The 40,443-nt window shown below is 73.0% G+C and carries 34 protein-coding genes and 3 pseudogenes; 28 read left to right on the forward strand and 9 right to left on the reverse strand.

Annotation, left to right across the window (positions count from 1 at the left end; translation table 11 throughout):
- Both AC2CHE_RS19310 and AC2CHE_RS19315 read left to right on the forward strand, forming a co-directional pair.
- On the forward strand, positions 1–886 hold an 886-nt coding region (locus AC2CHE_RS19310; protein ID WP_484506298.1), incomplete at its 5' end, for a MinD/ParA family ATP-binding protein.
- 218 nt (positions 887–1,104) lie between these two features.
- Positions 1,105–2,106: a DUF2567 domain-containing protein gene (locus AC2CHE_RS19315; protein WP_484506299.1), complete on the forward strand. Its 1,002-nt coding sequence runs from the start codon at positions 1,105–1,107 to the stop codon at positions 2,104–2,106.
- Here the strand turns inward: AC2CHE_RS19315 and AC2CHE_RS19320 are convergent.
- Positions 2,018–2,719, reverse strand: coding sequence for an LON peptidase substrate-binding domain-containing protein (locus AC2CHE_RS19320; RefSeq protein ID WP_484506300.1), 702 nt, complete (start codon positions 2,717–2,719; stop codon positions 2,018–2,020). The two genes, AC2CHE_RS19315 and AC2CHE_RS19320, sit on opposite strands and share 89 nt — an antisense overlap.
- A 107-nt stretch (positions 2,720–2,826) precedes the next feature.
- Here AC2CHE_RS19320 and hisD point away from each other — a divergent pair, with 107 nt between their 5' ends.
- The 9 genes and pseudogenes from hisD to hisF all read left to right on the forward strand — a co-directional run bounded on the left by hisD (position 2,827) and on the right by hisF (position 8,951).
- Complete coding sequence (hisD, locus tag AC2CHE_RS19325; RefSeq protein WP_484506301.1) at positions 2,827–4,185, forward strand: histidinol dehydrogenase; 1,359 nt, start codon at positions 2,827–2,829, stop codon at positions 4,183–4,185.
- Positions 4,182–4,409: pseudogene (locus AC2CHE_RS19330) on the forward strand (hypothetical protein); the annotation flags it as partial. The gene hisD and the pseudogene AC2CHE_RS19330, both read left to right, overlap by 4 nt.
- A gap of 71 nt (positions 4,410–4,480) precedes the next feature.
- A complete protein-coding gene (gene hisB / locus AC2CHE_RS19335; protein WP_484506302.1) occupies positions 4,481–5,092 on the forward strand; it encodes an imidazoleglycerol-phosphate dehydratase HisB in 612 nt (203 codons plus the stop codon).
- Between the two features lie 34 nt (positions 5,093–5,126).
- Positions 5,127–5,300, forward strand: coding sequence for a hypothetical protein (locus tag AC2CHE_RS19340; protein WP_484506303.1), 174 nt, complete (start codon positions 5,127–5,129; stop codon positions 5,298–5,300).
- The gene (gene hisH, locus AC2CHE_RS19345) at positions 5,297–5,968 is read left to right on the forward strand and encodes an imidazole glycerol phosphate synthase subunit HisH (RefSeq protein ID WP_484506304.1); all 672 of its coding nucleotides are present in this window, start codon (positions 5,297–5,299) and stop codon (positions 5,966–5,968) included. Before AC2CHE_RS19340 ends, hisH begins: the two co-directional genes overlap by 4 nt.
- A gap of 30 nt (positions 5,969–5,998) precedes the next feature.
- Positions 5,999–6,319: a hypothetical protein gene (locus AC2CHE_RS19350; RefSeq protein ID WP_484506305.1), complete on the forward strand. Its 321-nt coding sequence runs from the start codon at positions 5,999–6,001 to the stop codon at positions 6,317–6,319.
- Positions 6,320–6,341: 22 nt separating this feature from the next.
- Complete coding sequence (gene priA / locus AC2CHE_RS19355; RefSeq protein WP_484506306.1) at positions 6,342–7,067, forward strand: bifunctional 1-(5-phosphoribosyl)-5-((5-phosphoribosylamino)methylideneamino)imidazole-4-carboxamide isomerase/phosphoribosylanthranilate isomerase PriA; 726 nt, start codon at positions 6,342–6,344, stop codon at positions 7,065–7,067.
- Between the two features lie 50 nt (positions 7,068–7,117).
- A complete protein-coding gene (locus AC2CHE_RS19360; RefSeq protein ID WP_484506307.1) occupies positions 7,118–8,116 on the forward strand; it encodes an NADP-dependent oxidoreductase in 999 nt (332 codons plus the stop codon).
- A gap of 67 nt (positions 8,117–8,183) precedes the next feature.
- Entirely contained in the window at positions 8,184–8,951 is a 768-nt protein-coding gene (gene hisF / locus AC2CHE_RS19365; RefSeq protein ID WP_484506308.1) for an imidazole glycerol phosphate synthase subunit HisF, read from the forward strand.
- Between the two features lie 65 nt (positions 8,952–9,016).
- Here hisF and AC2CHE_RS19370 read toward each other — a convergent pair whose 3' ends face one another.
- On the reverse strand, positions 9,017–9,478 hold the full coding sequence (locus AC2CHE_RS19370; RefSeq protein ID WP_484506309.1) for a hypothetical protein: 462 nt from the start codon (positions 9,476–9,478) through the stop codon (positions 9,017–9,019).
- Positions 9,479–9,732: 254 nt separating this feature from the next.
- Between AC2CHE_RS19370 and yczR the strand changes: the two genes are divergently transcribed.
- Positions 9,733–11,190, forward strand: coding sequence for a MocR-like transcription factor YczR (gene yczR, locus AC2CHE_RS19375; RefSeq protein WP_484506310.1), 1,458 nt, complete (start codon positions 9,733–9,735; stop codon positions 11,188–11,190).
- An 87-nt stretch (positions 11,191–11,277) separates the two neighbouring features.
- Here yczR and AC2CHE_RS19380 read toward each other — a convergent pair whose 3' ends face one another.
- The 3 genes from AC2CHE_RS19380 to AC2CHE_RS19390 form a co-directional block, all read right to left on the reverse strand.
- The gene (locus AC2CHE_RS19380) at positions 11,278–13,092 is read right to left on the reverse strand and encodes an AMP-dependent synthetase/ligase (RefSeq protein WP_484506311.1); all 1,815 of its coding nucleotides are present in this window, start codon (positions 13,090–13,092) and stop codon (positions 11,278–11,280) included.
- 139 nt (positions 13,093–13,231) lie between these two features.
- Positions 13,232–14,170 carry a terpene synthase family protein gene (locus tag AC2CHE_RS19385; RefSeq protein ID WP_484506312.1) on the reverse strand — a complete coding sequence of 313 codons (939 nt, stop codon included), beginning with the start codon at positions 14,168–14,170 and terminating at the stop codon, positions 13,232–13,234.
- Positions 14,171–14,294: 124 nt separating this feature from the next.
- Positions 14,295–14,924: a TIGR03085 family metal-binding protein gene (locus AC2CHE_RS19390; protein WP_484506313.1), complete on the reverse strand. Its 630-nt coding sequence runs from the start codon at positions 14,922–14,924 to the stop codon at positions 14,295–14,297.
- 178 nt (positions 14,925–15,102) lie between these two features.
- Between AC2CHE_RS19390 and AC2CHE_RS19395 the strand changes: the two genes are divergently transcribed.
- The 3 genes from AC2CHE_RS19395 to AC2CHE_RS19405 all read left to right on the forward strand — a co-directional run bounded on the left by AC2CHE_RS19395 (position 15,103) and on the right by AC2CHE_RS19405 (position 19,660).
- Complete coding sequence (locus AC2CHE_RS19395; RefSeq protein ID WP_484506314.1) at positions 15,103–16,971, forward strand: ABC transporter ATP-binding protein; 1,869 nt, start codon at positions 15,103–15,105, stop codon at positions 16,969–16,971.
- A 114-nt stretch (positions 16,972–17,085) separates the two neighbouring features.
- Positions 17,086–18,870, forward strand: coding sequence for an ABC transporter ATP-binding protein (locus AC2CHE_RS19400; protein ID WP_484506328.1), 1,785 nt, complete (start codon positions 17,086–17,088; stop codon positions 18,868–18,870).
- 64 nt (positions 18,871–18,934) lie between these two features.
- Positions 18,935–19,660 (forward strand): DUF2470 domain-containing protein, encoded by a 726-nt coding sequence (locus AC2CHE_RS19405; RefSeq protein ID WP_484506315.1) that lies wholly within the window; start codon positions 18,935–18,937, stop codon positions 19,658–19,660.
- Positions 19,661–19,676: 16 nt separating this feature from the next.
- Here AC2CHE_RS19405 and AC2CHE_RS19410 read toward each other — a convergent pair whose 3' ends face one another.
- The 3 genes from AC2CHE_RS19410 to AC2CHE_RS19420 all read right to left on the reverse strand — a co-directional run bounded on the left by AC2CHE_RS19410 (position 19,677) and on the right by AC2CHE_RS19420 (position 21,833).
- Positions 19,677–20,273, reverse strand: a complete 597-nt coding sequence (locus AC2CHE_RS19410; RefSeq protein WP_484506316.1) for a TetR/AcrR family transcriptional regulator — start codon at positions 20,271–20,273, stop codon at positions 19,677–19,679.
- 73 nt (positions 20,274–20,346) lie between these two features.
- On the reverse strand, positions 20,347–21,102 hold the full coding sequence (locus AC2CHE_RS19415) for an ABC transporter permease (RefSeq protein ID WP_484506317.1): 756 nt from the start codon (positions 21,100–21,102) through the stop codon (positions 20,347–20,349).
- Positions 21,102–21,833, reverse strand: a complete 732-nt coding sequence (locus tag AC2CHE_RS19420; RefSeq protein WP_484506318.1) for an ABC transporter ATP-binding protein — start codon at positions 21,831–21,833, stop codon at positions 21,102–21,104. The genes AC2CHE_RS19415 and AC2CHE_RS19420 overlap by 1 nt, the downstream gene beginning before the upstream one ends.
- Positions 21,834–22,055: 222 nt before the next feature.
- Here AC2CHE_RS19420 and AC2CHE_RS19425 point away from each other — a divergent pair.
- The 9 genes and pseudogenes from AC2CHE_RS19425 to AC2CHE_RS19465 form a co-directional block, all read left to right on the forward strand.
- Positions 22,056–22,805: pseudogene (locus tag AC2CHE_RS19425) on the forward strand (phosphoribosyl-AMP cyclohydrolase); the annotation flags it as partial.
- A gap of 186 nt (positions 22,806–22,991) precedes the next feature.
- Entirely contained in the window at positions 22,992–23,420 is a 429-nt protein-coding gene (gene hisI / locus AC2CHE_RS19430; protein WP_484506329.1) for a phosphoribosyl-AMP cyclohydrolase, read from the forward strand.
- Positions 23,421–23,437: 17 nt separating this feature from the next.
- Positions 23,438–24,991, forward strand: a complete 1,554-nt coding sequence (locus tag AC2CHE_RS19435; RefSeq protein ID WP_484506330.1) for an anthranilate synthase component I — start codon at positions 23,438–23,440, stop codon at positions 24,989–24,991.
- 173 nt (positions 24,992–25,164) lie between these two features.
- A complete protein-coding gene (locus tag AC2CHE_RS19440) occupies positions 25,165–25,758 on the forward strand; it encodes a Trp biosynthesis-associated membrane protein (RefSeq protein ID WP_484506319.1) in 594 nt (197 codons plus the stop codon).
- A 298-nt stretch (positions 25,759–26,056) separates the two neighbouring features.
- Entirely contained in the window at positions 26,057–26,860 is an 804-nt protein-coding gene (gene trpC / locus AC2CHE_RS19445; RefSeq protein ID WP_484506331.1) for an indole-3-glycerol phosphate synthase TrpC, read from the forward strand.
- A gap of 39 nt (positions 26,861–26,899) precedes the next feature.
- On the forward strand, positions 26,900–28,138 hold the full coding sequence (trpB, locus tag AC2CHE_RS19450; RefSeq protein WP_484506320.1) for a tryptophan synthase subunit beta: 1,239 nt from the start codon (positions 26,900–26,902) through the stop codon (positions 28,136–28,138).
- A 4-nt stretch (positions 28,139–28,142) separates the two neighbouring features.
- Complete coding sequence (trpA, locus tag AC2CHE_RS19455; protein WP_484506321.1) at positions 28,143–28,958, forward strand: tryptophan synthase subunit alpha; 816 nt, start codon at positions 28,143–28,145, stop codon at positions 28,956–28,958.
- A 61-nt stretch (positions 28,959–29,019) separates the two neighbouring features.
- Positions 29,020–30,144, forward strand: a complete 1,125-nt coding sequence (gene lgt, locus AC2CHE_RS19460) for a prolipoprotein diacylglyceryl transferase (RefSeq protein WP_484506322.1) — start codon at positions 29,020–29,022, stop codon at positions 30,142–30,144.
- 15 nt (positions 30,145–30,159) lie between these two features.
- Complete coding sequence (locus tag AC2CHE_RS19465) at positions 30,160–31,344, forward strand: FAD-dependent oxidoreductase (RefSeq protein WP_484506323.1); 1,185 nt, start codon at positions 30,160–30,162, stop codon at positions 31,342–31,344.
- Positions 31,345–31,459: 115 nt separating this feature from the next.
- On the opposite strand, the gene AC2CHE_RS19470 is transcribed toward AC2CHE_RS19465, so the two are convergent.
- Positions 31,460–32,302: a GNAT family N-acetyltransferase gene (locus AC2CHE_RS19470; protein ID WP_484506324.1), complete on the reverse strand. Its 843-nt coding sequence runs from the start codon at positions 32,300–32,302 to the stop codon at positions 31,460–31,462.
- A gap of 147 nt (positions 32,303–32,449) precedes the next feature.
- Between AC2CHE_RS19470 and gltB the strand changes: the two genes are divergently transcribed.
- The 4 genes and pseudogenes from gltB to AC2CHE_RS19490 form a co-directional block, all read left to right on the forward strand.
- Positions 32,450–37,171 (forward strand): glutamate synthase large subunit, encoded by a 4,722-nt coding sequence (gene gltB, locus AC2CHE_RS19475; protein WP_484506325.1) that lies wholly within the window; start codon positions 32,450–32,452, stop codon positions 37,169–37,171.
- Entirely contained in the window at positions 37,164–38,666 is a 1,503-nt protein-coding gene (locus tag AC2CHE_RS19480) for a glutamate synthase subunit beta (protein ID WP_484506326.1), read from the forward strand. The genes gltB and AC2CHE_RS19480 overlap by 8 nt, the downstream gene beginning before the upstream one ends.
- A 189-nt stretch (positions 38,667–38,855) precedes the next feature.
- The gene (locus AC2CHE_RS19485) at positions 38,856–39,656 is read left to right on the forward strand and encodes an SGNH/GDSL hydrolase family protein (RefSeq protein WP_484506327.1); all 801 of its coding nucleotides are present in this window, start codon (positions 38,856–38,858) and stop codon (positions 39,654–39,656) included.
- Between the two features lie 162 nt (positions 39,657–39,818).
- A pseudogene (locus AC2CHE_RS19490) lies at positions 39,819–40,443 on the forward strand (FtsK/SpoIIIE domain-containing protein); the annotation flags it as partial.

The following is a 40,443-nucleotide window of genomic DNA, read 5'->3' on the forward strand; positions in this document are numbered from 1 at the left end:
GCCGCAGGCCGTGCCGCCACCGGCAACCGTGGCCGGCCGCCCCGGGCGCATCGAGTGGCGTGCGCAGAGCGCCGGCAGCGACCTCGCCCGGGCCGCCGCCGTGCTCCGGCACGACCTGGGCACCCCCCGCGTGATCGCCTTCGCCAATCCGAAGGGCGGGGTGCACAAGACCACGGCCACCGTGTTGGCCGCGGCGACCGTCGGCAGCGTACGCGGCCGTGGCGTTTTGGCCTGGGACGACAACGAGCTACGCGGCACCCTCGGGCTGCGCGCCGGCAGCGCCCGCCACGCCCGTACGATCCGGCACCTGGTCGCCGATCTCGTCCAGATCGAGATCCGGGAGGGTGCCGAGCTGTTGGAGATCCTGGACGACTACCTGCGACACGCCTCCGACGGGTCGTACGACGTGCTCGCCGGCGAGGAGAGCCCCCGGTTCGCCCAACGACTGGACCAGTTCACCGTCAAGCGGGTGTTGGAGCTGCTGCGTCGCACCCACGACGTGATCTGTGTGGACACCGGCAACAACGTGGAGAGCCCGAACTGGCGCACCGTCATGCAGGCCGCCGATCAGCTGGTGGTCACCACGGTGCCCCGCGAGGACGCCGCATTCAGTGCAGACTGGATGCTCGACCTGCTGCACGAGGAGGGGATGGGCCAGCTGGCCGACAACGCCGTGACGCTGATCTCCTGCCCCACCCCGGGCCGGTTGCCGTTGCAGGGCGACCTGGAAAAGCACTTCGCCACCCGGACCCGGGCGGTGACCGTGGTGCCGTACGACCCGGCGCTGGAGACCGGCTCGTCGATCGAGTACAACCAGCTCCAGGGCGAGACCCGACAGGCCTGGATGCGCGCCGCCGCGGCGATGCTGGAGCCGTTCGGCCGCTGAGCCGACCGGCTGGCGGCTGCTGCCGGCAGGCCGCCGGATGTGACTTCCCTCGGAACCATGTCACCGAGACATAATCATGTCGGTGTGACATGGCGGTGTCGGGCAATGCCGCCTCCGGTGAGGTTACGCGTTGTGATCGGCGGGTGTCGGGCAGCTAGCGGTGAGCTGCTGTCGCGACACGGTGTACGACCGACGGCGGTAGCTGCGAGGATCATCGGGTGAGCCCGACCACCCCCGCCGCCGAACCGCCCGCACGGCCGCCGGCTGCCTTCCCGCCGTCGCCGACCGAGCCGACGACCAGCTCGACCAGCCAGCCGGCGGCGGACGCCGCCGGGCCGCCCACCGAGTCGGACACCAGGCCGAGGACGGCCACCGGGCCGCCCGCCGAGGGCGCCGAGTCGCCAGGCGACCCGGCGGCGGGGGCTGCCGTGTCGTCCGCCGAGGCCGCCGAGGCCGCCGAGCCGACCGCGGGGTGGCCGGTCGGGCTTGGCCGCGTGGTGGCGGTCGGTGCGGCGACGGTGCTGGTCCTGGGCCTGCTGGGGGCGCCGCTGGGGTGGCTCTGGGCGGCGGTCGCGCCGGCCACGCCGGTCGTCAAGAGCGGCGACGGCGCGGTCTACGGCCAGGCGCAGCCGGAACAGCCGATCGCCGCAGACGGGTGGTTCAGCCTGCTCGGCCTGGCGTTCGGGGTGCTCACCGCGCTCGCCGTGTGGTTCCTGCTGCGTCGCCACCGGGGACCGGTCGGGCTGGTGGTCGCGGCGGCCGGTGGGCTCGCCGCCGGGTTGGTCGCCTGGCGGGTGGGGCGTCGGGTCGGCCTGGCCAGCTACCAGCGGCTGCTGGACGGCGCCCCGGACGGCACGCGCTTCAGCAAACCGGCCGACCTGCGGGCCGGCGGGATCGAGCTGTTCCTCGGGGGGGTGCTGCCGGTGCCCTACGGCAACCTGCTGCTGCCGGCGTTCGCCGCCGCGGTGACGTACACCCTGTTCGCCGGCTGGTCGCGGTGGCCGTCGCTGCGACCCGAGCCGGAGCCGGACGCGGCCTGGCTCGCCGCGCATCCGCCGCTGCCACCAGGGCCGGCGGGAGGGGCCGGTAGCGGGCCGGCGGGAGGGGCCGGTACGGAGCGGGCGGACGAGGTCAGTTCGGGGCCGGCGGAGGCGAGGCCAGCTCCGCCAGCGGCACCGGAACCGCCCGCACCTGGCGAAGCAGCGCCGCCTCGCGGTTGAGCAGGTGCAGTTCGGCGCGCAGCCGGGCCGCCGTGCCGTCGATGGCGAGTAGTCGCTGGCGGTCGGTCAACGTCAACGCCGCGGTCGCGGCGACCAGGTGGGACAGCACCGTCGGATCTTCGGGCAGTTGCTCGGTGAGCTGACCGTCCTCGGCCCGGATCAGGCCCAGGTACTGCCGGAAGACGGCGATCACCCGGGCCGCCAGCAGGTCGGCGGTTTCGTCCGGGCCGTCCGGCTCGGGCAACCACTGCACCTCGGCGGTCAGGTACGGTGCGGAGTTCCGGTCGACGTCGCCCATCCGGAAGCGACGCCGCCCGACGGTGACGATGTCGAAGCCCCCGTCCTCCAACTCGGTGACCTGCCGCAGCTCGGCGGTGCAACCCACCTCGTGCAGGGTGACCTCGCCGGCACCGGGCAGGTCCTGACCGGCACCGGAGGCGACCTCCCAGCCACTGCGGATGGCCACCACCCCGAACTCGCGCGGTGCGCCCTCGGGCAGCGCGACGAGGTGTCGGACCAGCGCGCGGTAACGCTCCTCGAAGATGTGCAGAGGCAGTACCAGCCCCGGGAAGAGCACCGTGGCGAGCGGGAACACCGGCAGCCGTGCGGTCACGTGATCAAGCGTAGTCCGATCGGCGGGCGTCGGCGTGTCCCGGCTCACCGTCTCGGACAGCGGGCGGCGTCGGTCGGCCCGGCGGACGGCCGCCTAGACTCGCAGGCGTGTTGAACCGGATCGACCTGCGCGGTGGTGCGCGTGACCCGCGCCACCTGCTGCCTCGTGCCCAGCTCGACGTCTCGGTGGCGGTCGAGCGCATCCGCCCGATCGTCGCGGCGGTGCGTGAGCATGGATATCCGGCGGTCCGCGAGGCCAGCGAGCGGTTCGACGGGATCGCCCCCGACGTGCTACGGGTGCCGGTGGAGGCCATCGCGGCGGCGGAGGGCACGCTGGACGGCCAGGTCCGTGCGGCGCTGCTGGAGTCGATCAGCCGGGCCCGGCGGGTGCACGCCGACCAGCGACGGGTCGACCACACCACCCAGGTCGTGCCCGGCGGCACGGTCACCGAGCGGTGGATCCCGGTCGACCGGGTCGGTCTCTACGTCCCCGGTGGGCTGGCGATGTACCCGTCGACCGTGGTGATGAACGTGGTGCCCGCCCAGGCGGCCGGCGTCCGGTCGCTGGTGGTGGTCAGCCCGCCGCAGCAGGACAACGGCGGCCTGCCCGATCCGCGGGTGCTCGCGGCCTGCGCGCTGCTCGGCGTCGACGAGGTGTACGCCGTCGGCGGCGCCCAGGCCGTGGCGATGCTGGCGTACGGCTGTGCCGTCGACGCCGCCGGCAGCGCGCACTGCGCACCGGTCGACACGATCACCGGCCCGGGAAACATCTGGGTCACCGCGGCGAAGCGGCTGCTGCGCGGGGTGGTCGGTATCGACGCGGAGGCCGGCCCGACCGAGATCGCGATTCTGGCCGACGACACCGCCGACCCGGTGCACGTCGCCGCCGACCTGATCAGTCAGGCCGAGCACGACCCCCTCGCGGCCAGTGTGCTGGTCACCCCGTCGGTAGCCCTGGCCGATGCGGTGGACCGGGAGCTGGCCCGACTGGTGCCGGCCACCAAGCACGCCGAGCGGGTCGGCGCCGCGCTGGGCGGCGAGCAGAGCGGCGTGGTGCTGGTCGACGACCTGACGGCGGGCCTGCGGGTGGTCGACGCGTACGCGGCGGAGCACCTGGAGATCCAGACCGTCGACGCCCGGCAGTGGGCGATGCGGGTACGTAATGCCGGCGCGGTCTTCGTGGGCGCGTACTCGCCGGTGTCGCTGGGCGACTACTGCGCCGGCTCCAACCACGTGCTGCCCACCGGGGGATGCGCCCGGCACTCGTCCGGGCTGTCGGTGCAGTCGTTCCTGCGCGGCGTGCACGTGGTGGAGTACACCGAGGAGGCGCTGCGGGAGGTCGCCGGCCACGTGGTGACCCTGGCGAACGTGGAGGACCTGCCGGCGCACGGCGAGGCGGTCGCCGCCCGGTTCCCCGGTGCTCACCGGGACCCGGCTTCCCCGACGCCGACCGGGGCAACCACATGATCGGGTTGGCCGACCTGCCGATCCGGGACGATCGGCGAGGGCTGTCGCCGTACGGTGCGCCGCAGCTCGACGTGCCGGTGCGGCTGAACACCAACGAGAACAACGCGCTCGGGTTCACCCCGGCGTACTCGATGCATCCGCTGCTGGCGCTCGGCACGGGCACCCGGTGGGTGCCGCTCGGCACGGGCACCCGGTGGGTGCCGGTCCCTCGGGGAGCCGACTTCCTCGCCGCCGTGGACAGTATTCAGCGCGAGGGATCCATCGCCCCGCAGCCGCTACCGATGAAAGGCAGATCATGAGCCGGACCGCCCGGGTGGAGCGGATCACCAAGGAGACCAAGGTTTTGGTCGAGGTCGACCTCGACGGGACCGGAGTGGCCGAGATCGGCACCGGGGTCGGTTTCTACGACCACATGCTGCACCAGATCGCCCGGCACGGCGGCTTCGACCTGACCGTCCGTACCGTGGGCGACCTGGAGATCGACGCGCATCACACGATGGAGGACACCGCGCTGGCCCTCGGCGCCGCCTTCGACCAGGCGTTGGGCGACAAGGCGGGCATCCGCCGGTACGGTTCGGCCACCGTGCCGATGGACGAGGTGCTGGTGCGGGCCGCCGTCGACCTCTCCGGCCGGCCGTACGTGGTGCACGACGAGCCGCCCCTGACGCCGTACATCGGCCCGGTGTATCCGACCAGCATGACCCGGCACATCTGGGAGTCCTTCGGCCAGGCGGCCCGGATCACGCTGCACGTGGACGTGTTGCGGGCGGCCCGGCCCGGCGGGCACCCGGACGCCCACCACGTGGTCGAGGCGCAGTTCAAGGCGGTGTCCCGGGCGCTGCGGGAGGCCACCGCGGTGGACCCGACGGCGGGCGGGGCGATTCCCAGCACCAAGGGGGCGTTGTGACGGGCCCGGGTACGCCGCGACGGAGGTGTCGCCGGTGAGCGGCATCCTGCCCACGTTGCTGCTGATCCTGGCCGGCGTGCTGGTCGGCGGGGCATTGTCCCTGCGTCGGCAGGGTGCGCCCCGCGGCGCGGTGGTGGTCACCGCGCTGCTGGCCGTGCTGGCCACCGTCGCGGGGGTGCTCTGGCTGCTGCCGGGGGACGGGTCATGACCGGCCGGCCCGACGGCGGGGCCGCTCCGGGCGGGCGACGTCGGATCGTGGTGCTCGACTACGGCTCGGGTAACCTGCGCTCCGCCGAGCGGGCGCTGGCCGCGGCCGGTGCCGACGTGCTGGTCACCGGTGATCTCGCCGCCGCGGCCGACGCCGACGGTCTGGTGGTTCCCGGAGTGGGCGCCTTCGCCGCCTGTGTGGCCGGCATCGAGGCGATCGGCGCCGGGCCGGTGATCGCCGGGCGGGTCGCCGCCGGCCGTCCGGTGCTGGGCATCTGTGTCGGCATGCAGATCCTCTTCGAGTCCGGTGACGAGCACGGAGTGGTGACCAAGGGACTGGGCCTGCTGCCGGGCTCGGTCACCCGGCTCGCCGCCGCCCGGCTGCCGCACATGGGCTGGAACACCGTGCAGGCGCCGGTCGGTTCGGTGCTCTTCGCCGGGCTGCCCGCCGACAGCCGGTACTACTTCGTCCACTCGTACGCGGTGGGCGATCCCGCCGCGTTGACGGCGTCCGGGGCCCGGGTGACCACGGCCCACCACGACTGCGACTTCGTCGCGGCGGTGGAACGCGGCGTGCTGTCGGCCGCCCAGTTCCACCCCGAGAAGTCCGCCGACACCGGTGCCGCGTTGCTGCGCAACTGGCTGGCCACCGTGCCCGCCGGTGGTTGAGCCGGTGGGGCACACCTGCCGGGAGGCACCGTGAGCAGGGAACGGGCCCAGCGCCGGGCGGCCCGCGAGGCGGAGGCGGCCCGGCAGCGGGTGCTACGCGAGCGGGCCACCGCCCGTCGGGCCCGCCGTCGGGCGCTGGTCCGCCGGGTGGTGCCGACGGTGCGTCGTGGCCGTACCGGCCGGTTGTCGAGATACTCCCGGGGTGAGCGGGCCGCGATCGTGGCGCTCACCCTGGCCGCGATCACCCTCATCTGGGTGCTCGTGCCCGATCTGGCGCTGCGGGTCGGGCTGATCCTGCTACTGCTGCTCGTCCTGCCGGTGATCGTGGTGATCGCCCTGGACCGCCGTTGACCATCCGAGAGGGACAAGACACATGAGCCTCACCCTGTTGCCCGCCGTGGACGTCGCCGACGGCCAGGCCGTCCGGCTCGTGCAGGGCGCCGCGGGCAGCGAGACCACCTACGGCGACCCGCTGGAGGCCGCGCTGGCGTGGCAGCGTGACGGCGCCGAGTGGATCCATCTGGTCGATCTCGACGCCGCGTTCGGTCGGGGCAGCAACGCCGGGCTGCTCGCCGAGGTGGTCCGCCGCCTCGACGTACGGGTTGAGCTGTCCGGCGGCATCCGGGACGACGCCTCGCTACGTGCCGCGCTGGCCACCGGTGCCGAGCGAGTGAACATCGGCACCGCCGCGCTGGAGGATCCGCAGTGGTGCGACCGGGTCTGCGCGGAGTACGGCGACCGGGTCGCGATCGGGCTGGACGTGCGGGGCCGGACCCTGGCGGCCCGGGGCTGGACCCGTGACGGCGGCGACCTGTACGAGGTGCTGGAGCGGCTCGACAAGGCCGGCGCTTCGCGGTATGTGGTCACCGACATCACCAAGGACGGCACCATGCGCGGGCCGAACCTGGACCTGCTGCGCGAGGTGTGTGCCCGTACCGGCGCCCCGGTGATCGCCTCCGGCGGCGTCTCCACCCTGGACGACCTGCGGGCGCTGGCCACTCTGGAGTCGGTCGGCGTGGAGGGGGTCATCGCCGGCAAGGCGCTCTACGCGGAGGCGTTCACCGTGGCTCAGGCCCTCGCGGTGCTGGCCAACCCGTGACCCCCGGCCGCACCGTGCCATCGCCCCGACGGCAGACAAAGGACACTCCTGTGCCCACCAACCGTGAGATCCAGCTGGTCTCGCGCCCGCAGGGCTGGCCCACCGAGGACACCTTCCGGCTCGTCACCGCCGAGGTGCCCCCGCCCGGCCCGGGGCAGCTGCTGGTCCGCAACCGGTACATGTCGGTGGACCCGTACATGCGCGGGCGGATGAACGACGTGCGGTCCTACGTGCCACCGTTCGCCCTGGACGCGCCGCTGGACGGCGGGGCAGTCGGCGAGGTGGTCAGTGGCGAGGCCGACGGGTTCGCCCCGGGCGACACCGTGCTGCACGGTCTCGGCTGGCGGGACTACGCGCTGGTCGAGGCGAAGGCCGCCCGGAAGGTCGAGCCGGGTCTCGCGCCGGTGACCGCGTACCTCGGTGTGCTCGGGATGACCGGGCTGACCGCGTACGCCGGGCTGCTGGAGGTGGCCGCGATGCGTCCGGGCGAGACGGTCTTCGTCTCCGGGGCGGCCGGCGCGGTCGGCAGCATGGTCGGCCAGATCGCCCGGCTCCGCGGCGCGGGCCGGGTGGTGGGCAGCGCCGGTTCGGCGGCCAAGGTCGAGCGACTGCGGGCGCTCGGCTTCGACGCGGCGTTCGACTACCACGACGGCCCGGTACGCGACCTGCTGCGGGCCGCCGCTCCCGACGGCGTCGACGTCTACTTCGACAACGTCGGCGGCGAACACCTGGAGGCGGCCATCTCGTCGATGAACCTGCACGGTCGGGCGGCGATCTGCGGCATGATCGCGCAGTACAACGACACCGAGGCGCCGGCCGCCCCGCGCAACCTGGCCCAGGTGATCGGCAAGCGGCTGACCCTGCGCGGCTTCCTGGTGAACGATCACGGCCACCTGCGGGAGCAGTTCGTGCGGGAGGTCTCCGGCTGGCTGCGCGAGGGCACCCTTGCCTACGACGAGACGATCGTCGACGGCCTGGAGAACGCCCCGGCGGCCTTCCTCGGCCTGCTGCGGGGAGAGAACCTCGGCAAGATGCTGGTGCGGCTGTGACCGGCGGCGCAGGTCGTCGGGTCGTGCGGGGTGCCGGGCGTCGTGCGGGCGGCGATAGGCTCGTCGCATGACGGTGGCGGTGCGGGTGATCCCCTGCCTCGACGTGGACGCGGGACGGGTGGTCAAGGGCGTCAACTTCGTCGACCTGCGGGACGCGGGCGACCCCGTCGAGCTGGCTGCCGCGTACGACCGGGCGGGCGCCGACGAGTTGACCTTCCTCGACGTCACCGCGTCGTCGAGCGACCGGGGCACGATGCTCGACGTGGTGCGGCGTACGGCGGAGTCGGTCTTCATCCCGCTGACCGTCGGCGGCGGGGTACGGACGGTGACGGACGTGGACACCCTGCTGCGCGCGGGCGCCGACAAGATCGGGGTCAACACGGCGGCGATCGCCCGCCCGGAGTTGCTCGCGGAGATCGCGGAGCGGTTCGGTCGGCAGGTGCTGGTGCTTTCGCTCGACGTGCGGCGAGCACCGGCGGGCGCCACTGCCAGTGGCTTCGAGGTGACCACCCACGGCGGGCGGCGCGGCACCGGGCTGGACGCCGTGGAATGGGCGTGCCGCGGCGCCGAGCTGGGCGCGGGTGAGATCCTGCTCAACTCGATGGACGCCGACGGCACGAAGGCCGGGTTCGATCTGGAGCTCATCGGCGCGGTACGCCGGGTCGTCGACGTGCCGGTGGTGGCGAGTGGGGGTGCCGGTGAGGCGGCCCATTTTCCTCCGGCGATCGGTGCCGGCGCCGACGCGGTGCTGGCCGCCAGTGTGTTCCACTTCGGGGAGCTGACCGTGGCGGAGGTCAAGGACGTGCTGCGCGGCGCCGGTCACCCGGTGCGCTGACGCCGGGGGGCGGGGCACAGTGGCCGGCGGGCGTATCCGGACGGCCGCAGCGGACGGCGCGGCGGTCAGCCGCGGCCGGAGTGTCCCTCCGGGGAGCGCCGGGGCGTCGGGATGGATCGCACCAGGTACTCCTGCACGGCGGCGGCGTGCTCCTGCTCGTCGAGGTGCCAGTCTGCGGTGCCGGGCGCGTGCCGGCGGCTGAGCACGCCCTGCACGGTGTCGACGGTGGTGGCCAGCCCGGCGCTGGGTCGTGAGCGCCACAGGTGCTCGCCGTCGGGCGTGATCCGGAACCAGCCGTCGGAGACGTCGACCAGCCCGGCGCCGAGCAGCCGACGGATCGCCTTCTCGATGTCGTGCCGATCGGGGATGCTGCGGTCGAGATGGTCGGCCGTGGAGAGCACGTCGGCGAGGCGTACTCCCTCGGGGCGGCGGGTGGTCGTGGACCGTCGGTGGCGTCCGGCGCCGCTGGCGATCACCAGCGAGACGAAGATCCATGCGTCGGTACGACGCCAGGCGTTGTCCCCCATGCGGAGATTCTGCCGGGCGACCCGGCTCCAGGAAAACACCGACCGTCGCATTGCGACCGTGAGTGGCATCATGGTTGCCGTCAGTCGATGCGGGTGGACGGGATCGATCCGATCCGGTATGTGTCGCTGGCGCTCGGTGCTCGTCAGGCCGCCGGAACCGGCTCGGCCCGTGCCGGAGGTTGCCAATCATTGCCACGCATGCCACCCTGGGTGCCAATTGGCCTCGCGATAGAGCCAATACGGGGAGAGTGGCCATGGTCAGTCAGGTGCGTGGGGTCCAATTGGCTCGGCTGCTCGGGCAGTGGCACGCCCTGCCCGGCCGGCGACGCAGCCCCGACTACGCCGCGCTGGCCGGGGCGGTACGCGGTCTGCTCGCCGACGGGCGGCTACCCCTCGGCGTACGCCTGCCGGCCGAACGCGACCTGGCCGAGGCGCTGCGGATCAGCCGTACCACCGTCACGGCCGCGTACCGCGAGTTGCGCGACAGCGGGCACCTGGCCAGCCGGCGGGGTGCCGGAAGCTGGACGATGCTGCCGGGGACGCACCGGGTGGCGCCCAACGGCCTCTGGATCCCGTTGGACGACCGGGACATGCTCGACCTCGGGGTGGCGGCGTTGGCCGCCCCGCCCGAGCTGCTGCCGGCGGCCCGCGCGGCGGCCGAGGACCTGCCCCGCTACCTCACCGGCGCCGGATACCACCCGATCGGCATCATCGAGCTGCGGGAGGCGGTCGCCCAGCGGTACACCGAGCGGGGCCTGCCCACCTCACCCGACCAGATCATGGTCACCAACGGCACCCAGCACGCGCTGGACCTGGTGCTGCGGCTGGCGCTGGCGCCCGGTGGCGGGGTGCTCGTCGAGTCACCGAGCTACCCCAACGCGCTCGCCGCGCTCGCCGCCCGACGAGCCCGGATCACCACGTACGGCCTGGCCGCCGATGCCGACGGTTGGGACGCGGACCTGCTGCTGGGCACGCTGCGGCAGGTGCGGCCCCGGGTCGGTTACCTGATCCCGGACTTCCAGAATCCGACCGGCCACCTGATGTCGGTCGAGCTGCGGGAACGGCTGGTGGCCACCGCGCACGCGGTCGGCACCGATCTCGTGATCGACGAGTCGTTCGTGGACCTGCCGCTGGACGGGACGGACCTGCCGCCGCCGACGGCGAGCTTCGATCGGCACTCCCGGGTGGTAAGCGTCGGCGGCATGAGCAAGCCATTCTGGGGCGGGCTGCGGATCGGCTGGATCCGCACCTCGGCGCCGCAGGTGCAGCGGCTGGCCGCGACGCGGGTGGGGGTGGACATGTCCAGCCCGGTGCTGGACCAGCTGGTCGCGGTGCACCTGCTGGACGTGGCACCGGCCATCGTGGCCGCTCGGCGGGCGCAACTGGCCGTGCAGCGTGACGCGTTGCTCGGCGCGCTGGCCGCCCGGCTGCCGGAGTGGCGGGTCACCGTGCCGCGTGGCGGGGTGACGCTCTGGGTGGAGCTGGACGGGCCGGTCTCCAGCGCCCTGGCGCGGGCCGCCGATGAGGTCGGTGTACGCCTGGCGCCCGGACCCCGCTTCGGCCTCGACGGAACGCTGGAGCGCTTCCTGCGGCTGCCGTTCACCCTGCCGGCCACCGACCTGGTCGAGGCGGTCGGGCGGATCGCGGCGGTCCGGTACGACCTGGACCGGGCGGGGCAGCCCCGCTGGCGCGAGCCGAGCGTCATCGCCTGAGCGGCCGACTCGCCGCCGTCCGCGGCGAGACACGGATCGTCCCCGCACCCCGGGGAGGGACGGGTGCGGGGCCGCCGCGACGGGCTGTCAGATCTCGGCGATGGTGCCGGCGTACATCTTGTCGATCTCGTCGGAGAAGTTGCTCTCCACGCTGCGACGCTTGATCTTGAGCGACGGGGTGATCTCGCCGTCCTCGATGGTCAGGTCGCGCGGCAGGATGGTCACCTTCTTGATGGTCTCCCAGCGGTTCAGCTTCTGGTTGAGCTGGGCGACGTACTCCTCCACCATGGCCTGGGCCTCGGGCGAGGCGACGACCTCGGCGTACGGGCGACCTTCCAGCGGGGTGCCGGCCGCCCAGCCGGTGATCGCGTCCGGGTCCAGCGTCACCAGCATGGTGCAGTAGTTGCGCGCCTGGCCGATCACCACGACCTGCGAGGTGTACGGGCAGGTGGCCTTGAACATGCCCTCGATGTGCGACGGCGCGACGTACTTGCCGCCGGAGGTCTTGACCAGGTCCTTCTTGCGGTCGGTGATGCGCAGGTAACCGTCGTCGCCGAGGCTGCCGATGTCGCCGGTACGGAAGAAACCGTCCTCGGTGAACGAGGCGGCCGTCTCCTCGGGCAGGTTGTGGTAGCCCCGCATCACCGGCCGGCCCCTGAGCAGGATCTCGCCGTCGGTGTCGACGCGGCACTCGAGGTCGCCCATGGCCTTGCCCACGGTGCCGATCCGCAGACCGTCGGGCGGATTGACGAAGTTGCCGGCGCTGGTCTCGGTCAGCCCGTAGGCCTCGTAGATCGGCAGGTTCGCCGCGGCGAAGAAGGTGGCGATCTCCGGGCTGAGCGGGGCGGCGCCGGAGACCAGCAACCGGATCCGGCCACCGAGCCGGGCCTGGAGCTTGCTGAAGACCAGTTTCTCCGCCAGCGCGTACTTGACCTTCAACCCGCCCGGCACCGGCTTGCCGGCCTGCTCCAGGGCGACCTTCTCCTTGCCGACCTCCACGGCCCAGGCGAAGATCTTGGCCTTGGCCCCACCGGCGCCCTGTGCGGTGGTGACCGACTTGTTGTACACCTTCTCGAAGACCCGGGGTGCGCCGCACATCACGGTCGGGCGGACCACCGAGAGCAGCTCGACGAGCTTGTCGACCCGGCCGTCGATGTAGGTGGGCAGGCCGACGTGCGTGGCGCCGCAGAGCAGCGTCTTGCCGAACGAGTGGGCCAGCGGCAGCCAGAGATACTGTAGGTCGCCATCGCGGAGCGACTCCTCCTGCGCCACGCCCTCCCAGCACCAGCCGCCGTGCAACAGCTCGACGCCCTTCGGGCGGCCGGTGGTGCCGGAGGTGTAGATCAGCGTGGCCAGATGCTCCAGGCCGATGTCGGCGACCAGGCGCTCGATCAGCTCCGGGTCCTCGGCGAGCCGCTGGGCCCCCTGCTCCTCCAGTTCGGCGAGGGCCAGTTGGGGCACGGTCGCGGACGGGTCGGGGGCGCCGTCGAAGAGAACCACGTGGGTCAGCGCGGGCAGTTCCGCCCCAGCGATCTTGGTCGCCTGGTCCGGGTTCTCCGCGAACAGCACCTTGGAGCCGGAGTCGGAGAGGATGTAGGTGGCGTCCTCGGGCTCCGTGGTCGGGTAGACGGTGGTCGTGGCGCCGCTGGCGCACATGATGCCGAAGTCGGCGATCACCCACTCGATCCGGGTGGTCGCCAGGATCGCGACCCGGTCCTCCCGACCGACGCCCAATCCGTGTAGGCCGGCGGCGATCGCTGTGGCCCGCTGGGAGACCTGAGCCCAGGTGAGCCAGACCGGTCCGTCCGGGCCGGGGTGGGCAAAGGCGTGGCGGTCGGGGGACGCCGCGACGCGCTTGAGGAACATGTCAGGAATGGAGCTGTACGGTACATCGAGAGCCATCGCTGTAGCCGCCTTCGGAGGGGTGGAGGCGTGACGGTCGTCACGGTCGGTGTCAGTTACCGAAGGGTATTGCCTGTCCCCGGGCGTCGGCTAGCCCTGACGATCATCCATCAGCCTCGTCCCGCGAAAGGCCCTCGTCTCACTCGTAGCGCGCCGCCGCCCGCGACCAGTCGTAGGTGGCCCGGATCCAGTTTCGCCGGGTGTCCAACGCTGGGCGGACCGCGTCGCCGTGGCTGGCCAACAGATCGGTCTCGGCCGCCAGGTACGCCCCGAGTCGATCGTTGAACCGGTCGGCGGCGGCCCGTAGCGCCGCCGACTCGTCACCGGTCTCCCGGGTCAGCACCGTGATCAGGTTGTGTGCGTCCGGCCCGCCCTGATGCTCCTTGCGGTAGGAGAAGACGTCGTTGCACCAGCAGATGAGGTCGGCGGCCAGCACCTCCAGGGTGGCCCACCCGGGGTCGGCTCTGCGTACGGCCGACGGAAAGCCGTCCAGCGCCAGGTCGGTCAGGGTGAGGCTGGGGTACACGGCGCCGGTGTGCCGGCGCATCTGGACGTACTCGTCGATCGGCGGGACCCGCTCGTGCTCCCGGTTCGCCGCCTCCCACAGCAGCGCGAGCAGGTACTCGCGCATCCCTGCGACGAATCGAAGCAGCACCGCCGGACGCCGGTGGCCGCGCACCCGCTGGCACAGATCGGCCAGGCCGAGTGCCAGCGTCCCGGCCGCTCCGGGCGGCACCGGGCCCGGCGCGCCCTGGCGGTCCAGCACGTCCAGCAGCGCGGCCACGGTCGGTGCGAGCAGGGTGGGCTCGGCGCCCAGCCCGTCCTCGTCGCAGGCGTCGTCCATCACGAACAGCCAGGAGATCAGGTCGGTCAGAAGGCGCAGGCGCTCCGGTGGTGCCTGCGGGCAGGCCCGCCCGGCGAGCCCGGCGGCATCCGCCCGGTGCAGCCGCTGCCCGTTACTGATCAGGCCCAGCTCCTGCGCCCAGTCCGCGCTCTCCCGGGCCACGCGCTCGGTGTCCTCGTGCCGGTCACCGGCGAACGGAGGCTCGCGCAGGGCCGAGACCACAAAGCTTCGCATCGCGCTCCCTGTTGCCGCCCCCCCCACGAGGCGGCGCGGGTCAGCGTACGGGAGCCCTGATGCCGGCCGGTCGATACAGCGAGTAACGTTTCGGATTTGGCCGTGACCGGTTCCGCACAGACGGTTAGAAGCCCAGGCTGGCGGTGCGGAGCCGGTCGGCCAGGGCCGGCGTGCCGTCGAGTTGCACCCGCGCCGCACGTTGCCGGCCGGACAGGAACAGGGCCAGCTCACCGGGCGTGCCGACCAGCCGCAGCGGATCACCGCCACGGCCGGTGGCCACCTCGCCGTGGCCGGGCGCCTGCACCAGCACCTGGGCCGGGAAGCGGCGCAGCGCCAGTCGACTCAGCGTCGACACGCGTCGCCAGAGCCCCCGCTCCAATCCCACCGGCAACTCCCGGGGCTGCCAGCCGGCCCGGGCGCGGCGTACGTCCTCGTGGTGGATGAAGAACTCCAGCGTGTTGGTCAGCTCGTCGGTCAGCGGGTTGCTGACCGGGCTCCACAGCGGAGGACGTCGCACCTGGCCCAGCAGCTCGGTCCAGTCGAGGGCGGCGACCTGACGCCGCACCCGCTCGGCGTACCCGCTCAGGGGTGGCAGGACGAGGCCCGCTGCGGCGTCCGGACGACGCTCCCGAACCACCAGGTGGGCGGCGAGGTCACGGATCGTCCAGCCCTCATTGAGGGTCGGGGCGTCCGGACCCAGGGCGGACATCAGCTCGGTGAGCGCCTCGCGCTCCGATCGGGCGTACCGCGGCATGGCAGTGATCGTAAGCCGGTGCGGCTCAGCTCGCGTCCCGAGCCCACCGCGGGAGGCTGGTCCTCGGGGTGACGTCGGATCCGCGGGGTGACGTCGGACATATCGCCGGGGGTCGGCGTACCGGGCCGGTAGCGGTGAGGATGAGAGAGGATTGTGGCGGCTTACGGCGGGGGAGAATGTGGCGAGCGGGACTAGTCGGGACGTGCTCGGTCGCGGGCTGACCGTCCTCGGGCGGGCCATCCGGGAACAACCGAGGATCTTCGCGGTCGCGGTGACCGGCAGCGTGCTGTTCGGTCTGATGGTGGTCGCCAGCGCGTTCGTGGTCGGCGCGGTCGTCGGTGATGTGGTGGTGCCGGCCGTCGAGACCGGTTCGGTGGCGGTGGGCGCGTTGGCGCTGGCCGCCGCGGCACTGCTCGGGCTGAGTGCGCTGCGGGTGGTCGGCATCTTCGGTCGCCGACTCGGCGCCGGCTACATGCAGTTTCGCCTGCAGGCCGCCTACCGCCGTCGGGTCACCCGCCGGTACCTGGAACTGCCGCTGTCCTGGCACCACCGCAACGCGACCGGCACGCTGCTGTCCAACGCGAACTCCGACGTCGAGGCCGCCTGGCAGCCGATCGCGCCGCTGCCCTTCGCGGTGGGCACGCTGGTGATGCTGATCGGCGCGGTGACGTCGCTGTTCGCCGTCGACTGGGCGCTGGCGCTGGTCGGGCTGACCGTCTTCCCGGCCCTGTTCGCGCTCAACGTGGCGTACTCCCGCCGGATGGCCCCACGCCAGGCGCGGGCGCAGCGGCTGCGCGCCGAGGTCAGCGGCATCGCGCACGAGAGCTTCGACGGCGCGCTGGTGGTCAAGACGATGGGTCGGGAGGCCCAGGAGGCCACCCGGTTCGCGGCGCGGGCCGGCCAGTTGCGCGACGCGCTGATCTCGGTCGGTCGGCTGCGTGGCATCTTCGACCCGCTGCTGGAGACGCTGCCCAGCCTCGGCACCCTCGCGGTGCTGGTGGTCGGCGCGTACCGGCTGCGGCAGGGCGCCATCGAGGTGTCCGAGCTGGTCAGCGTGGCCTTCCTCTTCACCGTGCTGGCATTCCCGGTGCGGGCCATCGGCTGGGTGCTGGCCGAACTGCCGCGCAGCGTCGCCGGCTGGGACCGGATCCGCCGGGTGCTCGACGCCACCGGCGAGATGCCGTACGGCGACAGCCGGCCGGACCCGGCCGTGGCGACGCCGGCCACGCTCACCTTCACCGACGTCGGCTTCGCCTACGAACCCGCGGAGGCGCACCTGCCCGGCGCCGAGGTGCTGGGCGAGGTCACCTTCACCGTGCCGGCCGGGAAGACCGTCGCCCTGGTCGGGCCGACCGGCGCCGGCAAGTCCACCGTCACCGCGCTGGCGGTCCGGCTGGTCGATCCACGGTCGGGCACGGTCAGCATCGACGGCGTGGATGTCCGCGACCTGGCCGCGGACGTGCTCGCCGGTACCGCCGCGCTGGTCGCCCAGGTGCCGTTCGTCTTCGACGACACCGTGCGGGCCAACGTGTCGCTGGACCGCCCCGGCGTCGACGACGAGGCCGTCTGGGCCGCGCTCCGGTTGGCCGAAGCCGACGGATTCGTCGCCGCCCTGCCCGACGGGCTGGACACCATGGTCGGCGAGCGGGGCACCTCCCTCTCCGGCGGCCAGCGGCAGCGACTCACCCTTGCCCGGGCGTTGGCGGGCCGTCCCCGCCTGCTGGTGCTCGACGACGCGACGAGTGCGATCGATCCCCGGGTGGAGGCCGCCATCCTTGCCGGCCTGCGCTCGGCCGCCAGCGGTGGCCCGGGCGCGTCGATCCTGGTGGTGGCCTACCGGCGGGCGACCATCGCCCTCGCCGACGAGGTCGTCTACCTGGAGCAGGGGCGGGTGGTGGCCCGGGGCACCCACAGCACGCTGCTGGCCACGGTGCCGGGCTACGCCGATCTGGTCACCGCCTACGAGCAGGCCGAGGTCGACCACGACCGACAGCGCACGTACGACGAGGTCACCCCGATGACCTCCGGACTGGAGGTGGACCGGTGAGCGCGAGGAGTGAGCTTGCGAGCCCCGCAGTCGCGAACGAGAGGGTGGCCCGGTGAGCGCGAGGAGTGAGCTTGCGAGCCCCGCAGTCGCGAGCGGAGGGTGGGCCCGGTGAGTGTGGGCTCGGTACGGGGCGGCGAGGCGCCGGAGCAGACCGAGTCGACGTGGCGGACGCTGCGTCGGGGGCTGTCACTCTCCCCGGAGCTGCGGGTCGGGCTGGCCGGCACCGTCGGTCTGGCGCTGGTGTACATGGTCGGCCGGGTGGCCGTGCCGGTGGCGGTGCAGCAGGGCATCGACCGGGGTATCGCGGGCGGGTTGGACCTGGACGCGTTGTTCGTCGTGGTCTCGGTCACCGCGGCGGTGCTGGTGGTGACCACGACCTGTGGCTACCTGATGATGCGCCGACTGTTCACGGTCAGCGAGACGGCGCTGGCGGGGGTACGGGTACGCGCCTTCCGGCACGTGCACGACCTGTCGATGCTGCACCAGCAGTCGGAGCGGCGCGGTTCACTGGTCTCCCGGGTCACCAGCGACGTCGACCAGATCACCCAGTTCCTTCAGTGGGGCGGGGTGATCCTGCTGGTCAACCTGGGGCAGTTGGCGGTCACCACGGTCGTGATGCTGGCGTACTCGTGGCAGTTGACGCTTGTGGTGTTCGCCGCCTTCGGGCCGGCGGTGCTGGTTATCCGGCTGCTCCAACGTCGGCTCGCCATGGCGTACGGGGTGGTGCGGCAGCGTACGGGCGCCCTGCTGGCGGCGGTCGGGGAGAGCGTGGTCGGCGCGCCGGTGATCCGGGCGTACGGCATCGCGGGGCGCACTGCCCGGCGGCTGGACGAGGCGATCGACGGCCAGCGGCGGGCGCAGCAGAAGGCGATCCGGATCAGCATTCTCGGTAGCTCGGTCGGTGAGCTGGCCGCCGGCCTGGCGTTGGCAGGTGTGGTGGTGCTGGGGGTGTTTCTCGGTGCTGACCGGACGCTGAGCATCGGTGAGATCACCGCGTTCCTGTTCCTGGTGACGCTCTTCATCCAGCCGGTGCAGATCGCCACCGAGGTGCTCAACGAGGCGCAGAACGCGATCGCCGGCTGGCGTCGGGTGCTCGACGTGCTGGACGTCGAACCGGATGTGGCGGATCCCGGCTCGCAGGGGCGTGAACTGCCCACCGGGCCGCTGGACATCCGTTTCGGCGGCGTACGTTTCGCCTATCCGGGCGGTCCGACGGTGCTGCACGACATCAGCCTGGAGATTCCGGCGAAGAGTCGGGTGGCGGTGGTCGGTGAGACCGGCAGTGGCAAGACCACCTTCGCCAAGCTGCTGACCCGGCTGATGGACCCGACGTCGGGGGCGGTGCTGCTGTCCGGGGTGCCGCTGACCGACGTGCGCTTCGACTCGCTGCGTTCCCGGGTGGTGATGGTTCCGCAGGACGGGTTCCTGTTCGACGCCACGGTGGCCGACAACGTCCGCTTCGCCCGTCCGGAGCTGACCGATGATCAGCTCACCGCCGCCTTCACCGAGCTGGGTCTGGCCGACTGGCTGGACGGGCTGCCCGCCGGACTGTCGACCGGGGTGGGTGAGCGTGGCGAGGCGTTGAGCGTGGGGGAGCGTCAGTTGGTGGCGTTGGCCCGGGCGTACGTGGCCGATCCGGATCTGCTGGTGCTGGACGAGGCGACGAGCGCGGTGGACCCGGCCACCGAGATGCGGTTGCAGCGGACGTTGGACGCGGTGACCCGGGGTCGGACCACCCTGGCGATCGCGCACCGGCTGTCGACCGCGCAGAACGCCGACGAGGTGATCGTGGTGGACCGGGGGCGGGTCGTGCAGCGTGGCTCGCACGACGAGCTGATCCGCGAGCCGGATTCGGTGTACGGGCTGCTCTACGCCTCGTGGCTTGAGCAGACCCGGTAGACGCCGCCGAGCCGATGTCATACCCTCCGAGTTAGGTAAGCCTAACCTCAAAGGAGGTCGTGTCATGCGGCCCAGCCCCGCCGAGATCGTCCGGACCCTGGTTGCCGGCCGGTTGCCCGGCCTCGTACACCTGGCCTGCCGGCCCGGTCTGCACCACGCGCGCCACGCCACCGACGCCGAGGGCCGGGTGCTGCTGCTGGTGCCGGTGGTCAGCGATCTCGCGGCGGCGCTGGGCGCCGAGGACCGGGCCGTCGCGGTGGTGCTCGACGTGCTCGACCTGCCGCCCGCCGCCGGAGCGCCGTCCCTCGGCCGGGCGCTGGTCTCCGGTTGGGCGCGCCGGTTGGCCGGCGACGAGGCACGGGCCGCCGCGGTGGACTTCGCCACGGTGGAGCCCACCGGCGACCTGCTCGACGTCGGCACCCGCTTCCGGCTGTTCCGCTTCGAGGTGGCGGAGGCGCGTTGGCGCCGGGCCGGCGAGTTGCGCCGGATCGACCCTGCCGCGTACGCCGAGGCCGAGCCGGATCCGCTGCACCCGGTCGAGGCGGGGCTGCTCGCCCACCTGGGCGAGGACCACGCCGCGCGGCTCACCGACTACCTGCGCCGGCAGCTCGGCCTGGCCGCCGGTCCGGCCGACCATGCGCCCCGGATCGAGCGGATCGACAGGTACGGGATGCTGGTGGCCTTCGGCCGGCCGGGCGCCCGACGCCGCGCGCGGCTCGCCTTCGGCCGCCGGTTGACCGACCGGGCCGAGCTGACCCGGCTGCTGGCGCCGGTGCTCCGCGCGGGCTGAGAACGAACCGTCCGTCTCAACCGCCGAGTTCGCCGGTGAGATAGCGGTGCACGGTCGGGCCGACCGTGGCGATCAGGGTCTCCGGCGCGGCGGAGGCGACCGGCTCCAGCCGGATCACGTAGCGCATCAGCGCCAGCCCGACGAGTTGGCTGGCCACCAGCGATCCGCGCAGCGGCACCTCGGCCGGGTCGACGTCGAGGTGGTCGAGGACCCGGCGCAGCACCTGGGTGGTGAGAAACTCGCGCAGGAGCCGGGCGGTCCACTCGCTGCTCACCGCGGAGCGCAGCAGGGCCACCCCGGCGGCACCGGCGGGCGAGTCCCAGACCGTGACGAACATGCGTACCAGCCGTTCGCCGAGGGCGGCACGGTCACCGGCGAGCACCTTGGGCAGCACTTCCCCCGGGTCCACCGGAAAGCGCATGGCGGCCAGGAAGAGCTGTTCCTTGGTGCCGAAGTAGTGGTGCACCAGAGCCGGGTCGACCGCGGCGGAGGTGGCGATGGCCCGGATGGTGCTGGCGTCGTAGCCGCGTTCGGCGAAGACGGCCCGGGCGGCGTCGAGAATGGTGTCCCGGGTGCCGGGTCTGCCGGGTCGCCGTCCGCTGCGCCCTACCATCGCCCTCCCTCGCTCCTGTCCGCGTCGTCGCCTGCCCGGCGCGCGATCAACACTCCGGGCAGGCACGGCACCGTCAGCCGCTGCGCCGACGCAGGGTGGCCGCGGCGAGCACCAGCGCCAGCACCGCCGCGCCGGCGACGATCGCCACGTCGCGCCACATCGTCCCGGTCGGTGCGGCGTGCGCGCCGACCTCCTGCAGGGCCTCGACGGCGTACGACAGGGGCAGCACGTCACTGATCGCCTGCAACCAGCCGGCCATCTCGTCGCGGGGCACGAACAGCCCGCAGAGCAACAGTTGTGGTACGACCACGACCGGCATGAACTGTACGGCCTGGAACTCGGTGCGGGCGAAGGCGCTGCAGAGCAGTCCGAGCGCGACGGCGAGCACCGCGTTCAGTGCGGCGATCATGATGACCAGCGCACTGTTGCCGGCCGTCTGCAGGCCGAAGACCCAGTACGCGACGGCGGAGGCGATGCCGGCCTGCACCGCGCCGGCCAGCCCGAAGGCGATGCCGTACCCGAAGAGCAGGTCGGTCTTGGCCAGCGGGGTGGTGAGCAGTCGTTCCAGCGTGCCGGTGTTGCGCTCGCGCAGCATCGCGATGCTGGTCACCAGAAACATGATGATGAACGGAAAGAAGCCGAGCATCACCAGCGCGATCCGGTCGAACGTCGACGGCTGGCCGGGCGGCGTGGGCTGGTCGGCGTACATGTAGTAGACCAGGGTGAGCAGGACGGTGGGCACGGCCACCAGCAGCGCGATGGTCCGTTTGTCGTGGCGCAGCTGCCGCAGGATGCGGGCGACGGTGGCGGCCAGAATGCGCGGGCTCATCACGCCTCCTCGGACTGCTCGGGCTGCGCGGCTCTGATCAGCCGCAGGAACGCCTCGTCGAGGTCGTTCACCCCGGCGGTGGCGCGGATCGCCGCTGGGGTGTCGTCGGCGAGGAGCCGTCCCTCGCGGATGAGCAGCAACCGGTCGCACCGGGCGGCCTCGTCCATCACGTGACTCGACACCAGCAGGGTCGTCCCGGTCGCGGCCAGCGCGTGAAATCGGGCCCAGAGGTCGGCCCGCAGCACCGGATCCTGGCCGACGGTGGGCTCGTCGAGCACGATCAGCTCGGGCTCGCCGACCAGGGCGCAGGCCAGCGACGCCCGGCTGCGCTGCCCGCCCGAGAGAGTGCCCACCAGTTGGCGGGCCGCCGAGGCCAGGCCGACGTCGGCCACCGCACGGTCGGCCTCGGACCGGTCGCGGCCGTGCAGCGCGGCGAAGTAGCGGGCGTTCTCCCGCACCGTCAGGTCGGCGTAGACGCTCGGCGCCTGAGTCAGATAGCCGACCCGGTGGCGCAGTGGCGGCGAGCCGGCCGGGGCCCCGAGCACCGTCACCGTGCCGGCGGCGATCACCTGCACCCCGACGACCGCCCGCATCAACGTGGTCTTGCCGCTGCCGCTCGGCCCGAGCAGACCGGTTACCGAGCCGCGCGGCACCGTGGCGTCGATCCCGTGCAGCACCCGCCGTCCGCCCCGGTCCACGACCAGGCCCCGGACGGCGATCGCGTCGCCCATCGCCCACCTCCCAAAATTCATCGTCTGTTGAAATAGACGGTAGGTGAAATGCGTCCGGTTCGGCAAGCACGGGGTCGCGCCGGTTCGCCCGGTGCTGGAACCTGAAGGTGCTCGACTTCAAGATCGACCATTACCGGCGGGCGGAGCTGGGCGAGTTCGACTGAAGCATCGGATCGGACCAAAAGCCCTTTTGGTGTGCAATGCGTATAGCACGGTCAGCTGATGCCAGATCGGACTTCCGGTCCGTCACCGGTCATTGCGCCCCGATCGGACCTGCGGCACGATGGCGCAGTGGATCACGCTCCGTCACCGGACAGTGGGTTCTTCGACGACTGGGCTGCCCGGCTGCGGGCGAGCGCCGACCGGCCCGTGGTGGGCATCCTGCTGCGTGGCAGCCACGCGCGTCGGGCTGCCACCGCGCACAGCGACGTCGACGTCGACGTGCTGCTCGGTGGCGCTCCGTACGCGGCCCGTCGGGCGTACCTCGCGGAGCACTCCGGCCGGCTGACCCACGTGTCGGTGGCGGCCCGGGACATCCGCTCCTGGGTGACCCGCCTCGGTGAGCCGGCCGACTGGGCGTTCGGCCTGCCGGTGACGGCTCCGACCCGGCTGCTCTGGGCCGACCCGTACTGGCGGCACCGCATCGACCTGCCGGTGCTCTGCCAGCCGGCCGACGAGCCACGGCTGGAGGAACTGATCGCCACGCTCGGCAAGGTGGCCGCCGCCCGGGACGACGACGATCCGCTCGGTGCCCGGCTGGCCGCCGCCGACCTGGCCCGGCTCTGCCCCTCCGTGTTGCGGCTGGCGAACCCGTCGGTACGGGTGGTCTCCCGCCGGTCGGCTTTCACCGCCGCGCTCGACCTGCCGGTGGCGCCCGCCGGCTACCGCGAGGACATGCTGCGCTGTCTCGGCGTGCGTCCCGGCTCGACCGGCGAGGTCTGGGCGGCAGCGGCTCGCCTGGTGACCGGCACCCTGCCGCTGATCCGTCCGTACGCCGCCGAGGTAAGTCAGGTGGCCGGCCCGGATCTCGCCGACGCCCTGTTGGACGGGCGCCTGGACCGCTACGTGGCCCAGTTGGGCCGGTTCGCCGGCGGTGCCCCGTCCGCCAGCAGGGAGCCCACTGGGGTACCCGCGCCGCGTGCGGGACAATGGGTCACTGTGCCCGTACCTGACGCGCCGGCGACCGGCGTCCACCCTGACCAGCCGCAGTCGTTGGGCGGTCCGCAGCGACCGTCACGGCTCGACCCGGCGATCGCCGGTCGCCTGCGGCGCACCTCCGACGGCCTGGTGGCCGCCGTGGTACGGCAACACGACAGCGGTGAGGTGCTGATGATGGCCTGGATGGACGACGAGGCCCTGCACCGCACCCTGACCACCGGTCGGGCCACCTACTGGTCGCGCAGCCGGCGCGAGTACTGGGTCAAGGGCGCCACCTCGGGGCACCACCAGTACGTCCGCTCCGTCGCGCTCGACTGCGACGGTGACGCGGTACTGGTCAGCGTCGACCAGGTGGGTGCCGCCTGCCACACCGGGCAGCGCACCTGCTTCTCCACCGAGCTTCCCGTCACCGGCGAGGTGGCCTCATGAGCGGGCGGATCATCGGCATGAGCGACGGTCGGGTGAGTCCGGACGCGGCCACCTTCAGCGAACTGGCCGCCCGGTGGCGGGTGGTGCCGGTCATCCGCCGGCTGCTCGCCGACGCGGAGACCCCGGTCGGCGTCTACCGCAAGCTCGCCGGTGGCCCGGGTACGTTCCTGTTGGAGTCCGCCGAGCAGGGCGTCGGCTCATCCGGGCTGGCCTGGGCCCGGTACTCCTTCGTCGGGGTGCGCAGCAGCGCCACCCTGGTCGAGCGCGACGGCTCCGCGGCCTGGCTCGGCGTGCCGCCGGCCGGGCTGCCGACCTCCGGGGACCCGGTCGAGGTGCTGCGTGCGACGGTGACGGCGCTGGCCGGCCCGCCCGGCATCCCCGGTGACGAGATGCCACCGCTGACCGGCGGCATGGTCGGTTATCTCGGCTACGACCTGATCCGCCGCTTCGAGCGGCTACCCGCGTTCACCGAGGACGACCTGCGCCTGCCCGAGCTGGGGATGATGCTCGCCACCGACCTGGTGGTGCTCGACCACTTCGACGGTTCGGCGATCCTGGTCGCCAACGCGATCCTGCCCCCGCTGGACGAGCCAGGCCGCGACGAGCGCGTCGTCGCCGCCTACCACCACGCGGTGGGCCGCTTGGACGCGATGACCACGGCGCTGTCGCGGCCCATCCCGCCGATGGTCGCCACGGTCGCCCGCCCGCCGGCCGGCGAGGTCCGCAGTCGCACACCCGACGGCGGTTATCCGAAGGCGGTGGAGGCGGCGAAGGAGGCGATCCGGGCCGGCGAGTGCTTCCAGATCGTGCTCGCCCAGCGGTTCGAGCGGGAGACCGACGCCGACCCGTTGGACGTCTACCGGGTGCTGCGCACCACCAACCCCAGCCCCTACATGTACCTGCTGCGCTTCGACGACTTCGACATCGTCGGCTCGTCACCGGAGGCGCACCTGAAGGTGACCGGTGAGGTGGACGGCGAGCGGCGGGCACTGCTGCATCCGATCGCCGGGACCCGACCACGCGGCGAGACCCCGGAGGCGGACGCCCGGCTCGCCGCCGAGCTGCTCGCCGACCCGAAGGAACGCGCCGAGCACGTGATGCTTGTCGACCTGGGCCGCAACGACCTCGGCCGGGTCTGCCGTCCCGGCACGGTCGAGGTGCCGGAGTTCGCCACCATCGAGCGGTACAGCCACGTGATGCACATCGTCTCCACGGTTATCGGCACGCTGCGGGCGGACCGCACCGCCTTCGACGCGCTCGCCGCGACCTTCCCGGCGGGCACGCTCTCCGGCGCGCCGAAGGTACGTGCCATGGAGATCATCGAGGAGTTGGAGCCGGTCCGCCGTGGCCTCTACGGCGGGACGGTCGGCTACTTCGGGCTCGCCGGAGATCTCGACATGGCCATCGCGATCCGGACCGCGCTGATCCGGGGAGGCCGGGCGTACGTGCAGGCCGGCGCCGGTGTGGTGGCCGACTCCGACCCGGCCGCCGAGGACCAGGAGACCAGGAACAAGGCCGCCGCCGTGCTGGCGGCCATCGCCGCCGCGGAAACCCTCCGGTCGGCCCGGTGAGCGTGAGGAATGTAGCGCAGCGGAGTCCCGCAGTCGCGAACGGAAGGTGGGCCTGGTGAGCGCGAGGAATGTAGCGCAGCGGAGTCCCGCAGTCGCGAACGGAAGGTGGGCCTGGTGAGCGTGAGGAATGTAGCGCAGCGGAGTCCCGCAGTCGCGAATGGAAGGTCGGCCCGGTGAGCGCGCGGAGCGTGCCGGTGGAACGCGGTACCGGCGACGCGCGGCCGGTGTCGGGCCGGCGCGAACTGGCGTACGCCGTGCTGCTCTGCCTGGCCGGCGCGGGGCTGGCGCTGTGGGCCGTGACTCGCACCTGGGTGGTCGGTGCGGCCAGCCTAGGCGAACCGTCGATGATGCTGGTGGAGGAGGGCCGCACGGGCGGGCAGTTGCTGCCGTGGCTGCCGGCCCTGGCCCTCGTCGGGTTGGCCGGCGGCGGGGCGGTGCTGGCCACCCGGGGCCGGCTGCGCCGGGTGCTCGGCGGGCTGCTGACCCTGCTCGGCCTGGCCCTCGCGGCCGGCGGAGGCTATGGGCTCGTCGGTGATCTCGGCGACCCGGTCACCTGGCAGTGGCCGGCGCTGACCCTGCTCGGCGGGATCCTCGCCGCCGTCGGTGGCTCGCTGACCATGCTGCGCGGCCACCGCTGGCCGGCGATGGGCGCGCGCTACGAACGTCGGGCCACTCGGCCTGCCGGCACGAGCGGTCCGATCGGTGGAGCGGGCACCGTCGACGCATGGGAGGCGTTGGACCGGGGCGAGGACCCGACGATCCGCTGACCGGCCGGCGTCGGGGTCGGATGGTGCTTGGCCGGATCCGCTGGCTCGTCGCACCGCCTCCCGGCCGCTCACGCATGGGTGAACGTCGATGATACCGTGACGCAGAGTCACGGTGCGTGCGCACAAGTGGGCCATTATGCCGCAGCCCATTTCGTGAGGAGCGCCATACCCCCGGCGGTCGGGTCCAGGTGGTGCCCCCTAGCATCGGCCCATGACACCCGGAGAGGGGAGTCCGTTGGTGACTGCTGAACATGCCCACGCCGAGGGGGACGAGGCCGGCTCGGCGGCAACCGTCAGTGTGCTCGACGAGATCCTGGCCGGCGTCCGGGAGGACGTGGCCCGGCGGCAGGAAGAGGTTCCGCTGGAGCGGATCCGTGAACTGGCGGCCGCCGCGCCGCCGCCGCTGGACGCGTACGCGGCCCTGCGCCGGCCCGGCGTCGCGGTCATTGCCGAGGTGAAGCGCGCCTCGCCGTCCAAGGGCAAGCTGGCCGAGATCGCCGACCCGGCGGACCTGGCCGGCGAGTACGCGGCCGGTGGTGCCCGCGCGATCAGCGTGCTCACCGAGGGACGCTGGTTCGGCGGGTCACTGGACGACCTCGCCGCCGTGCGGGCCGCGGTGAACATCCCGGTGCTGCGCAAGGACTTCGTGGTCTCCAGCTACCAGGTGCACGAGGCGCGTGCCCACGGCGCGGACCTGGTGCTGCTGATCGTCGCCGCGCTGGAGCAGAACGTGCTGGTCGGCCTGCTGGAGCGGATCGAGTCGCTGGGCATGACCGCGCTGGTCGAGGTGCACGACGAGGAGGAGGCCGACCGGGCCATGGAGGCCGGCGCTCAGGTCATCGGGGTCAACGCCCGCGACCTGCGTACCCTTCAGGTCGACCGGTCGGTGTTCGAGCGGATCGCGCCCGGCCTGCCGAGCAACGTCGTCAAGATCGCCGAGTCCGGCGTACGTGGCCCGCACGACCTGATCCGGTACGCCTCGGCCGGCGCCGACGCCGTCCTCGTGGGCGAGGGGCTGGTGACCCAGAAGAGTCCCCGGGAGGCGGTGGCCGAGCTGGTCAACGCCGGCAACCACCCGGCGACGCCCCGCCCGGTGCGCTGAACCGCGCCGGGCGACCGTTTGTGAGCGAGAGGACCCGCGATGAGTGCTGACGCCACGAACACCGAGCTGCCGGCGCAGTTTCCCGACGCCGCCGGCCACTTCGGTACGTTCGGCGGCCGGTTCGTGCCGGAGGCACTGGTCGCCGCGCTCGACGAGTTGGCGTCGGCGCACCAGGCGGCGATGGCCGACGAGACGTTCCGGGCCGAGTTCGCCGGCTTGTTGCGCGACTATGCGGGGACGCCGTCGCTGCTCTACGAGGCCCGCCGGTTCTCCGCCCGGGCCGGTGCCCGGGTGCTGCTCAAGCGGGAGGACCTCAATCACACCGGCGCGCACAAGGTGCGCAACGTGCTCGGTCAGGCGCTGCTGACCCGGCGGATGGGCAAGCGGCGGGTGATCGCCGAGACCGGCGCCGGCCAGCACGGTGTCGCCACCGCCACCGCCGCGGCCCTGTTCGACATGGAGTGCGTGGTCTACATGGGCGAGGTCGACACCGAGCGGCAGGCGTTGAACGTGGCCCGGATGCGGATGCTCGGCGCGACTGTCGTGCCGGTGACCACCGGTTCGCGCACCCTCAAGGATGCGATGAACGAGGCGATGCGGGACTGGGTCGCCAACGTCGACGAGACCCACTACCTGATCGGCACCGCCGCCGGGCCGCACCCCTTCCCGGCGCTGGTCCGCGACTTCGTCCGGGGCATCGGCGAGGAGGCCCGGGCGCAGTGCCTGGACCTGACCGGCGCGCTGCCCGACGCGGTGACCGCCTGCGTCGGCGGCGGCTCCAACGCGCTGGGCATCTTCCACGCCTTCACCGACGACCCACAGGTGCGGCTGTACGGCTTCGAGGCCGGCGGCGACGGGGTGAACACCGGCCGGCACGCGGCGAGCATCACCGGCGGCTCCACCGGCGTCCTGCACGGCACCCGGACCTTCGTGCTTCAGGACGCCGACGGCCAGACGCAGGAGTCGCACTCGATCTCGGCGGGCCTGGACTACCCGGGCGTGGGTCCGGAGCACGCCTGGCTGCACGACACCGGCCGGGCCACGTACCAACCGGTCACCGACGACGAGGCGATGGCCGCGTTCGAGCTGCTCTGCCGTACCGAGGGGATCATCCCCGCGATCGAGAGCGCGCACGCCCTCGCGGGAACCCTGGCCATCGCGCCGAAGCTCGCCGCCGAACTGGGGCGGCAGCCCACCATCGTGGTCAACCTCTCCGGCCGGGGCGACAAGGACGTGCACACCGCCGGTGAGTACTTCGGCATCCTCGACAAGGAGTGAGGCCATGAGCGAGCGGACCAGCCGGATCGGGGTGGCCTTCGACAAGGCCCGGGCGGACGGCCGGGCGTTGCTGGTCGGCTGCATGCCGGCCGGCTTCCCGAGCGTCGAGGGCAGCATCGCCGCGATGAAGGCGATGGTCGCCGCGGGCGTCGACGTGATCGAGGTGGAGATTCCGTACTCCGACCCGGTGATGGACGGCCCGGTGATCCAGCGGGCCAGCGACATCGCCCTGGCCGGCGGCGTACGCACCCGCGACACGTTGCGCATCGTCGAGGCGGTGGCCGCCACCGGCGCCCCGGTGGTGACGATGACCTACTGGAACCCGATCGAGCGCTACGGGGTGGACGCGTTCGCCCGGGATCTCGCCGCTGCCGGCGGGACCGGGCTGATCACCCCCGACCTGATCCCCGAGGAGGCCGGCGAGTGGCTGGCCGCCTCGGACGCGCACGGGCTGGACCGCACGTTCCTGGTCGCGCCGTCCTCCACCGACGAGCGGCTGGCGATGACGGCGGCGCACTGCCGGGGTTTCGTATACGCCACCGCGATCATGGGCGTGACCGGGGCCCGGTCGCAGACCTCGCAGGCGGCGCCGGTGCTGGTGTCCCGGGTGCGGGAGGTCACCGACCTGCCGGTCGGCGTCGGCCTGGGCGTGGGCACCGGGGCGCAGGCCGCCACCGTCGCCGGGTACGCCGACGCGGTGATCGTCGGCAGCGCGCTCATCCGCTGCCTGCTCGACGCCCCCGACGAGGCGGAGGCCCTGACCGCCCTGCGCACGTTGAGCGCCGAACTGTCCGACGGCGTCCGCCACCCGGACCGCTGAGGGCCGCCGGCGGCTGACCGGGGTGACGCCACAGGGGTCCGCAGCGGTAGCGTGTGCACCCGTGAGTCTCGCCTCGCCGATGCCCCTGGCCGCCATCCCCAGTCCGAGCAACGCCGTGTGGCAGCTCGGCCCGGTCCCCATCCGGGCGTACGCGCTGTGCATCATCGCCGGCATCGTGGTGGCCTGCTGGGTCACCGAGCGGCGGCTGCGCCAGCGCGGCGCGGCCCCGGGCGCGGTGCTCGACATCGCCGTCTGGGCGGTGCCGGCGGGCATCATCGGCGCCCGCATCTACCATGTGATCACCTCACCGGAGAAGTACTTCGGCACCGGCGGGGACTGGATCAAGGTGTTCTTCATCCACGAGGGTGGGCTGGGCATCTGGGGCGCGGTCGCCGGTGGCGCGGTCGGCGCCTGGATCGCCGCCCGGCAACTGGGCATCCCGCTGACCGTGGTCGCCGACGCGCTGGCGCCGGGCCTGCCGCTGGCCCAGGCGATCGGCCGGCTGGGCAACTGGTTCAACAACGAGCTCTACGGCGGGCGGACCGACCTGCCCTGGGGGCTGGAGATCCACCGGATGGACGGGGGGCAGGCGCTGCGCGACGAGGCCGGCCAGCCGATCCTGGAGGAGGGGCTCTACCACCCGACCTTCGCCTACGAGCTGCTGTGGAACGTCGGCGTCGCCGCGATGGTGTACTTCCTCGACCGTAAGCTGCGGCTCGGCCGGGGCCGCGCCTTCGCCCTCTACGTGATGGGCTACACCGCCGGCCGGTTCTGGATCGAGATGATGCGCACCGACGAGGCCAACACGATCCTCGGCGTACGGATCAACGTCTGGACCGCGGCGCTGGTGTTCCTCGGCGCCCTGATCTACTTCCTGCGGGTGCGCGGGCCCCGGGAGTACCTGATCCCGGTCGGCCTGCCGGCCGTCGCCACCACCACGCCGGCCACCTCCGACGTCTCGCAGGTCGACCTGTCGGCCAAGGGCGCCACCACCGAGCCGGCGGCGCCCGAGGGCTACCGGGTGGTCGGCGAGGAGCAGTTCGCGCACTGGCGACGGACCGGCGAGGCGACGGACCCGGTCGACGCGGGTGCCGCGCCCGGCACCGATCGACCAGACGACGAGGCGGCGACCGCCGCCCGACCGCAGAGCGAGCCGTCCGCGCGGCCCGCCGACCACGACAGCTGAGGCCGGGGGACGGCCATGCGGACCGCGGTGGTGGTTGGCGGCGGGCTCGGCGGCCTGGCGGTCTCCGGTGCGCTCGCCCGTTCGGGCTGGCAGGTGACGCTGCTGGAGCGGGCCGACCGGATCCGTCCCGAGCCGGCTGCCGTGGTGCTCTGGCCCAACGGGGTCCGGGCGTTGCGCGCCCTGGGGCTCGGCGCCGGACTGGACGCCATCGCCACCACCCTGTCCGACGGCGGGGTACGCCGTCCCGACGGGCACCGGCTGGTGCAGCCCCGACCGACGCCGGCCGAGCGTCGTCCGGTGGTGGTGCACCGGGAGGACCTGCACGACGCGCTTATCGCGGGACTGGGCGAGCGGGTCGAGCTGCGTACCGGGGTGACGGTGCGGACGGTGCGTGCCGCCGCCGGTGAGCGGCCCGCTGTCGGCGACGGCCGGCACACGTACGAGGCGGACCTCGTCGTCGCCGCCGACGGTACGGACAGCGTGATCCGGCGTCAGCTCGCCCCCGCCTCGGTGGTGGTCAGCTCCGGCTGCGCCGCCTGGCGGGCGGTGATCCCCTGGTACCGCGCGCCCAGCCTGCCCGACGCGGTCGGCGGTGAGATCCTCGGTGCCGGCTACCGTTTCGTGTCCGCCTCGCTGGGCGAGCGGGGCTCCTCCGGCGCCTCCAGCCGTGGCGGCATCTACTGGATGGCCACCGCGGCGGGCGCGGCCCGTCCCGAGCCGCCGCAGACCCAGTTGGCGCTGCTGCGCCGCTGGTACGCCGGCTGGCCCGCACCGGTCGACGAGCTGCTTGCCGCGACCGACCCGGCCGACCTGGTGCAGCGGGAGATCCGGGAGCTGCGTCCGCTGCCCCGGGCTTTCGGCTTCCCGGCCGGCCCGGGCGGGGTGGTGCTGCTCGGCGATGCCGCGCACGCCATGCCGCCGCATCTCGGGCAGGGTGCCTGCCTGGCGTTCGAGGACGCCGCGACCCTCGCCGTGCTGCTGCGCGAGTCGACCCTGCCCGACGCGGTGCTGGCGTACGACCGGGCCCGGCGACCCCGCGCGGCGGCCGTGGTCCGGCAGACCCGCCGGATGTCCGCCGTGCTGGGCACCCGGGGCCGCCTGGCCCTACGCGCCCGCGACGCGGCCCTGGGCACCATCACTCCCCGTCTGCTCGGCACCGCCGCCACCATCGCCGCCCAATGGCGCCCCCCACCCACCTGACCCCCGCCCCCGCCCGCCCGTGTTGATCGAGAGCTTCGGTCGGCAGCGGCGCGGATGTGACCAGAACCTCTCGGTCAACGCTGTGGCAAGGATGTGGGGTGCGCGTGAATGGGTGTCAGGGGTGTAGCGGTGCGGGGGCGGCGATGCAGGCGGTGCCGATGCGGCGGAAGCCGACGCGCAGGTAGACGCGGGCGATCTCCTCGCTTCCGGCGGAGAGGAACACCAGTTCGGTGCCGGTGTCCAGCAGGGCGCGGGCCAGGGTGGCGGTGACCGCCGCGCCGAACCCTCGACGGCGGGCGGTGGGCAGCGTGGCCACCCCGGCGATCTCGGCCACGTCGCCGACCCGCATGGCCATCCCGCTGGCCAGTGGGCCCTCGGTCGGGGTGCCGGCCAGCGCGGACAGCCGGCTGCCGTCGGCGATGCGGGACCGCTCCTCGTGGACCGCCGCCGCGTCCAGTCCGATCATGGCGGCGTCCCGGTCGGCTGGTTCGGCCGAGCCCCGTCCGGTGCCGGGAGCGGCGAACACGACCGCCGCCACGGCCCGCCGGGCGGCCACTGCCACATCGAAGTCCTCGTCCGCCGGGTCGAGCAGTCGCACCGGTACGCCCAGCTCCGCCGGGTTCGGCAGGGCGGCCGGATCAAGCACCATCAGCGGCGCTTCGAGGACGCTCAGGCCGCCCGAGCGGGCCACCGCCAGCAGCTCGGGGGTGGTGTCGTGCACCCATTCGAGGGCCTCGGGCAGACCGAGTTCGCGCTGACGCGTCCGCACCGCCGCCACGTCGGCGAGGGTCGGTGACCCGGTGCCGTCCCGCCGTGGCCGGGCGTAGAACGGCCATCCCGGGCCTTCCCGGACGAACAACACCAGACCCCCGTGACCTTCCACACGGGCCTCGTCCCGGGGCACCGCGTCGTAGAACCGTTCCAACCGGTCGAGGAGGTCGGTACGCTCGAAATCCACGGCGCGAGACTACATGTCCCAGACTCTGGACGGTGTGATCAATCTGCACTGGCCTTGCGTGCCGGGCCCTAACGTAGACTCAATAGTCCGATACAGGGCCGACGTCGTCCCGACCACGATCCAGCCTGAGCGACGACAGGAGGCCCGGTGGCCCTTGCGTACCCACACCGCCCCCAGCCGGCGCCGCGAGAAGGCCAGGTAGCGTCCCCTGCCGGCCTCCACGACCCCGCGTACGAGCATGACGCGTGCGGCGTGGCCTTCGTGGCGGACCTGCACGGCCGACGCTCGCACACGGTGGTCGCCAACGGCCTCGGCGCGCTGTGCCGGCTGGACCACCGTGGCGCCCGGGGCGCCGAACCGAACACCGGTGACGGCGCCGGCATCATGATCCAGGTGCCGGACGCGTTCCTGCGTACGGTGGTCGAGTTTCCGCTGCCTCCGGCCGGCGAGTACGCCACCGGCCTGGTCTTCCTGCCCGACGACGACGCCGCCGAGGCCCGGGCCCGGCAGGTGGTCGAGAAGTACGCCCTGGTCGAGGGCGCCGAGGTGCTGGGCTGGCGGGACGTCCCGGTCGACCCGAGCGACCTCGGTGAGACGGCGCTGGCGGCGATGCCCCGCGTCCGACAGGTCTTCCTCGCCGCGAAGCGGCTCACCGACACCCCCGCCGGTCCGGCCGGTGAGGCGTTGAGCGGCGTCGAGCTGGAGCGGGTCGCCTTCTGCGTACGCAAGCAGGCCGAGCGCGAGACCGCCGAGCGGGGGGTGCCGGCGTACTTCCCGTCGCTGTCCGGCCGGACCATGGTCTACAAGGGGATGCTCACCCCGGACCAGCTGCCCGCGTTCTACCCGGATCTCACCGACGAGCGGGTGACCAGCGCCATCGCCCTGGTGCACTCCCGGTTCTCCACCAACACCTTCCCGTCCTGGCCGCTGGCGCACCCGTACCGCTTCATCGCGCACAACGGCGAGATCAACACCATTCGGGGCAACCGGAACTGGATGCAGGCCCGGGAGGCGCTGCTGCGTACCCCGGATCTGCCCGGCAACATCCGGCGGGTCTTCCCGATCTGCACCCCGGCCGCCTCCGACTCGGCCAACTTCGACGAGGTCCTCGAACTGCTGCACCTGGCCGGGCGCAGCCTGCCGCACGCGGTGTTGATGATGATCCCGGAGGCGTGGGAGAACGACCCCGACATGCGTGCCGACAAGCGCGCCTTCTACCGGTTCCACGCCAGCCTGATGGAGCCGTGGGACGGCCCGGCCTCGGTCGCCTTCACCGACGGGGAGATCGTCGGCGCGGTGCTCGACCGCAACGGTCTGCGTCCGGGCCGCTGGTGGCAGACCGCGGACGGCCTGGTGGTGCTGGGCAGCGAGGCGGGCGTGCTCGACCTCGACCCGGCCGCCGTGGTGGCCAAGGGCCGGCTCCAGCCGGGCAGAATGTTCCTGGTCGACACGGTCGCCGGCCGGATCGTGCACGACGACGAGATCAAGACCGAGCTGGCCGCCGCCCAGCCGTACGCCGACTGGCTGCACGCCGGGCTGATCGAGCTGGACGACCTGCCGGCCCGCGAGCACGTCGTCTACACCCACGACTCGGTACGCCGCCGCCAGCAGACCTTCGGCTACACCGAGGAGGAGCTGAAGATCCTGCTCGCGCCGATGGCGCGGACCGGCGCGGAACCGATCGGATCGATGGGCACCGACACCCCGATCTCCCCGCTGTCCACCCGGCCACGGCTGCTCTACGACTACTTCCACCAGATGTTCGCCCAGGTCACCAACCCTCCGCTGGACGCCATCCGGGAGGAGTTGGTGACCAGCCTGGCCACCACCATCGGCCCGGAGGGCAACCTGCTCGATCCCGGCCCGGCGAGCTGCCGGCAGATCGTGCTGCCCTACCCGGTGATCGACAACGACGAGTTGGCGAAGATCCTCTGTGTCGACGAGGACGGTGACCTGCCCGGCTTCAAGGCGGTACGGGTCTCCGGGCTCTACCGCATCCGCGACGGTGGCACCGGGATCCGAGCCCGGCTGACCGAGATCTGCCGGCACGTCTCCGAGGCGATCGAGGACGGCGTACGGATCCTGGTGCTCTCCGACCGCGACTCCAACGCCGACCTGGCCCCGATCCCGTCGCTGCTGCTCACCGCGGCGGTGCACCAGCACCTGGTCCGGGAGCAGACCCGGACGCAGGTGGCGCTGATCGTCGAGTCGGGCGACTGCCGCGAGGTGCACCACGCCGCGGTGCTCATCGGCTACGGGGCGGTGGCGGTCAACCCGTACCTGGCCTTCGAGTCGGTGGAGGACATGATCTCCACGGGCGTGCTGGCCGGGGTCGAGCCGCGAGCCGCGATCCGCAACTACGTCAAGGCGCTCGGCAAGGGCGTGCTGAAGATCATGTCCAAGATGGGCATCTCGACGGTGTCGTCGTACTGCGGCGCGCAGGTCTTCGAGGCGGTCGGGTTGGAGACCAGGCTGATCGAGCGGTATTTCCGGGGTACGCCGAGCACGATCAGCGGCGTCGGGCTCGCCGGCATCCACGCCGAGGTGGCCGCCCGGCACGCGCTGGCCTGGCCGGCGGCCGATGCCGAGGCGGTCGACCTGCTGCCGGTGGGCGGCGAGTACCAGTGGCGCCGCGAGGGTGAGCTGCACCTGTTCAACCCGGAGACGGTCTTCCTGCTCCAGCACGCCACCCGTAGCCGCCAGTACGACGTCTTCCGCGACTACACCGCCAAGGTCGACGAGTTGGCCGCCCGGGCCGGTTCGCTGCGCGGGCTGTTCCGGCTACGCGGCGGCGTGCTGCCGCCGGTGCCGATCGAGGAGGTGGAGCCGGCCAGCGAGATCGTCAAGCGGTTCGCCACCGGCGCCATGTCGTACGGGTCGATCTCGGCCGAGTCGCACGAGACCCTCGCCGTCGCGATGAACCGGCTCGGCGGCAAGTCCAACACCGGCGAGGGCGGGGAGGACGTCGAGCGGTTGCACGACCCCGCCCGCCGTTCCGCCGTCAAGCAGATCGCCAGCGGCCGGTTCGGTGTCACCAGCGAATATCTGGTCAACGCCGACGACCTCCAGATCAAGATGGCGCAGGGGGCCAAGCCCGGCGAGGGCGGACAGCTGCCCGGCAACAAGGTCTGGCCCTGGATCGCCCGGACCCGGCACGCCACCCCCGGCGTCGGCCTGATCTCGCCCCCGCCGCACCACGACATCTACTCCATCGAGGACCTCGCCCAGCTGGTGCACGACCTCAAGTGCGTCAACCCGGCCGCCCGGGTGCACGTCAAGCTGGTCAGCGAGGTCGGGGTCGGCACCGTCGCCGCGGGGGTGGCCAAGCTCAAGGCCGACGTCATCCTGATCTCCGGCCACGACGGCGGCACCGGCGCGTCCCCGCTGAACTCGCTCAAGCACGCCGGTACGCCGTGGGAGCTGGGCCTGGCCGAGGCACAGCAGACGCTGCTGCTCAACAAGCTGCGTGACCGGGTGACCGTGCAGGTCGACGGGCAGCTCAAGACCGGGCGGGACGTGATCGTCGCGGCGCTGCTCGGGGCCGAGGAGTTCGGCTTCGCCACCGCCCCGCTGATCGTTTCCGGCTGCATCATGATGCGCGTCTGCCACCTGGACACCTGCCCGGTGGGCATCGCCACCCAGAACCCGGTGCTGCGCGAGCGCTACACCGGCAAGCCCGAGTTCGTGGAGAACTTCTTCCTGTTCCTCGCCGAGGAGATCCGCGGCTACCTGGCCGAGCTGGGTCTGCGCAGCATCGACGAGGCGATCGGGCGTACCGAGCTGCTCGACGTCGTACCGGCGGTCGAGCACTGGAAGGCAGGTGGGCTCGACCTCGGTCGGGTACTGCACCTGCCGGAGCTGCCCGAGGGCGCGGCCCGCCGTGGCGTACGCGCTCAGGACCACGGCCTTGAGCTGGCCCTGGACAACGAGCTGATCGCCCTCGCCGAGCCGGCGCTGAGCGCCAGCGGTTCCGACGAGTCGGTCCCGTTGGTGCGGGCCGAGGTGGCGATCCGCAACGAGCACCGCAGCGTGGGCGCGATGCTCGGCGGCGAGGTCACCCGCCGCCACGGTGGTGCCGGCCTGCCCGCCGACACCATCGAGTTCACCCTGCGCGGCACCGCCGGGCAGTCCTTCGGCGCGTTCCTGCCGCGCGGGGTGACCCTGCGCCTGCACGGCGACGCCAACGACTACGTCGGCAAGGGCCTCTCCGGTGGCCGGCTGGTCGTCCGGCCGGACGCGGCGGCGCCGTTCGTGTCCGCCGACGCCGAGGCGGGCGGTCGCGCGGAGGATCAGATCATCGCCGGCAACACCATCCTGTACGGCGCGACCGCCGGTGAGGTCTACCTGCGGGGTCGGGTCGGGGAGCGGTTCGCGGTGCGTAACTCGGGCGCGGTGACTGTCGTCGAGGGTGTCGGCGACCACGGCTGCGAGTACATGACCGGCGGCACCGTGGTGGTGCTCGGTCCGACCGGCCGCAACTTCGCCGCGGGCATGTCCGGCGGTACGGCGTTCGTCTGGAACCTCGACCGCCGCCGGGTCAACACCGAACTGGTCGACCTGTTCGCGCCCAGCGAGGCGGAACGGACCCGCCTGCACGAGCTGGTGCAGCGGCACTTCGCCGAGACCGACTCGGCGATCGCCGAACAGCTGCTCAAACGCTGGCCGGAGGCGGTGGAGGAGTTCACCGCCGTGGTGCCCCGGGACTACCGCCGGGTGATGGAGATCATGCGGGCCGCCGAAGCCGCCGGCCAGGACGTCGACGACGCGGTGATGAGCGCACTGGCGGCACCGGCGCAGCCGGCCGCCGCCTCGTCCGCGCCGGTAGCACCCGCCCCGCGGGCGGTCGCCCAGGAGGTGGCTCGTGCCTGACCCGAACGGTTTCCTGCGCTACGGCCGGCGGCTGCCGGCCCGCCGCCCGGTGCCGGTGCGCATCAGCGACTGGCGGGAGGTCTACCCGCCGGCCGGTGAGGGACTGATCCGCGAGCAGGCCACCCGCTGCATGGACTGCGGCATCCCGTTCTGCCACGACGGCTGCCCGCTGGGCAACCGCATCCCGGACTGGAACGACCTGGTCCGCACCGGCAACTGGGACGCGGCGGTGGAGTCGCTGCACGCCACGAACAACTTCCCCGAGTTCACCGGCCGGCTCTGCCCGGCGCCCTGCGAGGCCGCGTGCGTGCTCGGCATCGCCGGCGGCGCGCCGGTCACCATCAAGCAGGTCGAGGTGGAGATCGCCGACGCGGCCGCGGCCCGGGGACTGCCTCCGCGTCCGGCACCCGCGCCCTCCGGTCGGTCGGTCGCCGTGGTCGGCTCCGGGCCCGCCGGGCTCGCCGCCGCGCAGCAACTGGCCCGCGCGGGTCACGCCGTGACCGTTTACGAGCGCGACGACGCGATCGGTGGCCTGCTGCGGTACGGCATCCCCGACTTCAAGCTGGAGAAGCGGCACATCGACGCCCGGCTGGCGCAGCTGCGCGCCGAGGGGGTCGAGTTCCGGGCCGGGGTGAACGTCGGGGTCGACGTCACCGCCGAGCAGCTGCGCGCCCGGCACGACGCGGTGCTGCTGGCCTGTGGCGCGTTGCAGGGCCGGGACACCGACACGCCGGGTCGGCAGCTGCGCGGCGTACACCAGGCGATGGCGCATCTGGTGGCGGCCAACCGGGTGGTCGCGGCGGCCGGTGAGGGCCAGCCGGCGGCGGCCACCTTGGGGGACGGTACGCCGATCGACGCGGCCGGCCAACACGTGGTCATCATCGGCGGTGGCGACACCGCGGCGGACTGTCTGGGCGTGGCGCACCGGCAGGGCGCGGCCGGCGTACACCAGCTCGACCTTTATCCGCAGCCGCCCCACGCTCGGGACGAGAGTCGCGACCCGTGGCCGACGTGGCCGTGGGTCCTGCGGGAGTACCCGGCCCACGAGGAGGGCGGCGAGCGGGTCTTCGCGGTGGCGGTGCAGGAGTTCGTCGACGACGGCACCGGTGCGGTGCGGGCGGTGCGGATCGCCGAGGTGTCCGTGGAGAGGCACGACGGCCGACGGATCGTCACGGTGGTGCCGGGCACTGAACGGGAACTGCCCGCCGACCTGGTGTTGCTGGCGATCGGCTTCGAGGGCACCGAGGAGCAGCCGTTGCTGGCGCAGCTCGGGGTGGCTCGCAACGTGCGGGGCGCGGTCGACTCCCGGGCGGACTGGCAGACCGAGGCCGACGGAGTCTTCGTCGCCGGTGACATGCACCGGGGCGCGTCGCTGATCGTGTGGGCGATCGCCGAGGGGCGGGCCGCCGCCGCGGCGATCCACACCTACCTGGGGGGCATCGGCACGCTGCCGGCTCCGGTGCACCCGGCCAGCCGGCCCCTGGCGGCGCACTGACGGTCAGCTGCCGAGGTCTCGACGAGGCCGCGTCCACGCGGGACGACCGCGCGGGCGCGGCCTCGTCACGTCCCGCGCCTAACGGCTATTCACTTTATCCAGATGTTTCGATAGCATTACCGGCCAGTAACAACCCTTGGCCTCGCGCGCGGTTCTCGGGCTCCACCACCACCCCCGTGGAGGTCCGTCATGCCCCATCGTCCGTTGGCCCGCGCCCTGACCGCGCTGGTCGCCCTCCTCACCGCGGCCGTCGGCGCGCTGGCCGTCCCCGGCGTCGCCCAGGCCGCCGCGCCGATCCACTACGTCGCCCTGGGCGACTCGTACTCCTCAGGTGTCGGCGCCGGGCCGTACGAACTGTCCACCTGCCTGCGCAGCCAGAAGTCGTACGCGCCGCTGTGGGCCGCCGCCAACAACGTGGCCAGCTTCCGGTTCCCCGCCTGCGGCGGCGCGGTCACCGCCGACGTGCTCGACGACCAGTTGGGCTCGCTCTCCGCCACCACCACGATGGTCACCATCACCATCGGCGGAAACGACGCCGGGTTCGCCGACGTGATGACCGACTGCCGGTTCGGCAGCACCTCCACCTGCACCAACGCCGTCAACGCGGCGAAGGCGTTCGCCACCGGCACGCTGCCGGCCCGGCTGGACCGCACCTACGCCGCCATCCGGGAACGGGCGCCCAACGCCCGACTGATCGTGCTCGGCTATCCCCGGCTGTTCGAGACCCGCTACTGCGGACTGCTGGCCATCAGCACCTACAAGCGCACCATCCTCAACGAGGCGGCCGACGTGCTCGCCACCGTGACCGCCGACCGGGCCGCCGCGGCCGGCGCCACCTTCGCCGACACCCGACCCACCTTCGCCGGCCACGGCGTCTGCGGCGCCCAGCCGTGGATCCGGGACGTCACCGGGGTCATCGAGGCGTACCACCCGAACGCAGACGGCTACCGCTACGGCTACCTGCCGGCGCTCAACGCGGTCACCGGCTGACCGTACGCGGCGGTCGACGGTCCACACCGGCCGTCGACCGCCGCGCGTCCGCGCCCGGCCGAGGTGGCGGCCCGACACGTCCGGTTCGGACACGTGCCGGTGTCGCCGCCGTCCGTTAGGGTTTCTGCGACCAGGCGGCGCTCGGCGGTGAGGGGCAGGGGTGTGGGCAGGCTCGCGTCGGCGTACGAGCAGGCGGTCGCCGCCCACCGGGCGGCCCGCGCGCATCTTGACTCCGCCCGCACCGCGCTGAACGCCACCACATCACCCGCCCCGGTTGTCGACACCGACCTGCTGGCCCGGCTGGCCCGGGTCGGCGCGGCGCTGGCCACCCCGACGCCGGGCACCCCACTGGCCCGCCAACCCGTTCCGGTACGCGTCGGGGAGGCGGTCACCGCCGGCGGCGGCTTCCCGGTGCTGGTGCCCCTGGGCGCCGGGCATCACCTGGCGATCGACGCAGACTCCCGCCAATCGGCGGTCGCCGGCCTGCTACGTGCCCTGGTGCTGCGGCTGCTGGCCACCGCCGCGCCCGGCGGTGTCCGGGTCGCCGCGCTGGACACCGCCGCCCTCGGTGCCACCTTCGGTCCACTGCGACCGCTGCTCGACGCCGGAGTCGTCGACCCGCCGGCCACCACCGAGGTGGAGGTCACCACGCTGCTCGACGCCGCCGAACGGCACGCCCGGGCGGCGCGGCAGGCCGATCGACCGGACCAGGACCTGCTGCTGCTGGTCGCCGCGTCCATCCCCTCGCCCCGCGAGGCCGCCCGGCTGGCCGCGCTCACCCACGCCG

The organism is Micromonospora sp. ATLC16 (assembly GCF_057196645.1).

Coding starts and splice junctions, on each gene's coding strand:
- hisB (WP_484506302.1), top strand. CDS start 4,481: ATGAGCCGGACCGCCCGGGTGGAGCGGATCACCAAGGAGACCAAGGTT.
- hisH (WP_484506304.1), top strand. CDS start 5,297: ATGACCGGCCGGCCCGACGGCGGGGCCGCTCCGGGCGGGCGACGTCGG.
- priA (WP_484506306.1), top strand. CDS start 6,342: ATGAGCCTCACCCTGTTGCCCGCCGTGGACGTCGCCGACGGCCAGGCC.
- hisF (WP_484506308.1), top strand. CDS start 8,184: ATGACGGTGGCGGTGCGGGTGATCCCCTGCCTCGACGTGGACGCGGGA.
- AC2CHE_RS19370 (WP_484506309.1), bottom strand. CDS start 9,478: ATGGGGGACAACGCCTGGCGTCGTACCGACGCATGGATCTTCGTCTCG.
- yczR (WP_484506310.1), top strand. CDS start 9,733: ATGGTCAGTCAGGTGCGTGGGGTCCAATTGGCTCGGCTGCTCGGGCAG.
- AC2CHE_RS19380 (WP_484506311.1), bottom strand. CDS start 13,092: ATGGCTCTCGATGTACCGTACAGCTCCATTCCTGACATGTTCCTCAAG.
- AC2CHE_RS19385 (WP_484506312.1), bottom strand. CDS start 14,170: ATGCGAAGCTTTGTGGTCTCGGCCCTGCGCGAGCCTCCGTTCGCCGGT.
- AC2CHE_RS19390 (WP_484506313.1), bottom strand. CDS start 14,924: ATGCCGCGGTACGCCCGATCGGAGCGCGAGGCGCTCACCGAGCTGATG.
- AC2CHE_RS19405 (WP_484506315.1), top strand. CDS start 18,935: ATGCGGCCCAGCCCCGCCGAGATCGTCCGGACCCTGGTTGCCGGCCGG.
- AC2CHE_RS19410 (WP_484506316.1), bottom strand. CDS start 20,273: ATGGTAGGGCGCAGCGGACGGCGACCCGGCAGACCCGGCACCCGGGAC.
- AC2CHE_RS19415 (WP_484506317.1), bottom strand. CDS start 21,102: ATGAGCCCGCGCATTCTGGCCGCCACCGTCGCCCGCATCCTGCGGCAG.
- AC2CHE_RS19420 (WP_484506318.1), bottom strand. CDS start 21,833: ATGGGCGACGCGATCGCCGTCCGGGGCCTGGTCGTGGACCGGGGCGGA.
- AC2CHE_RS19435 (WP_484506330.1), top strand. CDS start 23,438: ATGAGCGACGGTCGGGTGAGTCCGGACGCGGCCACCTTCAGCGAACTG.
- trpB (WP_484506320.1), top strand. CDS start 26,900: ATGAGTGCTGACGCCACGAACACCGAGCTGCCGGCGCAGTTTCCCGAC.
- trpA (WP_484506321.1), top strand. CDS start 28,143: ATGAGCGAGCGGACCAGCCGGATCGGGGTGGCCTTCGACAAGGCCCGG.
- AC2CHE_RS19465 (WP_484506323.1), top strand. CDS start 30,160: ATGCGGACCGCGGTGGTGGTTGGCGGCGGGCTCGGCGGCCTGGCGGTC.
- AC2CHE_RS19485 (WP_484506327.1), top strand. CDS start 38,856: ATGCCCCATCGTCCGTTGGCCCGCGCCCTGACCGCGCTGGTCGCCCTC.